The sequence below is a fragment of the Streptomyces sp. NBC_00207 genome, from assembly GCF_045160965.1.
GTDB lineage: Bacteria > Actinomycetota > Actinomycetes > Streptomycetales > Streptomycetaceae > Streptomyces.
Genome location: NZ_CP130715.1, coordinates 6,266,181 through 6,323,479 on the forward strand (window position 1 = coordinate 6,266,181; position 57,299 = coordinate 6,323,479).

The window sequence follows — 57,299 nt, forward strand, 5'->3', positions numbered from 1 at the left end:
AGTCCCGTGATCGTCGCGCTGATCATCGCCTGTGAGGTCGGCTTCTGGGTGCTGCTGGCGGCCGGCCTGGGCCTGCGCTACCTCGCGCGGATGCCCAGGCTGGGGGCGGCGGTCCTGCTGTGCGAGCCGCTGATGGAGCTGGCCCTGCTGGTGGTCACCACGCTCGACCTCAAGAACGGCGCCGAGCCGGACTGGAAGCACGGTCTGGCCGCGCTCTACATCGGCTACACCGTCGGTTACGGCCACTACACGATCAAGTGGCTCGACGGGCACGCCGCGCACCGGCTGGCCGGGGGGCCCAAGCCGCCCGGCGCCGGGTACGGGAAGGCGCGGGCCGTGCACGAGTGGAAGCTGTGGGTCCGCACCGTCGTCGCCGCCGCGGTCGCCCTCGGCCTGCTCCAGGTGGCCATCTGGTACGTCGGCGACGCGGGCGACGTCAGCTCGCTCGAGGCGTGGCAGTTCGGCGCCCTGCGGGCGGTCGGCATCCACGCCCTGGTCGCCGTCGCCTACACGATCTGGCCGAAAAAGGCCCCCTCGGGCGAGGAGGAGCGGCCCGTACTGGCGAAGACCGAGCGATAGCGACAGCGGTACCGGGGGCCACGGGGGCGGCCCCGTACGGCGGACGGCGGCGCCCTGCGCGCTACCGTTCGCCGCCCGGCACCCACAGCACGTCCCCGACCTCCTTGTTGGCCACCCGGGCCAGGATGAAGAGCAGGTCGGAGAGACGGTTCAGATAGGTGGCGGTCAGCGGGTTCATCACCTCGCCGTGCACCTCCAGCGCCGCCCACGTCGAGCGCTCGGCGCGCCGGACCACCGTGCAGGCCTGGTGCAGCAGGGCCGCGCCGGGGGTCCCGCCGGGCAGGATGAAGCTGCGCAGCTTCTCCACCTGCTCCAGGAAGTGGTCGCAGTCCGCCTCCAGCTTGTCGACGTAGAACTGCTCCACCCGCAGCGGCGGGTACTCCGGCTTCTCGACCACCGGGGTGCACAGGTCCGCGCCCACGTCGAACAGGTCGTTCTGCACGCGGACCAGGACCTTCACGACCTCCGCCGGGAGCCCGCCGAGCGCGATGGCCGTCCCGATGGCCGCGTTGGCCTCGTTGGCGTCGGCGTACGCGGAGATCCGCAGGTCGGTCTTGGCCGTGCGGCTCATGTCGCCGAGGGCGGTCGTGCCCGAGTCGCCGGTACGGGTGTAGATACGCGTGAGGTTCACCATGCGGCCAGCGTAGACGGACCGCCCCCGGCCGCGGCGAGCCGGAGGACGGGCGAACTGGAGGGCCAGGCAGGGGTGCTGGGCCGTACCGGTGTGATGTCCGTCATCTGAGACGTGACGCGTGTTACTTCGCGGTCACACCGCACCGCCCGGGCGCTAGTCTCCGCCGGAGTGGCTACGAGACCGTGCCGTATTGAGACTGGTCATTTGAAGAACGTGGGGTGTGCAGTGGCTGGGAAGCTCGCCGTCATCGGTGCCGGACTGATGGGTTCCGGGATCGCTCAGGTCTCCGCTCAGGCGGGTTGGGACGTCGTGCTGCGCGATGTCACCGACGCCGCGCTGACCCGTGGCACGGACGGGATCAAGGCCTCGTACGACAAGTTCGTCTCCAAGGGGAAGATGACGGCCGAGGACGCCGAGGCGGCGCTCGCGCGCATCACGACGACCACCGACCTCGACGCGGTGGCCGACGTGGACATCGTCGTGGAGGCCGTCTTCGAGAAGATCGAGATCAAGCACGAGATCTTCCGCGCCCTCGACAAGATCGTCCGCGAGGACGCCATCCTCGCCTCCAACACCTCCGCCATCCCGATCACCAAGATCGCGGCCGTGACGGAGCGTCCGGAGCGGGTCGTCGGCGCCCACTTCTTCTCGCCCGTCCCGATGATGCAGCTGTGCGAGCTCGTGCGCGGCTACAAGACGAGCGACGAGACCCTCGCCACCACCCGGGCGTTCGCCGAGTCCGTCGGCAAGACCTGCATCGTCGTCAACCGCGACGTCGCCGGCTTCGTGACGACCCGTCTGATCTCCGCGCTGGTCGTCGAGGCCGCCAAGCTGTACGAGTCGGGCGTGGCCTCCGCCGAGGACATCGACATCGCCTGCAAGCTGGGCTTCGGGCACGCGATGGGGCCGCTGGCCACCGCCGACCTCACGGGCGTCGACATCCTGCTGCACGCCACCAGCAACATCTACACCGAGTCGCAGGACGAGAAGTTCGCGCCGCCGGAGCTGATGCGCCGGATGGTGGACGCCGGTGACATCGGCCGCAAGAGCGGGCAGGGCTTCTACAAGCACTGAGGCCCGGGCCGGCCGCCGAGCGCCACCGTTCGAATATTGGTTCACCCCTCAGGGTGAATTAGGTATCGGTTCGCTCACGGTCGGCAACTTCCCTGCCCGTGGGGCAGTCAGTTCAAGTGAGAGTTGCCGACCACGGACCAGTCGGACCATACGTACGCAGTACTGCACTGCCGGGAGTACACATGCACATCAGGGGCGACCACGCCGAACTCGCTGTCGGGGGCCGCCTCGACGTGCGCAGCGCGGCGGACGCCCGTACGGCCCTCCACGCCGCGCTCGACGACGGCCACGGCGACCTCGTGCTCGACCTCGCCGGGCTCGACTCCTGGGACGCGACCGGCCTCGGCGTGATCATGGGAGCGCACCGGCGGGCCGGCCGGACCGGCCGGCGCCTCGTCCTTCGCGGGGTGCCGCCGCAGATGCAGCGGCTGCTCGTCGCGACCCGGCTGCACCGGATCCTCGCGATCGAGGGCGGCCTGGAAGCCGAGTCCCTGCCCCGCGTCTGAAGCGGCAAGCCGCTGACCTTTGCATTTCCTGCGGAAACGTAACGGTCCGGTGGTGATCGCACCCCTGCGGTTTCCCGCACGACCGGCCACGGTCTAGGGTTCGGGCGGAAACCGGACCAGGAGCGACGCGGGTGCGCCGAGGCCGGGCGGTACGACGGCGAGGCGCACGGCCCGCGATCGGGGGGACTGGATCATGGACCGAATACAGGGGCAGACCGGACAGGACGGGCAGCCCGCAGGCGGCTCCACGCCGCCCGTGCCCGGATCCGGGCAGGCTCCGGTCCCGTCCGGCGCGACCGCCGCGCCCACGGCGTCCGCGGCACCCACCGCGACCGCGGCACAGGGGCCCGCGCGGGTCGTCAGCCTGACCGCGGGCGACTTCACCCTCACCGTCAACCCGGTCGACGGCAGCGAGATCGAGCCGCTCCGCCCCGGCACCGAGCGCAGCCGCCCCGCCAAGCGCGACGCGGCCGCCCGTACCGCCCGGGACACCGCCGCACGGCCGCCCGCCCTGCCGGGCCCCGCCGTCCCCGTACGGCCGCTGCTCGCCCGCGAGGAGGAGCAGGAGCGCCTCGTCCGCCTGCTGGCCCGGGGCCGGTCCGTACGGCTGACCGGACCTTCGGGATCCGGCCGCAGCGTGCTGCTCGACGCGGTCGCCGCCCGGTGCGCGGGCCTTGCGCCCGACGGCGTCGTACGGCTCTCCGGGTACGGGCACCAGCAGCCCTCCGAACTCCTCCAGACGCTCTACGCGACCGTGTACGAGGCTCCCGGGGAGCGGCCCGAGCGCGACGAGCTCCTCGCCCGCGTCCGGGACATCGGCGCCATCGTCCTCCTCGACGACCTGGAGATGGGCGGCACCGCACTCGACGAGCTGCTGCGCGCCACCCCCGAATGCGCCTACCTGCTCGCCGCGACCCCCGAGACCCGCTCCCCCTCCGACGACTCGCACATCGAGGAGGTCTTCCTCGGCGGGCTGGGCAAGGCCGAGTGCGTCGACCTCCTCGAAGCGGGCCTCGGACGGCCGCTGACGGACGAGGAGACCGCCTGGGCGGGGGACCTGCGCTTCGCCTCCGAGGGGCTGCCGCTGCGCTTCGTACAGGCCGCCGCGCTGCTGCGGCAGCGGGACGAGCTCAACCACGCCGTCGAGGACGACGACGAGGAGGAGCCCGGCGTCTTCGACGAGCGCCCGCGCGACCCCGCGCAGGTGCCGCTGCCGACGCTGGCCGAGGGCGCGGCCCCGGCCGAGCTGCTGGCCTCGCGCGTCAGCGAGTCGGCGCGCGCCGCCCTGCGGATCGCCTGCGCGCTCGGCGGGGAACTGCCCCACCACGCGCACCTGCCGGCGCTGGTGGGGGACACCCACGCCGACACGGCGGTGCCCGAGCTGCTGGCCTGCGGACTGCTGACCCCCGTCGGGACGCGCTACCGGCTGGCCGCCGGCGTCGCACGACAGCTGGAGGAGGTCGGCTACGGGGACACCGCGGCGGAGGAGGCCCGCACGGCCGCCCGGCACTACGCCTGGTGGACCGGGCACGCCTCGGTGACCCCGGAGCGGGTCGCCGCCGAGGCGGACGCGGTCCTCGCGGCGCTGGCCGGCGCCGACGTGGTGGCGGCGGTGCTGCTGGCACGGACGGCGGCCCCGGCGTTCGCGGGCTCGCTGCACTGGGAGGCGTGGGAGCGGGTGCTGCGCTCCGGGGCGGAGGCCGCGCGCAAGGCGGGAGAGGTCGCCGAGCAGGCGTACTTCCACCACGAGCTCGGCGTGCTGGCCCTGTGCGAGGGGCGCCTGGACCGGGCGCGGGCCGAGCTGGAGACCTCGATCGGGCTGCGGGGCGCGCTGGCGGACAAGCGGGGCACGGTGGCCGGACGGCGCGCGCTGGCGCTGGTCGTGGACCGGGAGGCGGCAGAGCTGGCTCCCTCGCCTCCGCTGAGGCTGGAGGCGCCGGCGGCCCTGGCGGCGGCTTCGGAGGCGGTGACGGTGGCGACGCCGGCCACCCCGGCGGCCTCGCCGGCCCCGGCCGCGAACCGGCCGAACCCGTCCCTCGCACGGACCGCGTCCACCCGCGTCGCCCCCGTGGCCCCGGTGGGCCCCGTCTCCGCCGAGGCGGTGACGCGGATGACCCCGGTGGTGCCGGTCTCCCGGAGCTCGGAGCCGCCCACGACGCTGTCGGAGGTGTTCGAGGACGCCTTCCCGCTGGCGCCGAAGCCGGCTCCGCCCGCCGCCCTCCCCAAGCCGGCGCCCGCGCCGGCCAAGGACGCGGGCCGGCGCCGGCTGGTGCTGCTGGCCGGCGCGGGAGCGCTGACGGTGGTCGCGCTGGGCACGGTCGTGGCCCTGGCACTGGGGTCCTCCGACGAGGCGCCGCCGGCGCAGGTCCCGGCGGTCTCCCTGACCCCGACGGCCGTGGTCCCGCCGACCACGGCGGGCACCGGCGGGAACGATCCCGCACCGGAGCCGCCGGCCTCCGCCCCGGCGTCCGAGTCCGCGCAGCCGGGACAGAGCGCCGCCGCCCCGACCCCCGGCCGCACGCCGGGCCGGACCCCGTCCCGCCGTCCGTCCCCGACGACGCCGAACTCCCCGCCGCCGTCGTCCGTTTCGCCCCCGCCGACCACCGAGGGGCCGTCTCCGACGCCGACCGAGACCGCCGCGCCGTCGCCGACGGCCACCCAGGCGGTCACGGCCACCGCAGCCTCCCCGACCACGGGCCCGTGAACGCCGACGGCTCCGTCCTTCGGGACGGAGCCGTTGCGTCAGTGGGCGGTCGGCCGGGCGGCCGCGGGGCCGGGGATCAGAACAGGCGGAGCTTGTCGTCCTCGATGCCGCGCAGCGCGTCGTAGTCCAGCACCACGCAGTCCATCCCGCGGTCCGTCGCCAGGACCTTGGCCTGCGGCTTGATCTCCTGGGCGGCGAAGATGCCCCGGACCGGCGCCAGGTGCGGGTCGCGGTTGAGGAGCTCCAGGTAGCGGGTCAGCTGCTCGACGCCGTCGATCTCGCCGCGCCGCTTGATCTCCACGGCCACCGTCGCGCCGGATCCGTCCCGGCACAGGATGTCCACCGGGCCGATCGCCGTCATGTACTCGCGGCGGATCAGGGTGTAGCCCTCGCCCAGCGTTTCGATGCGGTCCGCGAGGAGTTCCTGCAGGTGTGCCTCGACGCCGTCCTTGATGAGCCCCGGGTCGGTGCCGAGCTCGTGGGAGGAGTCGTGCAGGACTTCCTCCATGGTGATGATGAGCTTCTCGCCCGCCTTGTTGATGACCGTCCACACCCCGGCGTCATCACCGCTCCCCTCTTTGAGGGTGCACGGGGGCGACATCCAGTTGAGCGGTTTGTACGCCCGGTCGTCCGCGTGGATCGAGACACTGCCGTCGGCCTTCACGAGGATCAGACGGGGTGCCGAGGGCAGATGGGCGGTGAGCCGGCCCGCGTAGTCGACGGAGCAGCGGGCAATGACGAGACGCATGGTCGGCAACGCTACTCGACGAGAAGGCCTCCACGCGATTCGCCCCCGAAAGCCCCCTTCGCGGATGGCGCGTTGTATGCGCATTCTCCTGGTGCGCCACCCATGGGGCGCCTACCGTGGTGAGCGGGAGGTGGCGGAGCGTGCACTCTGCGTCGCGACCTCCTTCCCTGCCCGTAAGACTCCGGCAACCCAATCGGCCGGGGTCGCGAGAGGAGAACCCATGTCGCTCGACGTCTCACCGGCCCTACTCGAACAGGCCGAGCGAGGCGAGGTCGACGAAGCCGCTTTCGTCGACTGCGTCCGGACCTCCCTGCCCTACGCATGGGAGATGATCAGCTCTCTGGTGGCCCAGCTGAAGGTGGACGGCGGACAGTTCGCCGACAACCAGACGCCGCCGCCCGACGAGCAGGCACGAGGGCAGCTGCTGCGTGCCCTCGCGAGTGACGCGATACGGGGTGCCCTGCAGCGGCACTTCGGAGTGCGCCTGGCTTTCCAGAACTGTCACCGGGTTGCGGTGTTCCCGCTGGACGCCTCGGTGGACGACCGGTTGGCCAAGTTCACTTCGATCCGCGGTCAGCTGCTCAACCAGTCGCCGGAACTCCGGGACTGCTGAGCAGGTCCGGTAGGTCTCAGCCGAGACGGGGCAGGACCTCGACGCCGAGTCGTCGTACGTTCTCCTCCGTCGCGGCGAGATCCCCGGAGCCTTCCGTCAGGAGGGCGAAGCGCGTGATGCCCGTGCGTGCGGACGTGGCCGCCAGCCGGTCCGCCGCCACCTGCGGGGTGCCCACCGGGTGCAGGTCGCACAGCAGTTCCGTGTACGCGACCGGATCCCGCATCGCGCGCATGCGTCCGTCCACCGTCACGTGCGCGTCCAAACCCTGCTTGAGCCAGCCCGGCAACGCCTTGAGCAGGGTCTCGCGGGCGTCCGCCGTGCGGTCCGCGAGCTGGCACACCCCGGCGGAGACGTGCCCCGCGCCGGCCACCTGATCCCGCGAGTGGCCCGCAGCCAGTGCCGTGCTGCGCCACAGCGCGACCATCTCCGCCTTGGTCTCGTCCCCGCAGTGCATGCCGAGGAGCATCGGCAGCCCCCGCTGCGCGGCCAGCCGCACCGACGCGGGAGAGGTGCACGCCACGATGACCTCGGGCCCCGCGCCGTCCCCGTCCAGGGCCTCCGACGGCCGGGGTACGACGGCCACCTCGCGGAAGCCGTACCGCTCGCCGGCGGCTCCCACCCGCGCCTCCGTCAGCCAGCGCCGCAGCAGGTCCAGGGCCTCGGGGAAGCCGTTCTCGTAACTGTCCAGGCCGCCCCCGAACACCTCCAGGTCGACCCAGGGCCCGCCGCGGCCCACCCCGAGGGTGAAGCGGCCGCCCGAGGTCAGGTGCAGCAGGGCCGCCTGCTCCCCGAGGGCCACCGGGTGCGTGCTCGGCAGCACGCTCACCGCCGTGCCCACCCGCAGCCGCCGGGTCCGGCCCAGCAGCAGGGCCGCCAGGGTCACCGCCGAGGGGCAGACCCCGTACGGGACGAAGTGGTGCTCGGCGAGCCAGACCGAGTCGAGCCCGGCCTCCTCGGCCACCTCGGCGGTCCGCACCGCCCGGTGCAGTGCCTCTCCCTGTCCCTGGCCCGGGAACTGGGCCGCCAGTACAAACGCTCCTACGCGCATCGCCTTTACCCTCCTCGCGGCTGACGCGGCCTCCCCAGGTGGACCGGTTCTTCCTATGGCAACAACGTCTGACACGTGCCAAAGGCACGGGCTGACAGGAAAGTTATTGGGATTGTCGGGCCATTCCTCTTCGCGCGGCCGCCTTCCTCGGCCACCCTGCGGGTACCCGGCCTCGCTGCGCGTAGTCTGGGAGAAAGTCACTGCCGTCCGCCCTTCCGTGAGGTATACGTGTCACCGCGCAACAACCGCCCCAGGGGCGGCGAGACCCCGGACGAACGCCCCAGCACCGGCCTCGACCGCTACGGGCTGGAGCGCACCGAGGAGTACCAGGGCGAGGACTGGAAGGTCCGCCACGTGGCCGGCGCCAGTGCGGCCGGCAAGCGCTACCGCTGCCCCGGCTGCGACCAGGAGATCCCCTCCGGCACCCCGCACCTGGTGGCCTGGCCGGAGTACGGCGGCGTGGACGACCGGCGGCACTGGCACAAGGCCTGCTGGAACGCGAAGGACCGCCGCACCTCGAAGGTGCAGCGGTCCCGTAACGCGCCCCGGTACTAGAGCGCCCTAGACGTCCCGGCGGGCGACCGACAGGTACGAGGCGGTCACCGCTCCGCCCGTGATCAGCACGATGAGCAGCAGGTGCGAGAGGTTGCTCGGGGCCGAGCCCAGGTCGCCGCCCTCCGACATGCCGAAGAGCTGGCTCAGCGCCACCGCCACGTTGCGCTGGAGGATCGCCCGTCCGACGGGCGCGACGGCCTCCCAGCTGCTGAGCATGGCGCCGATCACCGGCGGCAGCGTGACCAGGCCGAGCATGACGGCGATCGCCCCGGCCGAGTGCCGCACCAGCGCGCCGATCGCGAGCGCGAGCACACCGAGCAGGGTGACGTAGAGGCAGCCGAGGAGCGCGCCGAGCCACTCGCGGGCGGCGTGGGAGCCGGCCGCGGCGCCGTCGTGGACGAGCGACGCGGCGATCCCGACCACGAAGACGGACAGCACGGTGGTGACGAGGGCCGTGGCGCTGAAGACGAGGTACTTCGCGGTGAGCACCCGGTGCCGGTCCGGGGCGGCGGTGAACGTGGTCCGCGCCAGCCCGGTGCCGTGCTCCGAGGTGATGGTCAGCACGCCGAGGACCATCACCGCGATCTGCCCCACCAGCAGGCCGAAGAGGGCGGGTGTGGTGAAGGTGATCCCCTCGTAGTCCGCGTCCGTGGTCTGCGAGACGAAGAGCAGCCCGACGCCGACGACGATGACCACGAGCGAGCCCAGCGTCCACAGGGTGGAGCGGATCGAGATCAGCTTGGTCCACTCCGAGGCGACGGCGTGCCCCAGGTGCGGCCGCGGCGTGGGGAGGGGGGAGCTGTAGCTCCGGGGCCGCTCCGGCGTCGGGGTCGTCGGGGTCATCGTGTGTCCTCGGGGGATTTCTTGGCGGTGCTCGTGAGCTCGCCGGGATTGCTGGGCATGAGGAAGGGCTGCCCGCCCGCTCCGGGCGGCGGCGGGGCGAAGAAGCCCGCCTGCGGGACGTGCGGCGCCGGCTCCTCCTCCCATGCCGGGAGGGCCAGCGGCTCGGGCTCCCAGAGCTCGGCCCGCGGGTCCTCGGTGGAGGTGTACTCGACCGCGGACTGGGTCATCCGCATGTACGCCTCCTCCAGCGAGGCGTGGTGCGGTGAGAGCTCCCACAGCCGTACGCCGGCCTCGTGCGCGAGGTCCGAGATGCGGGGCAGCTCCAGGCCGGTCACGCGCAGTGCTCCGCCGGGCTCCTGGAGGACCCGGCCGCCGGCCCTGGTGAGGGTCGTACCCAGCGTGTCCCGGCCATCCGGATCGGTGTCGGCCGCGCGCACCCGAGCGAATCCGGCCGAGTTGTGCGCGATGAACTCCTGGGTGCCCATATCGGCCAGCAGCCGCCCGCGGCCGATGACGATCAGGTGGTCGGCGGTCAGCGCCATCTCGCTCATCAGGTGCGAGGAGACGAAGACGGTGCGGCCCTCGGCGGCGAGCCGGCGCATCAGGTTGCGGACCCAGAGGATGCCCTCGGGGTCGAGGCCGTTGACCGGCTCGTCGAACAGCAGCACCTGCGGGTCCCCGAGCAGGGCGGTGGCGATGCCGAGCCGCTGGCCCATGCCGAGCGAGAAGCCCTTCGTGCGCTGCCGGGCGGCGTCCTGGAGCCCGACCACGGCCAGGACCTCGTCCACCCGCCTCTCCGGGATCCCGGAGAGCTGGGCGATGGAGAGCAGGTGCGTACGGGCCCGGCGGCCGCCGTGCATGGCCTTGGCGTCGAGCAGGGCCCCGACGTGCCGCTGGGCGTTCGGGAGCTCCCGGAAGGGGCGGCCGTTGATCGTGACATGACCGGATGTGGGCCGGTCCAGGCCCAGGATCATGCGCATGGTGGTGGACTTCCCGGAGCCGTTGGGCCCCAGGAATCCCGTGACGTGACCCGGCTTGACCTGGAAGGACAGCTGGTCGACGGCGGTCTTGGCGCCGTAGCGCTTGGTCAGGCCGACTGCCTCGATCATCTTGCTGCCCCTTACCAGGCCGGGACGACTTTCGCCCGCGTAAGGGTTAAGAGGATAACGAGGTTCCTCTGGTTCCGTCCCGGGCCGGATCCCTGAGACGCCCCTGAGGCCGACCCGGGGATCCCCCGTAGTACGCCGGCAGGAGGTCGGGAGGTCAGGCGTCCCTCTTGCGGAGGACGGCGTAGCCCCCGAGTACCGCGGCCAGCGTCCAGAGGGCCATGATCCCGAAGCCGCCCCACGGTCCGTACGGGGTCTCGAAGGACCCGAGGGCGTCGGGCACGACCTGCATGATCCTGCCCCCGGCAATGCTCGGCAGGTACTGGCCGACCGTACGGGTCGCCTCGAAGCCCACGAGGAGGTTCGAGACGATCAGGAAGAACGGGACCAGGACGCTGATGGCGGCGACCGAACTGCGCAGCATGGCCGCCACGCCCATGCAGAAGAGGGCCAGCAGCGCCAGGTACAGGCCGGCGCCGGTCACGGCGCGCAGCACGCCCTCCTCGCCGATCCCGATGCCGAGGTCACCGAGGAGCGCCTGGGTGAGGAAGAACGACACGAAGCTGGTCAGCAGCCCCACGGCCAGGGCCAGCGCCGTCGCCACCGCCATCTTGCCGAGCAGGAAGTGCCCGCGGCGCGGTACGGCGGCCAGTGAGGTGCGGATCATGCCCGTGCTGTATTCGGTGCTCACGACCAGCACACCGAAGACGATCATGGCCAGCTGTCCGAGCTGCATCGAACTGAGGCTCGACGCGGTGGGGTCGAAGGTGGCCCGCTGGGCCGCGTCCAGGTCGTTCGGGTCGAACGTGGCGCTGAACAGTGCGGCGAACCCGACGGTGACCAGGAAGACGAGGGCGAGGGTCCAGCTGGTGGAGGCGACCGTGCGGATCTTGGTCCACTCGGACTTGAGGACGGCATTGAAGGCCATGGTCACTCGCCGCCCTTGCGCGTCGCCTCGTAGCCGGCGCCCCAGGCGGGGACGTCGGCCGGCCGGGCGGGGTTGTCGGCGGCCATGCCCGGCGGGACCGGGGCGCCGGGTGCGCCCGGTGCGCCCGGTGCGTGGGCGTGGTATTCGACGGAGTCGGCCGTCATGCGCATGAACGCTTCTTCCAGTGAGGCCCGTTGCGGGCTGAGCTCGTGCAGCACGATCTGGTGCCGGGCGGCGAGCTCGCCGAGCTGTTCCGCGCTCGCTCCGTCGATCTCCAGCGTGCCGGTGGCGGGGACGCTGACGGCGTTGATCCCGGCATCGTGCAGGACGTCCTTGAGCCGTTCCTGCTGCGGGGAGCGCAGCCGGACGTAACTGCGGGAGTTCTGATGAATGAAATCGGCCATCGGAAGATCGGCCAGAAGTCTCCCTTGACCAATGACGACCAAATGGTCTGCGGTCAGCGCCATTTCACTCATCAGGTGGGAGGAAACGAAGATCGTCCGCCCCTCTGCCGCCAGACCCTTCATCAGATTGCGGATCCAGAGAATTCCCTCCGGGTCCAGACCATTGACGGGCTCGTCGAACATCAGGATTTCCGGATCACCCAGCAGCGCGGAGGCGATTCCCAGCCGTTGGCCCATGCCCAGCGAAAATCCTTTGGACTTCTTCTTCGCCACGGCCGTCAGCCCGACCAGGTCCAGCACTTCGCCGACCCGGCTCTGCGGGATCTCGTTCGACTGGGCCAGGCAGAGCAGGTTGTTGTACGCGCTGCGGCCGCCGTGCATGGCCTTCGCGTCCAGCAGCGCCCCGATGTGCTTCAGCGGCTCCGGCAGATCGCGGTAGTGCCTCCCGTCGATCCGGACCGTCCCGCTGGTCGGATTGTCGAGGTCGAGCATCATGCGCATGGTCGTGGACTTCCCTGCCCCGTTGGGGCCGAGGAAGCCGGTCACCACCCCCGGTCGGACCTGGAAGCTGAGGTTGTCCACGGCGGTCTTCGCGCCGAATCGTTTGGTGAGTCCCTCTAGCTCGATCATGCGGCCACGCTAGAACGCCCGAGGGCCCTACGCCACCTCGAACAGGTGACACAGGGCCCTCGGTCGGGCCAAGCACGTGTGACGGGTTTCGAGCCCGCTGTCGATCAGCGGCTCTGCTGCGCCGGGACGCCGCGGCTGACCGGCTCGTCGTCCACGATCGGGTTGGCCGCGGCGACGGCCGCACCCGTGAGCGTCGCCAGCATCTCGCGGACGTTGGTCAGCTGCGCGTTGATCGAGTCGCGGCGGTTGGTGAGCGCCGCCAGCTCGCGCTCGGACTCGCTGCGGATACGGTCCGCCTTGGCGTTGGCGTCGGCCACGATGTCCTCGGCCTGGCGCTGCGCGGTCTCCACGGTCTGCCGGGCACGGCGCTCCGCGTCCGTACGCAGCTTCTCGGCCTCCAGGCGCAGCTGCTCCGCGCGGTGCTCGATCTCGGCGAGGCGCTTCTCGGCCTTGGCCTGACGCGAGGCGAGGTCGCGCTCGGACTGCTCACGGCGCTTGGCCAGGTTGGTCTCGAAGTCCGCGGCGGCCTGAGCGGCCTTGGCGCGGGTCTCCTCGAACAGCGCGTCGGCCTCCTCGCGCTTGGAGGCCGCGTCCTTCTGGGCCTCCGCGCGCAGGGTCGACGCGTCGCCCTTCGCCTTCTCGACGATGCGGACGCCCTCGTCCTCCGCCTTCGACTTGCGGTCGGCGGCGAACGACTCGGCGTCGTTGCGCACCTGCTGGGCAGCCGACTCGGCCAGCTCGCGGTGCTGCTCGGCCGCGCGACGGGCCTCCTCGCGCAGGTCCTTCGCCTCCTCCTCGGCCAGCCGCAGGATCTTCTCGACCCGGGCGCCGAGGCCGGCGTACGACGGCTCGGCGTCGTTCACCTGGGCCTGGGCGTTCTGCGTCTCGAGGTGCAGCTCCTCGATCCGCTTTTCCAGAGAGTTGATACGTCCAAGGGCGCTGTCGCGGTCGGAGACCAGCTTGGTAATGCGGTCGTCCACCTGACCGCGGTCGTAACCACGCCGCACGAGCTCGAAGCCGAAGGGGGAGGAAGTGTCGCTCATGGGGTTCCTGTCGAATGAGACCGATGAGGTGCTACGTGAGGTGTTAAGGGGAATCCTAGGCGCCCAAGCGGCGTGTCATCGAGTCAATCCGCGTTTGATCTGGACAATGACACCCCTTTTGAGTGGCAAGGCGACAGAATGCTTGTCACCCGTTCGCCTGAACCTCCATCAGGTGGACACATCCCCGTGCGTTTCGCTAGCCCTCTGACGTCTTGCCACCCGAACGAGTGGATCCCGCAGTCACTCCGGCCTTCACGCCCCCCGCGCCCTGGCCACCGACCGCCGGCTTTCCGCCGCCCGTAGGCGCCTCGAATGATTCCAACGCCTCAAGAACGTCCTGGACACGGGAGATCTCCGCCTGAATGTCCTCGCGCCGACGCACCAGGACCTCCAGCTCACGGCGTCCCTCATCGACGAGGCGCTCGGCCTCCGCCTGGGCCTGCGCGAGGACGTCCTCGGCCTTGCGGGACAGCTCCGCCTTCTTCTGCTCGGCCTCCTTGAGCAGCGCCTCCGCCTTGCGCACCGCGGCGATGCGCACCTTGCTCGCCTCGCTGCTCGCATCCGACACGAGGGCCTTGGCCTTCGCCTCGGCCTCGACGCTCTGCTCGGTCGCCGCCCGCACCAGCTTGTCCACGCGGTCGCCGGCCGACTTCATCTGCTCGGCCGACTCCCGGCGGGCCCGCTCGTGCAGCTCCTCGACCTCGCCCTCGACGCGGCCGCGCAGCTCCTCCGCCCGCTCCCTTATGGCGGCCGCGTCCGTGCGCGCGCCGACCAGCAGCTCGTCCGCGTCCGTACGGGCCTTCTCCACCATGGAGTTGCCCTCGACGGTCGCCTCCGAGGTGATCCGCGCCGCCTCCTTGCGCGCCGCGTCGACCATCGCGTCGGCCTGCTCCTCGGCCGCCGTGGTGGCGGCGAGGGCCTGCTGCGATGCATCGGCCGTGAGCTTGTCGGCCTCCGCGGAGGCCTCCGTGATGAGCCGGTCGACCTGCTCCGCGGCCTCGCTGCGGCGCTTGTTGGCCGCCTCGCGCGCCTCGTCCAGCAGCCGCTCCGACTCCGTACGGGCCTGCGTGCGGGTGCGCTCGGCCGCGGTCGCGGCCTCCGCCTTGACCCGCTCGGCCTCCGCCCGGGTACGGGTCGCGTGCTCCTGCGCGGAGGACAGCGCCTCCGACGCATCCGCGCGCAGCCGCTCGGCCTCGCCGGCCGCCTCGCCGACCGTGCGCTCGTTCGCCTTGCGGGTCTCGGCCGTGAGCTTGTCGGCCTCGGACGCGGCCTCCGTGATGAGCCGGTCCGCCTGCTCGGCCGCCTCGGTGCGCAAGCGGTTCGCCTCGGCGCGCGCCTCGTCCAGCGTCTGCTCGGACTCCCGCTCCGCGCTCGCCAGGGTCTCGCTCGCCGCGGCCGTGACGCGGTCCGCCTCCGCGGTGGCCTCGCCGATGATCCGGCCGCCTTCCGCGCGGGCGTCGTCCAGGACCCGGTTCGCCTCGGCGCGCAGCCGGTCGGCCTCCGCCTTCGCCTCGCCCACCGTGGCCTCGTTGGCCACGCGGGTCTCGTCGATGAGCCGGTCGCCCTCGGCACGCGAGTCGACCATGATCCTCGCGGCGTCGCGCTCGGCGCTCGCCAGCGTCTCGGCCGCCTGCGACTTGAAGCGCGCCGCGTCGGCGCCCAGCCGCTCGGCCTCCGCCTTCGCCTCGCCCACGGCGACCGCGTTGGCCGCCCGGGTCTCCTCGATGAGCCGGTCGGCTTCCGCCGAGGCCTCGGTGATGAGCCGGTCGACCTGCTCCGCGGCCTCGGTGCGCAGCCGGTTGCCCTCGGCACGGGCCTCGTCCAGGGTCGCGGCGGCCTCGACGCGGGTGGCCTCCGCCGCCTGCTCCGCCTCGGCGGTGATCCGCGAGGCCTCGGCCTCGGCCTCGGCGACCGTGGCCGCGTTCGCCGCGAGGGTCTCCTCGGTGAGGCGCTCGGCCTCCGCCGTCGCCTCCGCGGTGATCCGGGCGCCCTCGGCCCGCGCGGCCTCCAGCGACTCCGCCGCCTCGCCGCGGATGCGGTTCGCGTCGTCACGGGCATCGGCCCGGGTGCGCGCCGCGTCCCGTTCGGACGCCGCCAGCGCGTCCGTGGCCTCGGTGCGCACCCGCTGCGCGTACTCGGCGGTGTCGCCGCGCAGCTGCTCCGCCTCGGCGATCGCCTCGCCGACCGTCCGCTCCGCCAGCGCCTTCGCCGCGTCCGTCTCGGCACGCGCCTCGCTGCGGATCCGGTTGGCGTCCCCGGTGGCCCGCTCCCGCTCCGCGTAGGCGTCGGAACGGACCCGGCCCGCCTCCTCCTCTGCCTCCGACTTCGTACGCTCCGCCGCGTGCTCGGCGGCGTTGCGCAGCCCGGAGATCTCCTCCTCGGCCTGCTCGTGCAGGCCCGCCACGGCATCCCGCACCTGCTGGGCGGTGGCTTCCGCCGCCGACACCAGCTCCGACGCGCGCCGCTCGGCCTCCTCGGTCAGGCGGGCCGCCTCGGCCTGCGCCTCCTCCGAGCGGCGGCGGGCCGCGGCCAGCAGCTCCTCGCTCTGCTCGCGGGCCTGCGCCCGCTCCTGCTCCGCGTCCGTCCGGGCCGACGCCAGGGTCTCCTCGGACTCCCGGCGGCGCCGGGCGGCCTCCTCCTGAGCGGCGGCCAGCGCCTCCGCGGCCTCCTCGGCGACCCGCTCTGCCGCCGCCTTCGCCTCGGCACGCAGCCGGTCCGCGGTCTCCTGCGCCTCCGAGCGCACCCGCTCGGCCTCGGCCTCGGCCTCGCCGCGCAGCCGTACGGCGACCTGCTCGGCCTCCGCGCGCACCCGCCCGGCGTCCTGCGCCGCATCGGTGCGCAGCTGGTCGGCCTCCGCCTCGGACTGCGACTGCAGGGTGCGGATCCGCTCCGCCGACTCGGCGCGCAGCCGGTCGTTCTCCTCCGACGTCTCGCGCCGGATGTTCTCCGCCGCCGCGCGGGCGTCGCGCAGCGTCTGCTCGGCCGTCGTCAGCCGGCCCTCGGCGTCCGTGTGCAGCCGTACGAGCTCCTCGTCGGCCTCCGCCCGCCTGGCGGCCACCGCCTGCTCGGTCTCCTCGCGCCGTGCGAGGGCCGCCGCGTCCGCCTCGGCGCGTACCGCCTCGGCCTGCTCCTCGGCCTCGGCGCGCAGCCGCTCGGCCTCGGCGCGGGTCCGCTCCAGGGTCTCCTCGGCCTGCTTGCGCAGGGTGCCGGCCCGCTCGACGGCCTCGGCGCGGACCCGCTCGCTCTCGGCGGTCGCCCCGCCGCGCAGCTCGTCCGCGTCCGCCTTGGCCTTGCCGAGCAGCTCCTCGGCGGTCCGGGCCGCCTCCTCGATCTGCTGGACCGCCTCGCGGCGGGCCTCGCCGCGGATCCGCTCGCCCTCGGCGACGGCCTCCGCGCGCAGCTGCTCGGCCTCGCCGCGCAGCCGCCGGGCCTCCGACTGGAGCTCGACCGTGCGGGCCCGGTACTCCTCGGTGTCGTCCTTCGCGGCGCCCTTGAGCTCGTCGGCCGTGGCCGCCGCCTGCAGGCGCAGCCGGTCGGCCTCGGTCTCGGCCTCGCGGCGGATCCGCTCGGCCTCCTCGGATGCGGCCCGGGTGGTGGCCCGGGCGTCCTCCGAGGCCTTGTTCAGTACGTCCTCGGCGGTGCGGGCAGCCTTCGCCAGCTGCGCCGCCATGTCCTCGGCCGCGGCCGTACGGGCCTGCTCGCCGGCCTCGGTGCGCTGCCGCTCGGCGTCCGCGCGGGCGTCGGCCAGGGCCTGTTCGGCCTCCGCCTTGAGGGCCTCGGCCTCCTTGGTGGCCTCGCCGACCAGGCGGGCGACCTGCTCCTTGGCGGTGCGGGTGCGCTGCTCGTTGACGGATTCCGCCGACGCGAGCTGGCGGGCCGCGCTCTCCTTGGCCTCGGCGAGGACCCGCTCGGCCTCCGCACGGGCCTCGCGCAGGCGGGAATCGGCCTCCTGCGCGCGGGACTCGGCCACCCGGCCGAGGTCCATGGTCTGCTGCCGGGTCTGCTCGGCCTCGGCGGAGGTGGTGGAGCGCAGCCGCTCCGCGTGCTCGGTGGCCTCCTGGGCCTGCGCGGAGGCGGCGGTCAGCAGCCGCTCGGCCTCCTTGCGGGCCCGCAGCAGGGTGGCCTCGGTCTCCGCGCGGGCGGCCTCCGCGTCGGCGGCCATCCGGCGCCGGGTCTCCTCGGCGACCCGGGCGGCCTCGGCGCGGGCGGCGTTCAGGGACTGTTCGGCCTCGGCGCGGGACTCCTCCATGAGCCGGCGCGCCTGGGACTCCGTACGGGCGCGCAGCTGCTCGGCCCAGGCCACGTTCTCGTTGACGTGCGCCTCGACGGTCTGGCGGCGCTCGTTGAGCTCCTGGTCCAGCCGCTGGCGGCGATTGACGGCCTCGGCGTGCAGTTCCGCCTGGAGGCGTGCCTGGTGCTCGGCGTGCTCCTGGAGGATGCGCTGGGTCTGTGCCCGGGCGTCGCGCAGTTCGCGCTCGGCGTCGGAGCGCATCTGGTCGGCCTGGATCTGGGCATTGCGGAGCAGCTGCTCCGCCTGGTAGCCCATGTCCGCGCCGTCGTAGGCGGGGCGGGACGCCAGAGATCGGCGCACCTCATGGAGCTTGGCGCGCAGCACCTCGACCTGGTATCCCAGGTCCTCAGCGTGCTGGACGGCCTTCCCGCGCTCCTTCTTCAGCCGCTCCATCTCGGCTTCGAAGCGCGAGAGATGGTCGGCCCCGGCCTGATGGCTCTCCTGGCTTTCGTAGCCCCGCACAGCGCGGTCCCATCCGTCCCCTGGTCGCAAGCTCACTCCCAAATGAGCATCGCTCGCCCGCTGAACGACGCCCCCGGGGGAATGGTGTCAGATACCGGGGCAGGGGTCACAGGCCCCGACCCCGTCTCCGCACCGAACCCCGGCCGAGCCATGGCCACTCTACCGGCCGGGGAATCGGGCTATCAGTGGTCCTTCAGTGCCCGGGGTTGGAGGTGACCAGTTCGGTGAGGACGCCGTGGCAGTCCTTGGGGTGCAGGAAGGTGATGGAGGAGCCCATCGAGCCCGTGCGGGGCTCGTCGTAGAGGACGCGGACGCCCTTGCCGCGGATGGCCTCCGAGTCGCCCTGGACGTCCTCGGTGCCGAAGGCGATGTGGTGGACCCCCTCGCCGTTCTTGGCCAGCCACTTGCCCACCGCGGAGTCCTCGCGGGTGGGCTCCAGGAGCTGGAGGTAGGAGGCGCCGCCGTCGGACGTCTCGTTGATCTTCAACATGGCCTCGCGGACACCCTGCTCCTCGTTGACCTCGGAGTGGAACACCTCGAAGCCGTACGTGGCACGGTAGAACTCGACGGTTTTGTCCAGGTCGAAGCAGGCGATCCCGATGTGGTCGATTCTTGTCAGCATGGTGACAGTGCACCGCCGAAGGGGGCGGTCACGCAACGTGCGCGCGATCACACCGGCAGGCCGGTGACCGCTGCGGTACCGCCCAGTACATTCACGTAAACCCTCGTTCACTCCTCATCCAAGGGGCTGTGCCTCATGTCCGGATCGAACAACACCACTTCTGTGATCGTCGCCGGGGCCCGCACGCCCATGGGGCGGCTGCTCGGCTCGCTCAAGTCGTTCTCGGGTGCCGACCTCGGCGGCTTCGCCATCAAGTCCGCGCTGGACCGGGCCGGGATCTCCGGCGACCAGGTGCAGTACGTGATCATGGGCCAGGTGCTGCAGGCCGGAGCAGGCCAGATCCCCGCCCGTCAGGCGGCGGTCAAGGCCGGCATCCCGATGAACGTCCCCGCGCTCACCATCAACAAGGTCTGCCTCTCGGGCCTCGACGCGATCGCGCTCGCGGACCAGCTGATCCGCGCCGGGGAGTTCGACATCGTGGTCGCGGGCGGTCAGGAGTCCATGACCAACGCCCCGCACCTGCTGCCCAAGTCCCGTGAGGGCTTCAAGTACGGCGCCATCGAGATGCTCGACGCGATGGCCTACGACGGCCTCACCGACGCCTTCGAGAACATCGCGATGGGCGAGTCGACCGAGAAGCACAACACCCGCCTCGGCATCGAGCGCGCCCCGCAGGACGAGTTCGCCGCCGCCTCGCACCAGCGCGCCGCCGCGGCCCAGAAGAACGGCGTGTTCGAGGCCGAGATCACCCCGGTCGAGATCCCGCAGCGCAAGGGCGACCCGGTGATCTTCTCGACGGACGAGGGCATCCGCCCCGAGACCACCGTGGAGTCCCTCGGCAAGCTGCGCCCCGCCTTCGCCAAGGACGGCACGATCACCGCCGGCACCTCCTCCCAGATCAGCGACGGCGCGGCCGCCGTGGTCGTGATGAGCAAGGCGAAGGCCGAGGAGCTCGGCCTGGAGTGGATCGCCGAGATCGGCGCCCACGGCAACGTGGCGGGCCCGGACAACTCGCTCCAGTCGCAGCCGTCCAACGCGATCCTGCACGCCCTGAAGAAGGAGGGCCTGGAGGTCTCCGACCTGGACCTCATCGAGATCAACGAGGCCTTCGCGGCGGTCGCCGTGCAGTCAATGAAGGACCTCGGGGTGACCCCGGAAAAGGTGAACGTCAACGGTGGCGCCATCGCCCTGGGCCACCCGATCGGCATGTCCGGTGCCCGCGTGGTGCTGCACCTGGCGCTGGAGCTGAAGCGCCGCGGCGGCGGGGTCGGCGCGGCCGCGCTGTGCGGTGGCGGCGGCCAGGGCGACGCCCTGATCGTTCGCGTCGCCAAGTAAGGCACCGCCAGGCCGCCGGGCCCCGCCACGGGGCCCGGCGGCCTCTCTTCCCCGGGCCTGGCGGCCCTCACGCATCCCGTACGAATCCGAGGAGCGCAGCACGTATGACGGCGGTGGACGTCCCCCAGCTGGTGGCCCAGGCGCGTGAGGGCCGGCCGAGAGCGGTGGCCCGGCTGATCTCGCTGGTCGAAGGGGCGTCCCCGCAGCTGCGGGAGGTGATGGCCGCGCTGGCCCCGCTGACGGGCGGGGCGTACGTGGTCGGGCTGACGGGCTCGCCGGGCGTCGGCAAGTCGACCTCGACCTCGGCGCTCGTCTCCGCATACCGCAAGGCAGGCAAGCGGGTCGGCGTCCTCGCCGTCGACCCGTCCTCGCCCTTCTCGGGCGGGGCGCTGCTCGGCGACCGGGTCCGGATGTCGGACCACGCCTCCGACCCGGGGGTCTACATCCGCTCCATGGCCACCCGGGGGCACCTGGGCGGGCTGGCGTGGGCCGCCCCGCAGGCGATCCGGGTGCTGGACGCGGCCGGCTGCGAGGTGATCCTGGTCGAGACGGTCGGCGTCGGTCAGTCGGAGGTGGAGATCGCCTCGCAGGCCGACACCTCGGTGGTGCTGCTGGCCCCGGGGATGGGCGACGGGATCCAGGCCGCGAAGGCGGGCATCCTGGAGATCGGCGACGTGTACGTCGTCAACAAGGCGGACCGGGACGGTGCGGACGCGACGGCCCGCGAGCTGAACCACATGCTGGGGCTGGGGGAGGCGCGCGGCCGGGAGGACTGGCGGCCGCCGATCGTCAAGACGGTGGCGGCGCGCGGGCAGGGCATCGACGAGCTGGTCGAGGCGCTGGAGAAGCACCGGGCGTGGATGGACGAGCGCGGCGTGCTGGCCCAGCGCCGGGCGGCCCGGGCGGCCCGGGAGGTCGAGACGATCGCCGTGACGGCGCTGCGGGCGCGGATGGCGGACGTGCACGGTGACGCGCACTTGGACGCGCTGGCCGCCAGGGTGGCCGTGGGCGAGCTGGACCCGTACGCGGCGGCGGACGCGCTGCTGACGACGCTGACGGAGGCGTAGAACCGGGCCGGGCCCCGGCAGGGCGGGTGCGGCGCCGCTGCCCGGGCCCGGCCGGGTGCGTCAGGAGTCCGAGTCGGAATCCGAATCGGAGTCGGAGTCGGTCTGTGCGGTGACCTTGCCGGTCGTGGGGTCCACGGAGCCGTCCCACGTCGTGCCGTCGGAGCCGCGCACCTCGACGTGCCAGTACGGGGCCTTTCCGTTGTCCCCGGAGTCCCATTCGACGGTCCACGCCGTGCCCGGGTGGGCGGCGACGGCGGCCTTGGCGGCCTGCGCCGCGGTGATCTTGGCCGCGAGCAGCCCCTTGTGCTCGCCCGGCTTCTCGTCGGTGTCCACGTTCTCGCGGGTGACCTTGCCCGTGGCGGCGTCGACCTCCAGCTCGGCGTGGCCCTTGCCGTCCTTGGTGATCACGTCCAGGTGCCAGACGTTGCCGTCCCGGTCGAGGGACTCGACGACGCCCGGGTAGTTCTTGAGGGCGGCTGCGATGGCCTGCTCGGCCGTGACGTCGGCCCGGGCGGCGGCTGCGGGGGCGGTTCCCGCCATGTCGGCGGACACCGCGGCGGCGGTCGCCACGGGTCCCGCGACCAGCAGGGCCACGGACGCGGCTGCGGAGACGAACACGTTGCGCTTCATGGGCTGGACCTCCTCAGGCCGGCCCGACGGGCACGGGGCCGGCAGCGAGCGTTCCCAGCCATTGTGGGGCCGATCGCCGGCCGGGGCGCGACGAGCCCGCGCGCCCCGGCCGGCTGCGGCCTCAGGCCTTGCCGCGGGTGCCGCGCAGGTGCTCCGCCACCGGGGTCAGCGAGGCGCGCAGCGCCGCCAGGGCCTCCGGCGGCAGCAGGTCGATGAAGTGCTGACGGACGGACGCCACGTGGTGCGGGGCGACCTTGCGCATCGTCTCCATGCCCTCGTCCGTGAGCACCGCGTACAGGCCGCGGCGGTCGGACTCGCAGTTCACCCGGCGGACGAGGCCCGCCGTCTCCATGCGCGTGATCTGGTGCGACAGCCGGCTCTTGGACTGCAGGGTGGCGGTGGCGAGGTCGCTCATCCGCATCCTGTGGTCCTGCGACTCCGAGAGGTTCACGAGGATCTCGTAGTCGTTGTTGGTGAGTCCGAAGGGCTGGAGATCCTTTTCCAGCTGGTGCATCAGCAGTCTGCTGACGTCCAGGTGGGTGCGCCAGGCGCACTGTTCGGCGTCGGTCAGCCAGCGGGTGGCCGTCTCGGTCTCCATGGTCTCCATGAATGAACTCTACCTAAAAAGTTGAATTACGTACAAAGATCGGAAGTCTTGGGTGTCACAGTCCGAGGCGGCGCTGGAGATCACCCAGCTGTCCCGGCATCCGCGGTACGCCCAGCTGCCCCATCGGACCCTGACCGGCCCCCGGAACGCCCTGGGAGTTGCCCGTGGCCGCTCCGGCGCCGACCGCGCCGATCGCCTGCTCCGCCATCAGCATCTCCGACGACTGCAGCAGCACCGTCCCGGCTCCGACGAATTCGAACTGGTGTTCCTCGCCCGAGCTGCCCCCGATGCCGGTCAGCGAGCGCAGGCCGCCCAGCACGCCCGACATGTAGCCGTGGTCGTAGTGGTGGCACGGCGAGGGGCAGTCCGCCCAGCCCACCAGCGCCTGCGGGTCCACGCGCAGCGGCGGCTCCATGAACACCACGGGCCCGTTCGACGCGGCCACGAACTTGCCCGTGCCGATCAGGGTCAGGAAGCCCGGGACGATCGACTGCTTCAGCGCCAGGGAGGGCTGGTAGGCGAGCAGGTTGCCCGAACGGATCGTCAGGTTGCCGTTGTCCAGGTCGTACGAGTTCACGTCGAAGGCCCGGTCGGCCAGCAGCATCTTGCCCGAGCCCTCGGCGACCACCCAGTCACTGGCGTGCAGCGGCGAGTGGAAGCTGGTGCGCAGCAGGCGGTCGAAGCGCCCGTTGCCGATGCCGTTGAACTCGATGTGCCCGTAGTACGAGATCATCTTGCCCTTCTGCAGGAACCACTGGCTCCCCTTGAGCTCCACGCAGAAGGTGTACGCGTTCACGTTGTCGTCGGAGGGCAGCGTGTACGGGTCGAAGACCGTCGGGCCGCCCGGTCCGCCGGTCACAGGGCCAAAGTTCACAGCTTCTCCTCGGAGGCCTGTACGTACACCGCGCCCTGGCCGGACAGCTCCAGCTGGAACGCCTCGCCCGAGCCGCGCCCCACCATGTCCCGCCAGCCGAGCGCGGTGGAGAGCTTGTTGCGGACGTCGCCGTGGTGGGCGACGTACGCCTGCGGGTCCACGTGGATCGGGCGCTGAGGGGTGATGGGGAGCTCGATGACCCCGCCGTGGGCCATCACGGCGACCGAGCCGTGGCCCTTGAGGGTGGTGGTGAACAGACCCTGGCCGGTCACCTGGCCGCGGACCATGCCCATGACCCCGCCCTGGGAGCCCATGAACATCGTGCCCTGCTGCAGGGTGCCGTCGAAGGCGAGCAGCCGGTCCGCCTCGACGTAGAGGGTCTCGCCGGTCAGGTTGATCACCTGGATGTGGTGGCCGCCGTGGCCGAACATCACGGTGCCGCTGCCCTCGACCGTCATCAGCGGGGTCTGCTCGTTCGCGACCCGGCGCCCGATCATGCCCATGACCCCGCCCTGACCGCCCGTCAGGCTCGGGGTGAAGGAGACCTCGCCGCGGTACGCGAGCATCGCGCCGCGCTGGCTGAACATCTTCTGGCCCGGGATCACCTGGGCCTCGACCATCTTCGAGTTGATCTCGCGGAACGGCATCAGATGTCGCCCCCGACGGTGTTGCGCTCGCTGGGCTGCACGTACACCAGGCCCTCGCCCTCGAAGCGGATCTGGAACGCCTCGCCCGATCCTTCGCCGATCAGTGTGCGGAAGTTCACACCGGACTGGAAGGACTGCTGGAGGTTGCCGGTGTGCGCGATGTACGCCCCCGGGTCGACGGAGAGCGGGTACTGGGCGCTCACGCGCAGCACCACCGCCGGACCGTCCGACATGATCGCCGCCTGGCCGGAGCCCTCGACGGTCGTGGTGAAGAGACCGTTGCCCGTCGTCGCGCCGCGCAGGCCGGTGAAGGTGGTGCCGGTCCGCAGACCGGCGTCGGTGCACAGCAGGTTGCTGGACTCGACGTAGAGCTTCTCGCCGCGCAGATTGACCAGATTGATCTCACTGGCGCGGTCGGCGAAGAAGCAGGTGCCGTGCCCCTGTACCTCCATCACCGTCATCTGTTCGCCGGTCAGCCGGCGGGTCACCATGCCGCGGAGGCCTTCGCCACCGCCGGTCATCTTCTTGAAGGCCATCTGCCCGTCGTACGCGACCATGGAGCCGTTCTTCGCTTTCACGGCATCCCCGGTCAGGTCGACGGCCAGCACCTTGCTGCCTTGGAGTCGGAACTGAGCCACGGGAAGACGTTATCGGCAGCGGGCGAACCCGAACAGAGCCCCGTGGCCGATATATGCCACACCTGGTCGGTATGGGCGCGATGCCGGGCGATCCGGGCCGCCGCGGCGGGGGGAGGGGCCGGGTCAAGATCCCGCAAAGCGGCTGAGACACTGGAGCCGACCCAGGCCTCCACCCCGAAGGTTGAACGTGGACATCAAGACCGCTTCCGCCCTGCACCGTCTGCGCCTGATCTCCGTTCCGGAGGCGCTGTCGTTCCCGGCCCTGCTGATCTTCGGCTCCCTGCTGAGCCGGGTCTCGGACATCGACTACCTGATGATGCCGCTCGGCGCCATCCACGGGATCCTGTTCCTCATCTACGGGGTCCTCCTGGTGGACGTCTGGAGCAAGGCGAAGTGGCCGGCGAAGAGGGCCCTGTTCTTCTTCGTCCTCTCGCTCGTGCCCTTCGGCGGGCTGTACGGAGACAAGCTGCTCAAGCGGGAAGAGGCCGACAGCGTCGTGGCGGCCCGCGCACGGCAGGCGGCGCAGGCGTGATCGTCGCGTTCTCGGTGACCCCGCTGGGAGTCGGGGAAGAGGTCGGCGAGTACGTCGCCGACGCGGTGCGGGTGGTCCGCGAGTCCGGACTGCCGAACCGTACTGACGCCATGTTCACGACCGTCGAGGGCGAGTGGGACGAGGTCATGGACGTGGTCCGGCGCGCGGTGGCCGCCGTCGAGGAGCGGGCCCCGCGGGTCTCCTTCATCCTCAAGGCCGACATCCGGCCCGGCGTGAGCGACGGGATCACCTCGAAGGTGGAGACGGTGGAGCGGCACCTCGCCGGGGGCTGATGCGCCCGGCAGCCGTACCCGATGTGCCCCTGGCCTCCCCGGCCGGGGGCGCTTTCGCGTGTGCGGGCCGGTGGCGGGGCCGGCCTGCGCCCGGCTTCCCGGGGCTCCGCCCCGGGCCCCGCGCCTCAAACGCCGGCGGGGCCGGAACGGGCAGTGCGGCTTCCTACTCCGTGGCGCGGCGGGCCAGGCCCAGGGCGTGGTCCGGCCACCAGGTGCCGGGCGGTGGGCCGCCGCGGCAGGTGCCGTCGGAGTCGCCGGGGCGCTTGATCCACAGGTACGCGTCGACGAGCGGGTCGCCCGTGCGGTCGGTCGGCGGGGTTCCGAGGGCGCGGCCCGGCGGGTTGCACCAGGCCTGGGCGCGGTCGCCCGGCAGCGGCCCGGCGCCGTTGCGGCCGGTGTCGATGACGAAGTGTCTGTTCCCGGTCCGCTCGGAGATCCTGGCGCCGTACGCCCGCGCGGCCGCGTCGGGCTGGAAGCCGGAGACGTTGACGGCGAAGCCGTCCGCGTGTTCCAGGCCCGCCTTGGTGAGGGGCCCGACGAGGTCCGTCGGGTTCTCGACCGAGGCCGGATCGCCCGCGTCCAGGTAGACCCTGGTGTTCGGGTTCCGCTTGAGCCGGCCGACGGCCTCGGAGAGCAGCCGGTAGCGCTCGGCGTGCCGGCCGGCCGGCGTGCAGCCGTCGACGGTGTGCGCGACGGCGCCGGGCTCCAGGACGACGAGGGCCTTGGTGTTCCCGATGCCGTCGGCGAAGGCGCCGATCCAGTTGCGGTACGCCCGGGCGTTGGCCGCGCCGCCGGCCGGGTGCTGCCCGCAGTCGCGGTTCGGGATGTTGTGCGCGGCGAGCAGCAGGGTCCGCCCGGTGGCCCGGGCACCCGCCGCGGCCCGGCGGATCTCGGGGCCCGGGTCGCCGCCCGGCCCCCACAGGGCCGTCGGCCGGTCCGCGATCCTGCGCAGCACCTGCGCGTCGCTGTTGCGGCCGGCCGCCTCCCAGGCGGCGACCTGCCGGGCGGCCCTGCTCTGCGGGTCCACCCAGTACGGGGATTCGGCGTCGGCCGTGACGGGGGAGGGGGCCCGGGGCGGGGCGGCGGGACTTCCCGGTGCGGGTGCGGGCCCGCCCGAGCAGGCCGGGGTGGCGGCGAGCAGCAGGAGGAGGCCGAGGGCGGACGGGAGGCGGCGGCTGGGGGCGGCGGGGGGCATCCGGCTTCCTCGGGACGAAGGGTCGGGCAGCGGACCGGGATATCGTGACATAACGGTCAGTTGTCGTCCCCTTACGACACCGTGGGGTCACCGGTCGCGAGGGCGATGGCCAGGGGGGTGCGCTCGTAGAGGACCTGGTGGCCGTGGCGGGCGGAGATGAGCAGGCCCGCCGCGTGCAGGATCCCCAGATGGGCCGAGACGGTGGACGGGGCCAGGCCGAGCCGGTGGGCCAGCGCCGTCGTGGAGGACGGCTCGTCCAGCGCGCACAGCACGTCGGCCCGGGCCGGGCCCAGCAGGCGGGCGAGCGCCGCCGGGGTGTCCTCCCGTACGGGGGTCCACAGGGCGCCGATCCCGCGGGCCGGGTAGACCACGGTGGGCTGCCAGGGAGGGTCGAAGCCGCCCGCGATCTGCGGCCAGACGAAGGCGCTCGGCATGAGGACCAGGCCCTGGCCGCCCAGGACGCGGTCGTGCTCACTGGGCCGTTCGATGGTCAGGGTGAGGGAGGCGGCATCCCAGGAGAGGTCCGGGTGCAGACCGTCGAAGAGCGACTCCAGTCCGCCGGCGGCGAGGCGGCGCGTGTGGAAGAGGACGTCGGCCTCCAGCAGGGCCCGCAGCCGCGGCCAGTGCGGTTCGACCAGGACGCTCCAGGCCCGCTCGATCAGATCGGCCAGTTCCTGCACCGACCGTGCCGGATCGGCGAGCAGGGCCCGGCCCGCTTCGCTGTCGAGCGCGCCCGGCGTGCAGGCCAGGGCCTTGCGCATGTCCTCGCGCGCGGCGGCCGGATCGGCCGCGCGGATCAGCGCGAGCTCCTCCTCGAAGGTGACGCCGGGGCCGCTCGGCGGCGGGCTGATGAAGTCCGTGCTGTGCCCCCGGCGCGGCATCAGCAGCCACAGCGGTCGCAGGTCCAGCCCGTCGGCGGCGGCCCGGATCCGCCGCAGCCAGGGCAGGTGGTAACCCTGCCGGTCCGGGCGGTTCAGGGTGCGGACCGCCTCCTGCGTCTCCCACGCGGGCGACAGCGCGAACCGGCACCGCAGCAGGTCCCGGTGCCCGAACCGGTGGTGCAGGCCCATCCCGGCCCCCTTCCTCACACGTTCCGCCCTCAATATTCGGCCACGGGCGAATCTCTGGGGCACCGCGGCCGCGGCGCGGACGCTGGGCCCATGCCAGCCGACACCCAGGAGCCCGGGCCGTCCACGCCGTCACCGGGCTACCGCTCCGTCTTCCGGACACGCGAATTCCGCCCCGTCTTCGCCGCGCACCTGATGTCCGTGCTCGGTGTCGTGGTCGCCGAGATCTCCCTCACCGTGCTCGTCTACCGGGCCACCGGCTCACCCCTGATGAGCGCGCTCACCTTCGCCCTGGGCTTCCTCCCGTACGCCCTCGGCGGGACCCTGCTCGCCGGGATCGCCGACCGCCACCCCGCCCGGCGGGTGCTCGTCGTGTGCGACCTCGTCTGCGCGGCCTGCGCGGCGGTCATGATCCTGCCGGGCACCCCCGTCGCCGTACTCCTCGCCCTGCGCTGCGCGATGGCCTTCGTGGCGCCGCTCTTCCAGGGCACGCGCAATGCCTCCCTCGCCGACATCCTCGGCCCCGGCGACACCTTCGTCCTGGGCCGCTCGCTGATGCGCATGGTGGCCCAGAGCGCCCAGCTCGTCGGCTTCGGCCTCGGCGGGCTGCTGCTCACCGTGCTCGCACCGAGCGGGGCCATCGCCCTCACCGCTGCCGGATTCCTCGGTTCCGCACTGCTGCTGCGCCTCGGCACCCGCAGCCGGCCCGCCCGCACGCGCACCCGTACCTCCCCGCTCGCCGGGGTGCGCGCCGTCCTCGGCCGGCGCCGGCTGCGCGCGCTCACCCTGTTGTTCTGGCTGCCGCCCGTCTTCGTCGTCGTCCCCGAGGCGCTGCTCGCCCCGTACGCCGACGGCATCGGCGCCGGCACCGCCGTCCTCGGGCTGCTGATGTGCGCGATGCCCGTCGGCACCATCGCCGGCGAACTCTGGGCGGGTTCCGCGCTCACCGCCCGAACGCGATCGCGGATCGCGGCCCCGCTCGCCGCCGCCGGTCTGCTGCCGCTCCTGCTCTTCGCCGCCCGGCCGGGCGTGCCCCTCGTCCTGGCCGCGCTGCTGCTCGCCGGCATCGCCCACGCCTACACCCTCGGGCTGGACCAGTGGTACGTCGAGGCCGTGCCCGACGAGCTGCGCGGACGCGCGATGACCCTGCTCAGCACCGGTCTGATGACCCTCCAGGGGGTGGGCATGGCCCTGGCCGGCCTGGCCGCCGAATTCCTGCCGGTGCACGCGGTCGTCACCGGATCCGGGATCCTCGGCACGGCCGTGGTCCTGCTGCTCCTCGCCGAACTCCGGGCAGCCGTCCGCGAGGAGGACGGACTGAAGGATGAGACGCCCCTCGCCGCGAAGTGACCTCCCGGTAGGGTCGGACCCGTGTCCAAGCCGCTCAGTCTTCCCTTCGACCCCATCGCCCGCGCCGACGAGCTCTGGCAGCAGCGCTGGGGGCCCGTGCCCTCGATGGCCGCGATCACCTCGATCATGCGCGCGCACCAGATCCTGCTCGGCGAGGTCGACGCGGTGGTCAAGCCCTACGGGCTGACCTTCGCGCGGTACGAGGCCCTGGTGCTGCTCACCTTCTCCAAGGCAGGAGAGCTGCCGATGTCGAAGATCGGCGAGCGGCTGATGGTGCACCCGACGTCGGTGACGAACACCGTGGACCGGCTGGTGAAGTCCGGGCTCGTCGACAAGCGGCCCAATCCGAACGACGGCCGCGGCACCCTCGCCTCCATCACCGAGAAGGGCCGCGAGGTCGTCGAGGCGGCCACGAAGGACCTGATGGCGATCGAGTTCGGCCTCGGTGCCTACGACGCCGAGGAGTGCGCGGAGATCTTCGCGCTGCTGCGCCCGCTGCGGGTGGCCGCCGCGGACTTCGACGAATCCTGAGCGGTCCTGAACAGCCCTTAGCAGTCCTGAGGCGGGATCCGGGGCCCGTCCCGCGATCCCCGGGGCCGCGTCAAGATCGAGCAAAACGGACGGTTAGGCTCGTCCGCATGAAACGAAGCGTGCTGACCCGCTACCGCGTCATGGCCTACGTGACCGCGGTCATGCTCCTGATCCTTTGTGCCTGCATGGTGGCGAAGTACGGCTTCGACACCGGCGCCGGCCTGACCTTCGCGGTCTCGCAGGCCCACGGCGTCCTCTTCATGATCTACCTGGTCTTCGCCTTCGACCTGGGCTCCAAGGCCAAGTGGTCCTTCGGCAAGCTGCTCTGGGTGCTCGTGTCGGGCACGATTCCGCTGGCCGCCTTCTTCGTCGAGCGCAAGGTCCGCGCCGAGGTGGAACCGCTGGTCAGCGACTCGCTCGCGACCGCCAAGGCCTGATACGAGGCGAACGTCACCCACCCCCGGGGCGAGTCCCCGGGGGTTTGCCATCGACATTTACTAGGACGTCCTAGTAAATTCATGGGTATGGACGCTGACGCCATCGAGGAGGGCCGCCGTCGCTGGCAGGCCCGGTACGACAAGGCCCGCAAGCGCGAGGCCGATTTCACGACGCTCTCCGGAGATGACGTCGACCCCGTGTACGGGCCCCGCCCCGGCGACGCCTACGAGGGGTTCGAACGCATCGGGTGGCCGGGGGAGTACCCGTACACCCGGGGGCTCCACGCCACCGGCTACCGCGGGCGGACCTGGACCATCCGGCAGTTCGCCGGCTTCGGCAACGCCGAGCAGACCAACGAGCGCTACAAGATGATCCTGGCCGCCGGCGGCGGCGGGCTCTCCGTGGCCTTCGACATGCCGACCCTCATGGGGCGCGACTCCGACGACCCGCGCTCCCTCGGAGAGGTCGGGCACTGCGGGGTCGCCATCGACTCCGCCTCCGACATGGAGATCCTGTTCAAGGACATCCCGCTCGGTGACGTCACGACCTCGATGACGATCTCGGGCCCCGCCGTGCCCGCCTTCTGCATGTACCTGGTCGCCGCGGAGCGGCAGGGCGTGGACCCGGCCGTACTCAACGGCACGCTCCAGACGGACATCTTCAAGGAGTACATCGCCCAGAAGGAGTGGCTCTTCGAGCCCGAGCCGCACCTGCGCCTCATCGGCGACCTCATGGAGTACTGCACGAAGGGCATCCCGGCCTACAAGCCGCTGTCCGTCTCCGGCTACCACATCCGCGAGGCCGGGGCCACGGCCGCGCAGGAGCTGGCCTACACCCTCGCCGACGGCTTCGGGTACGTGGAGCTCGGCCTCTCGCGCGGCATGGACGTGGACGCCTTCGCGCCCGGGCTCTCCTTCTTCTTCGACGCGCACCTCGACTTCTTCGAGGAGATCGCCAAGTTCCGCGCCGCCCGCCGCATCTGGGCGCGCTGGATGAAGGAGGTCTACGGGGCGAAGAGCGAGAAGTCGATGTGGCTGCGCTTCCACACGCAGACCGCCGGCGTCTCCCTGACCGCGCAGCAGCCGTACAACAACGTCGTGCGCACCGCCGTGGAGGCCCTCGCGGCCGTCCTCGGCGGCACCAACTCCCTGCACACCAACGCCCTCGACGAGACCCTCGCCCTGCCGAGCGAGCAGGCGGCCGAGATCGCCCTGCGCACCCAGCAGGTGCTGATGGAGGAGACCGGCGTCGCCAACGTGGCGGACCCGCTGGGCGGTTCCTGGTTCGTGGAGCAGCTCACCGACCGCATCGAGGCCGACGCCGAGAAGATCTTCGAGCAGATCAAGGAGCGCGGCCTGCGCGCCCACCCCGACGGGCAGCACCCCATCGGGCCGATCACCTCGGGCATCCTGCGCGGCATCGAGGACGGCTGGTTCACCGGGGAGATCGCCGAGTCGGCCTTCCAGTACCAGCGGTCCCTGGAGAAGGGCGACAAGCGGGTCGTCGGCGTCAACGTCCACCACGGCTCGGTCACCGGGGACCTGGAGATCCTCCGGGTCAGCCACGAGGTGGAGACCGTCCAGGTACGGGAACTGACGGCGCGCAAGGCCCGGCGCGACGACGCCAAGGTCACCGCCTCCCTGAAGGCCATGCTCGACGCCGCCCGCGACGGGTCGAACATGATCCCGGCCATGCTGGACGCGGTGCGGGCCGAGGCCACGCTGGGCGAGATCTGCAACGTCCTGCGCGACGAATGGGGCACCTACACGGAGCCGCCGGGCTTCTAGCCCTCCAGCCCTCGCACACTGCGAAAGGCCGGTCCTGCCCCCGTACGGTGGGGGCACGACCGGCCTTCCTGCGCCCGTGCACCGAGCTGGGGCCGGACGGGATCGAGGCCGCGGTCCTGATCGCCGAGCAGGTCCCGGAGTCCCGGCGCCGCTCGGGGGAGCGGACCTTCCGACGGTGCGGCGGATGCACTGCGCCGGGTGGGCTCAGGCTGCGGCCGGGCCGTGCAGGCCGTGCATCAGCAGGGCCGTGAAGGTGGCGACCCAGAGCTCGTCCACCGGCTCGGAGCTCACCAGGGCGCGGTGCACCACCGTGCCCGCGATCACGTCGAAGATCAGGTCTGTGGTGCGGCCCGCGAGGGACGCGTCCTCCTCGTAGGGGAGTTCGCCGCGGGCCTGGGCCCGTTCGCGACCCAGTACGACGAGACGTTTCTGCCGGTCCACGATCGCGGACCGGATCCGGTCGCGCAGGGCCTCGTCCCGGGTGGACTCGGCGACGACCGCCATCAGGGCCGTACGGGCCTCCGGGCGCCGCAGCAGCGCCGCGAACTGCAGGACCACGTTCTCTATGTCGGCTTCGAGGGACCCCCGGTCGGGGAGTTCGAGCGCGTCGAAGAGCTCCGCCACCGCGTCGACGACCAGCTCGTTCTTGCCCGCCCAGCGCCGGTAGAGGGTGGTCTTGGCGACCCCCGCGCGGGCCGAGACGTCGCCCATCGTCAGCTTCGACCAGCCCAGCTCGACCAGCGCGTCCCGGGTCGCGGCGAGGATGGCGGCGTCCGCGGCCGCGCTGCGGGGGCGACCGGTGCGGCCGGGGCTGGGGTTGCGCATGGCCGAGACCATACCCGTCGGTAGCCGAGGCGGCCGCTGTGGTTCAGATCACGGGACGCGAAAGGACCCGGACGGCCTCCCGGGGAGTTACGCTACGGCTCGTAGCGTAAGAGCGACAACCACGCGAAGGGCTACTGGCGCCAGGTGGGGACCCGGCGCCGCACGACATCACGACGGCAATACGACCAGTATCACGATCGCGACAGACGGCCGGTGCGGCCAATTCACGCGATCTTTTTCGTCGGCGCGCGCACACGGGGGAGGATGTACGCATGCAGCCCAGAAACATGTCCATGAGCGGCGTCGTCGACCTCGCCGCGGTGAAGGCGGCCGGCGAGGCCAAGGCCAAGGCCGAGCAGGCCCGCGCCGAAGCGGCACGCCAGGCCGGCCAGGGTGGCGGGGCGGGCCCGTCCGCCGGTGCGGTGCCGCCGTCCGCGCTCGTCATCGACGTAGACGAGGCCGGCTTTGAACGCGATGTGCTCCAGCTCTCCGCAGAGGTTCCGGTCGTCCTGGACTTCTGGGCCGAGTGGTGCCAGCCCTGCAAGCAGCTCAGCCCGCTGCTGGAGCGTCTGACCGTCGAGGCGAACGGCCGGCTCGTGCTGGCCAAGGTGGACGTCGACGCCAACCAGATGCTGATGCAGCAGTTCCAGATCCAGGGCATCCCGGCCGTTTTCGCCGTGGTCGCCGGCCAGGTGCTGCCGCTCTTCCAGGGCGTGGCCCCCGAGCAGCAGATCCGCGAGACCCTGGCCCAGCTGGTGCAGGTCGCCGAGGAGCGCTTCGGGATCATCGGCATCGAGGTGGACCCGAACGCGGAAGGCGCCGCTCCGGCCGACGCGGCCGAGGCCGAGACCCCGGCCGGCCCGTACGACGCGCTGCTGGAGGCGGCCGTCGTCGCGCTGGACGCCGGTGACCTGGGCGGTGCGGTGCAGGCGTACAAGAACGTACTCGCGGACGACCCGGCCAACACCGAGGCCAAGCTGGGGCTGGCCCAGGCCGAGCTGCTCGCCCGTGTCCAGGGCATGAACCCGCAGGCGGTGCGCACCGCGGCGGCCGAGAACCCGAAGGACCCGGCGGCGCAGATCGCGGCGGCCGACCTCGACCTGGCCGGCGGCCACGTGGAGGACGCCTTCGGCCGTCTGGTGGACACCGTGCGCGTCACGTTCGGTGAGGACCGGGACGCCGTACGACTGCGGCTGCTGGAGCTGTTCGAGGTCATCGGCGCCGACGACCCGCGGGTGTCCGCGGCGCGTACGGCGCTCGCGCGGGTGCTGTTCTAGGCCCGCTCCGGCCCGCTCCGCGCGGCCGACGATTTGTTGACACGTAGATAAACAGCGGCCGCGCTTTGCCAAAACTTGGCAATCGCGGCCGCTGTTACTCGCAGTAAATCGAACCCCGTGAACTGTCCGGTGTGTTCATCATTCACCCGTTCTGTCTTGGCCCTGGGTAACACCCTGTGTTGCCACCCGACCTCGACAGGTCGCACTCAGGTTATCTGGCCGTTACCCGCCAGTAACGAACCCCCTTGTGCCCCGGCCTGGAATGGACCACGATCGGCGACGCTCGGTCCTTCCCGCAGAGCCGCTCACTCGGAGCCGCGGTGAAGGGTCCCCACCGAGCCGGCCTGTGGCAGTGGCACCGGCCGTGGGACAGGGGGGTCTCTGCCACACCGGCGGGGCCTGTCCTCCAGGTTGCGCGAACGCGTGGCCCAGTGGTTGTCGCTCGGGGGTGATCGCCGGTGTTTCGGACGTGGCACAGCTGCGGCCCGGCCGCCTGCGCTCCTTCCCGAGGACGTAGCACTTCTCCCATCCCAGGACGGGCACGGCCCGGACCGGAGATGTACGTCCGAGAAGGAGGAACGAAATGAGTTCTCAGGTTCGTGGCGGGACCAGATGGAAGCGCTTCGCGCTCGTCATGGTGCCGAGCATCGCGGCCACGGCCGCGGTCGGTGTGGGTCTGGCGCAGGGTGCCCTCGCGGCGTCCTTCAGCGTCTCCGGCCAGGACTTCAAGGTCTCGGCCGACAAGCTTGACGGTGACAACCTCATTCAGTACGGCGGTATCGCCGAGGGGCACGACCTCAAGGGCAATGCGCAGCACCACCCGGTCACCATCTCCGGGTTCAGCCACGCCGAGATCACCAACATGTGCCAGTCACTGGTGACCCCGACGCCGCTGGGCAACATCACGCTGCAGCTGCGCACCGGTCACAAGGGCAAGCCGGCCGTCGCCGACAACATCTACCTGGATGTTGCCGAGCTCGACACCGACGCCGAGTTCAAGAACCTGGACATCGGCGTCGCCGTCGGCGACTCGAGCCACAAGACCAAGCCGCAGGCCGGCACGGTCGCCAGCCCGTACGCGTTCTCGCAGCGCGCCGACAAGGCGATCCTGACGAACGTGCGCCAGAAGGCGTGGGCGACGACGGCGGGAACCTTCAAGCTTCCCGACCTGAAGCTGCGCCTGCTCGGCGGCGACCAGCCGTGCTACCAGGACGCGAACTGATCCGTCCAGGCGAGTGACCGGAGGGGCGGTCGGCGGCGCACGTCGCCGCCCGCCCGTCCGGGCTCCACAGAGTTCTCCGTACCACCGTTTCCAGGGAGCTGTTGTCCATGAACCCCCAGGCCCCGGTTTACGTTCGCGCTGAAGACGACGCCTGGCTCACCGTGGCGTGGTACCACTTCCACGCCTGGCGAGGGCGCCGTCCCTTCTGGGCCGGGCTGTTCACGTTCGTCAGCGGCTTCCCCATCGCGTACTTCCCGTACGCGGACCTCCGGCTCGGCAACCTGAGCCTCGCGATGGCCACCACCGGCGGCGCCGGGGCACTGATCATCGGTGTCCTGCTGATCACGCTGGGCCTGGCCCTCTGGTTCCAGCAGGCCATCCGGGTCTTCGCCGGTGTCGCCTCGATCCTGCTGGCCCTGGTCTCGCTGCCGGTCTCCAACCTCGGCGGCTTCGGGCTGGGCTTCGTGCCCGCCCTGATCGGCGGCGCACTCGCGCTGGCCTGGGTCCCCGGGCAGCCGGCGGACGAGGAGCCGGTCGACCAGCGCCAGGGCGCGCTGGACATGACCAAGGCGGAGGCGATGGCGGGACCCCAGGACTTCCCGGGGCAGCGCGAAACGGAAATGCCGGCACACGCGAGCGAGACGACTGCCCACGCCGATGGCGGGAGGAACAGTGCGGGGTGACGAGACGCAGCGGGGCGTGGCCCCTGGCGCAGAGTCCCGTGAGAGCAAGGGGCCGCGCCACGCGGCACCCAGGAAGTCGCTGCTGAACAAGATCCAGATACCCGTCGGCAAGACGATGGCGCTCGCGGCGATGCCGACGGCTGTGTTCGTCGGGATGGGCATGGCGCCGAAGCTGGCCGTGGCCGACGACAAGGAGATCCCCTTCGCGCCCGGACCGTGCGTCACGCGGTCCGACGAACCCGCGGAGACCGAGTCGAAGTCGCCGTCCCCGACGCCGTCGACGACGCCTTCACCGAGCACCTCGCCCGGCGCGACTCCCTCGCCGTCCGCATCCGCGGCAGCGAAGCCCAAGCCGAAGACGAGCGCCTCGCCGTCGGCGACCACGCCCCCGGCGAAGCAGGAGACGGCTCCGGCCGCCACCCCGACGCCGACCAAGAGCACGAACCCGCTGGACCCGCTGGGTGTCGGCGACGCGCTCAAGGAACTTGTCGACGAGCTCGGCCGGCCCCTCAAGGACGGCCAGACGAAGGCGACCCCGACGCCCACCCCCACGCCGTCCACGACCGCCAAGCCGACCCCGGACCCGGCCGCGGACGCGATCCGTGACGCGGCCAAGCAGGCGGGCGTCGACGTCTCGGAGCTGTCCGACGAGGTCAAGGACACCGCGAAGACCCCGAAGGACGAGACGGGCAAGGCGGGCGAGCGCGAGAACAAGGACAAGGACGAGGCCAAGCCCGAGGAGTCGAAGGACCCGGACGGGAAGGAACCCTTCCCCTGCCCGACCTACGACGCCAAGGCGCTGGCCGACGCCGAGCTGGAGCAGGGCATCCCGCTCCTGCCGGACGAGCCCTGGTACCTCGACAGCTCGCTGCTGACCCTCTACGGCCTGGACTACCACGGCATCGTCGAGGTCAAGACCGGCAGCGGCAAGATCAAGAAGGTCCTGAAGTTCACCGCGGACTCGCTGGACATCAAGGACCTGTACCAGACGGTCGGCAAGAACGGGAGCGTCGCCCACCTGAAGTCGCGTCCGGGCTCCACGTCCAAGATCCGCGGCGGCACGGTGACGATGTACACCGAGAGCCTCAAGGGGAACCTGTTCGGACTGATCCCGATCGAGTTCACCCCGAACAGCCCGCCGCCCCTGAACGTCCCCTTCGCGTTCTTCACGAACGTCAAGGTCGTCCAGGCCGGCCAGTTCGGCGGCACCCTGACCGTCCCCGGCCTGAAGAACTACATCGGCCCGCCGGAGTAGTCCCGTACGGCAGCGGTCACCTGGAACAGCGTCGTCCGCAACACACCGAGGGCGGCACCCCGGATCCCGATCGGATCCGCGGTGCCGCCCTCGGTCTCTGTGCGGCAGAGTTTTCAGTTTTCAGACTTCAGACGGTGTGGCGACCTCAGTCGCGGTCGCCGCCGCCCAGGTGGTGGACCCGGACCATGTTGGTGGTGCCCGGGACGCCGGGGGGCGAGCCGGCGGTGATGATGACGGTGTCGCCCTCGTTGTAGCGGCCGAGCTTGAGCAGCTCGCCGTCCACCAGGTCGACCATCGCGTCGGTGTTGTCCACGTGCGGGACGACGTACGACTCGACGCCCCAGCTCAGCGAGAGCTGGTTGCGGGTGTTGACGTCCGTGGTGAAGGCCAGGATCGGCTGCGTGGAGCGGTAGCGCGACAGGCGGCGGGCGGTGTCCCCGGACTGGGTGAAGGCGATGAGCGCCTTGCCGTCGAGGAACTCCGCGATCTCGCAGGCCGCGCGGGCGACGGAGCCGCCCTGGGTACGGGGCTTCTTGCCCGGGACCAGCGGCTGGAGGCCCTTGGAGAGGAGCTCCTCCTCGGCCGCCGTGACGATCTTCGACATCGTCTTGACGGTCTCGATCGGGTAGGCGCCGACCGAGGACTCGGCGGACAGCATGACCGCGTCCGCGCCGTCCAGGATCGCGTTGGCGACGTCGGAGGCCTCCGCGCGGGTCGGGCGGGAGTTGGTGATCATCGACTCCATCATCTGGGTCGCGACGATCACCGGCTTGGCGTTGCGGCGGCACATCTCGATGAGCCGCTTCTGGACCATCGGGACCTTCTCGAGCGGGTACTCGACGGCCAGGTCGCCACGGGCCACCATGACCGCGTCGAAGGCGTCGACCACGGCCGCCATGTTCTCGACGGCCTGCGGCTTCTCCACCTTGGCGATGACGGGGACCCGGCGGCCCTCCTCGTCCATGACCTTGTGGACGTCCTTGACGTCGTTGGCGTCGCGGACGAAGGACAGGGCGACCATGTCGCAGCCCATCCGCAGGGCGAAGCGGAGGTCGTCGACGTCCTTCTCCGACAGGGCGGGGACGTTCACGGCGGCACCCGGCAGGTTGATGCCCTTGTGGTCCGAGATGACACCGCCCTCGATGACGATGGTCTTGACCCGGGGGCCCTCGACCTCGGTCACCCGGAGCTCGACGTTGCCGTCGTTGATCAGGACCTGGTCGCCCTTGGCGACATCGCCCGGGAGACCCTTGTAGGTGGTGCCGCAGATGGACTTGTCGCCGGGGACGTCCTCGGTGGTGATGGTGAACTCGTCACCGCGCACCAGCTCGACGGGACCCTCGGCGAAGGTCTCCAGACGGATCTTCGGGCCCTGGAGGTCGGCGAGGACGCCGACGGCGCGCCCGGTGTCCTCGGAGACCTGCCGGACGCGGTCGTACCGCTCCTGGTGTTCTGCCTGGGATCCGTGGCTGAAGTTGAATCGGGCCACGTTCATACCTGCCTCGATGAGCGCTTTCAGCTGCTCATACGAGTCGACGGCGGGGCCCAGCGTGCAGACAATTTTGGAACGGCGCATGACTGGATCCTATCGGTTTGTTTCGTAGCGGAATATTCCGTCTGGTGGAAAGTCCAAGTGACTAGTGGGTAACCAGCGCATACGCCTGGGTGGCGATCTCCAGTTCCTCATCCGTCGGGACCACCGCCACGGCCACCCGGGCATACTCCGCCGAAACCAGCCGCGGCTGCGGGGAACGCGCCGCGTTGGCTTCGAGATCCAGCACCAGGCCCAGCTCGGCCAGGCCGTCCAGCGCGGCCTCGCGGACCTGGTGGGCGTTCTCGCCGACCCCGGCCGTGAACGCCACCGCGTCCACCCGCCCCAGGACCGCCGAGTAGGCACCGATGTACTTCTTCAGCCGGTGGACGTACGCGGCGAAGGCGAGGCTCGCCGCCTCGTCGCCCTCGCCCGCCCGCCGGAGCACCTCGCGCATGTCGTTGTCGCCGCACATGCCCAGCAGACCGCTCTTCTTGTTCAGGAGCGAATCGATCTCATCCACCGAGAGGCCCCCCACCCGCGCCAGGTGGAAGACGACCGCCGGATCGAGATCGCCCGAACGGGTCCCCATGACCAGTCCCTCCAGCGGGGTCAGGCCCATGGACGTCTCCACGCACACCCCGCCCCGCACCGCGGAGGCGGAGGCGCCGTTGCCCAGGTGCAGCACGATCACGTTCACCTCCTCCACCGGCCTGCCGAGCAGCGCGGCCGTCGCCCGGGAGACGTAGGCGTGGGAGGTGCCGTGGAAGCCGTACCGCCGGATGGAGTACGCGTCGGCCGTCGCGGCGTCGATCGCGTACCGCGCCACGTACTCCGGCATCGTCGAGTGGAAGGCGGTGTCGAAGACGGCCACCTGCGGGATGTCCGCGCGCAGCGAGCGCGCCACCTCGATGCCCGTCACGTTCGCCGGGTTGTGCAGTGGAGCCAGCGGGATCAGGTTCCGGATCTCCGCCAGCACCTCGTCGTCGATCACGGTCGGCTGGGTGAACCTCGTCCCGCCGTGCACCACCCGGTGCCCCACCGCCGCCAGTTCGGGGGAGTCCAGGCCCGTCCCGTCGGCGGCGAGCTCCGCGGCCACGGCCTTCAGCGCGGCCTCGTGGTCCGCGATCGGGCCGAGCTGCTCGCGCTTGCCGCCGACGGCGCCCGGGCCGGTCAGCGGCTCGTGCACCAGCCGCGAGGTCTCTTCGCCGATCCGCTCCACCAGGCCGACCGCGAGCCGGGACCGGTCCGCCATGTCGAGGAGCTGGTACTTGACCGACGAGGAGCCGGAGTTGAGGACGAGTACGCGTGATGCGGTCACGATGAGGGTCTTTCCTTGTCTCGGGCGGTGGGGGAGGGGATCAGGCGGTGGCCGAGGGCGACGGCGCGCCCTGCGCCTGGATCGCGGTGATGGCCACGGTGGTGACGATGTCCTGCACGAGCGCGCCGCGCGAGAGGTCGTTGACCGGCTTGCGCAGACCCTGGAGCACCGGGCCGACCGCCACCGCGCCCGCCGAACGCTGCACGGCCTTGTACGTGTTGTTGCCGGTGTTGAGATCGGGGAAGATCAGCACCGTCGCGCGGCCGGCCACCTGCGACCCTGGCAGCTTGGTCGCGGCGACCGAGGGCTCCACGGCCGCGTCGTACTGGATCGGGCCCTCGATCTGCAGGTCGGGACGCTGCTCGCGGACGAGCTCGGTGGCCTTGCGGACCTTGTCCACGTCCGCACCCGAACCGGAGGTGCCGGTCGAGTACGAGAGCATCGCGATCCGCGGCTCGACGCCGAAGGCGGCGGCGGTGGCGGCCGACTGGACGGCGATGTCGGCGAGCTGCTCGGCGTTCGGGTCCGGGTTGACGGCGCAGTCCCCGTAGACGAGGACCCGGTCGGCCAGGCACATGAAGAAGACCGAGGAGACGATGGACGCCTCGGGCTTGGTCTTGATGATCTCGAAGGCCGGGCGGATGGTGGCCGCGGTGGAGTGCACCGAGCCGGAGACCATGCCGTCGGCCAGGCCCCGCTGGACCATCAGCGTGCCGAAGTAATTGACGTCGGTGACCACGTCGTTGGCGAGCTCGACGGTCATGCCCTTGTGGGCGCGGACCTGGGCGTAGTACTCGGAGAAACCTTCCCGCAGCGGGGAGGTCGCCGGGTCGATCAGCTGCGCGCCCGAGATGTCGACGCCGAGGTCGCCGGCCTTCTTCAGGATCGCCTGCTCGTCGCCCAGCAGGGTCAGGTCGCAGACCCCCCGGCGCAGCACCACGTCCGCGGCGCGCAGCACGCGCTCCTCGGTGCCCTCGGGCAGGACGACGCGGCGGCGCTCCGAGCGGGCCCGCTCCAGCAGCTCGTGCTCGAACATCATCGGGGTGACCCGCTCCGAGCGGGCCACCGAGAGCAGGTCGCGGAGCTCGCCGGTGTTCACGTGCCGCTCGAAGACGCCGAGCGCGGTCTCCAGCTTGCGCGGGGTCGCGGAGTTCAGCCGGCTCTGCAGGGAGAAGAGTTCGGCGGCGGTCGGGAAGCTGTTGCCGGCCACCGACACCACGGGTGTGCCCGGGGCCAGTTTCGAGGCGAGCGTCAGGATGTCCCGGCCGGGGCGCTCGTTCAGGGTGAGCAGCACACCGGCGATCGGCGGGGTGCCGGAGGCGTGCGCGGCCAGCGCGCCGATGACCAGGTCGGCGCGGTCCCCCGGGGTGACGACCAGGCAGCCGGGGGTCAGGGCGTTCAGGAAGTTCGGCAGCATGGCGCCGCCGAAGACGAAGTCCAGGGCGTCGCGCGCCAGCCCGGCCTCGTCGCCGAGGAGCACCTCGCCGCCGAGCGCCCGGGTGATCTGGGCGACGGTCGGGGCGGAGAGCGACTTGTCGTCCGGCAGTACGTAGCAGGGCACGGGGAGCCGGGCGGCCAGCCGCTCGGCTATGAGGTCGCGGTCCTCCGCGGCCACCCGGTTCACGACCATCGCGACGACGTGGCAGCCCAGCGTCTCGTAGGCGCGGTAGGCGTTGCGGGCCTCGGCGCGCACCGCCTCGGCGTGGTGCCTGGTGCCGCCCACCACGGGGACGACGACCGCGCCCAGCTCGTTGGCGAGGCGGGCGTTGAGCGCCAGCTCGTCGGGGAGGTTGGTCTCCGCGTAGTCGGTGCCGAGGACGAGCATGACCTCGTAGTCGCGGGCCACCCGGTGGTAGCGGTCGACCAGCCGGGAGACGAGTTCGTCGGTGCCCTTCTCGGCCAGTATCGCCGAGGCCTCCTGGTACTCCATCCCGTAGGCGGTCGCGGAGTCCTGGTCGATCCGGTAGCGGGCCTTCAGGAGCTCGAAGAGGCGGTCCGGTCCGTCGTGGAGCAGTGGACGGTAGACGCCGACCCTGCCCGTCTGCCGGGTCAGGAGCTCCATGATCCCCAGCTCGACGACCTGGCGGCCGTCCCCCCGCTCGATACCGGTCACGTACACGCTGCGCGTCACGCCCGCACTCCGTCCCATGCTGTGGATGTCTGTTTGGTCTGGCTTGACCCCTTGACAATACCTCTGTCAATGGCTAGGGCGCCCCCCGGGAAAGAGCCTGGCCAGGGGGGCCGAAAGGCCCGGAGGGGGGAGCGGCACAAGACGCGCGGCACCCCGGGCCCGTGGAACAATCGGACAGGCTTCACCATTACGCCCTTCATATGTACGGCAGGAGACACAGCACGATGCGTATCGGAGTTCTCACCGCAGGCGGCGACTGTCCGGGCCTCAACGCTGTCATCCGGTCGGTCGTACACCGCGCCCTGGTCGGGCACGGGGACGAGGTCATCGGTTTCGAGGACGGCTTCAAGGGCCTCCTCGACGGCCACTTCCGCCCCCTCGACATCAATGCCGTCAGCGGCATTCTCGCCCGCGGCGGCACGATCCTCGGCTCGGCGCGCATGGAGCGCGCCCGCCTGCACGAGGCCGCCGAGAACGCCCAGGAACTGGCGACGCGCTACGGCATCGACGCCCTCATCCCCATCGGCGGCGAAGGCACCCTGACCGCCGCCCGGATGCTGTCGGACGCCGGGATGCCGGTCGTCGGCGTGCCGAAGACCATCGACAACGACATCTCCTCCACCGACCGCACCTTCGGCTTCGATACCGCCGTCATGGTCGCCACCGAGGCCATCGACCGCCTCAAGACCACCGCCGAATCGCACCAGCGCGTGATGGTCGTCGAGGTGATGGGCCGCCACGCGGGCTGGATCGCCCTGGAGTCGGGCATGGCCGGCGGCGCCCACGGCATCTGCCTGCCGGAGCGCCCCTTCGAGGTGGACGCCTTGGTGAAGATGGTGGAGGAACGATTCGCCCGCGGTAAGAAGTTCGCCGTCATCTGTGTCGCCGAGGGTGCGCACCCGGCCGAGGGCTCCATGCCGTACGAGAAGGGCGCGATCGACCAGTACGGTCACGAGCGCTTCGCCGGCATCGGCAACCGCCTCGCGATCGAGCTGGAGCACCGCCTCGGCAAGGAGGCCCGCCCGGTCATCCTCGGCCACGTCCAGCGCGGCGGTGTGCCCACCTCGTACGACCGCGTCCTGGCCACCCGCTTCGGCTGGCACGCCGTCGAGGCCGTCCACCGCGGCGACTTCGGCAACATGACCGCCCTGCGCGGCACCGACATCGTGATGGCCCCCCTCGCCTCCGCGACCACGGAGCTGAAGACGGTCCCCGAGAACCGCATGTACGAGGCGGAGTCCGTCTTCTGACCCGCCCGGCCGGGACCCCGGCCCTGCAGGGCCGCGACCTTCGGCCCCGCTTTCCCCGGACGGCCCCGGAGACCAGTGCTCCGGGGCCGCTCCGCGCCCCGGGCCCCGCTGGCTAAGATTCCGGCCGGGGGACGGGTCGGCCGAGTCGCGTGGACGGAACGGGCCTGCATGTCCGGGCCCCGTCCTCCGCTCGCACGCACTCGATGGAAAGGTGCCCCACTCCCGTGGCGACCAGCTCTGCCGTCCTGACCTCCGAACCGGTCGAGAACCGACCGGGCCCCGGGGTCGCCGGCCCCGCCGCACGACGCAGCCCGTTCGTCCTCGCTGCGGCCCTCACCGCGTCCTGGGCGGTGCCGCTGCTGCTCCACAGGGTCGCCCTCGACGTGCTGCTCCTCCCCGTCCTGGTCCTGACGATCGCCGCCCTGATCCGGGTGGGCGGCGGCCTGCTCGACCGCCTCGTGGTCGCGGCCTTCCTGCTCTGCGGCGCCGTGATGGGCTTCGGCCTGCTCTTCTCCGTCTGGCCGTGGGGCCTGGCCCCCGTGCCCGGGGCCGGCCTGCTGCTGACCATCGCCTCCGTCTCCGGCTGGCTGGCCCGCCGAAGGCCGCGCATCCCGCTGCGGCTGCGCGGCTCGGACGCGCTGATCGCCGGCACCGTGGCCGTGGTCTGGCACTACGTCCACCACCCGGTGGCCGGCCTGCCGGCCGCCGACCGGCTGGCCCACTTCGTCACGTCCGAGGACCGGATGGGGCACTTCTCGTACTTCACCGGCATCCGGCAGGTCGGCGGCTACGCCTTCCTCCACCAGGACGCCGCCCGGACGTACATGATGACGCCGTCCGAGGCGGTCTACCCGCAGGGCTCCCACTTCCTCCTGGCCTGGACCGACGCCCTGGTGACGTCCTCGGCCCAGGCGGGCTCCGCCCTCGCCATGACCAACCGGTACTTCCTCTACGTCCTGGCCGCCTACGCGCTGTTCTGCGGGGCCCTGGTCTGGGCCGCCCGCTGGATCGGCGGCCCGCGCCTGCGCGGCTGGCGCGCGGCGGCGGTCTGCTCCACGGTCGCCGCGCTGATGATGTCCGGATCGATGGCGCAGCTGATCGAGCGGGGATTCGACTCCGAGACCATCGGCCTGCTGTTCCTGGCCGTCGCCCTGGCCCTGCTGGTGCGGCCCGCGACGGGCCGCACCGAGTTCGTCCTCGTCGCGGCGGCCGGGCTGATCGCCGTCACCTACGTCTACAACCTCTACGGCGCCCTCGTCGGCCTCGCCCTGGCCGCGGTGCTGATCGTCCACCGGCGCCGGTTCACCGGCCGTTGGGTCCCGGTCCTCGCGGCACTGGCCGGCGCCACCCTCGTGGCGGGCCTGCCCAGCGTCTTCTCCGTGCTCACGAAGCTGGACGTCGCCAAGACCTCGAACCTGGCCGGCCCGATGGTCATCCCCGACCGCCCGGTGTTCATCGGGCTCGGACTCCTGGCCCTGGTCGCGGCCACCCTCCCGGTGAACCGCCGGACCGGCACCGGACGGATGGTCCTGGCCCTCGTCCTCGGCGCGACCGCGGTGATCGGCGTCTTCGGCGCCTGGCAGAAGCACACCATCGGCTACTACTCGTACTACTTCGAGAAGCTGACCGCCGCCGGGCTGGTGATCGCCCTGCTCTCGCTCGGCCTGATCGGGCTGATGCTGCCGCCCGCCGGCGGGACGGCGGGCACCGCGCTGCGCCGCCGGGCGGACCTGCTGCTGCGCTCCGGCCTCGCGTCGGCGGCGGCGCTGGCGCTGTTCGGCGGCGTCCAGTGGGGCGTGCCCTCCGGCTGGGGCCACCCCTCGGCCTGGTACGAAAGCTCCCTGCTCAAGTGGTCCCGGGGCGAGGCCAGGAGCACCGACATCGGCCCGCCGGCCGCCGCCCTCACCGGTCGCGACCTGGCGGGGGTCACCTCTCCGGTGATCGCCCTGTACGGCAATGACGCCTACCTCAACCTGCGGTCGACCTTCCTCGCACAGATCCTCACCCACCAGGCCGGCAACATGGTCGGGCTGTACGAGGTCTTCTACGTCAAGGTCGGCGGACCCGCGACGGTCGACGAGACGGAGTACCAGGCCTCGCTGGGCCACCTGAAGACCGCGATCGCCTCGTGCCCGGCCCCGCCGACCGTCCTGGTGGGCGACCGGAAGACCGCGGACCGGCTCAGGAACGACCTGGCGGCCGCCGGCAGCGCGGCCACCGTGGTCCACGCGCCACTGCCGTAGGGGGCGCTCCGGCCGCCCGGGTGCGGCCTACGCCGTACCGCCCGCGAGCTGCCAGAACCGGTCCACGATCTCGACGAGGAACTCCCGGCCGGCGTCCCCGCTGCCGGCCTCGCCCTGGCCGCCGCCCCAGCTGAGCGTCGCCACCATCCGCGACTGGTAGTCGCCGTGCAGCTGCTCCAGTACCCATTCCAGGTTGGACTTGGGGATCGGCAGCAGCTTGCCCAGCGGTTTCACGTACGCCTGCCAGCGCGTGGTCACCGCACTGCGCAGCAGGTCGGCGAGCTCCTCCTGCTTGCCGGTGGCCGTCACGAACTGGGCCAGCGTCAGACCGAGCACCGTGGCGAGGGCGGCGGACTGCCGTTCGTTGCCCTTCCAGCGCCCGGTGTCCTCCATCTTCTGGTACGAGTTCGTCTCCAGCCCGATCCGCCGGGCCAGCTCGTCCGCGGCGAGCCCCCGGGACATCCGGTGCTCCCGCAGGGTGACCGGCTCGGCGAGCAGCTCCCCGGGCGAACACCACAGGACGCCCGCGAGCGCGGTGAGCTCGACCGAAGAGGGTGATATCTCGCCACGCTCCCAGGCCAGGACGGTCTCGGGCGCGACGACGAGTCCGTACTGGGCGCGCAGGCCGTAGGCGACATGTCCGGGAGCCATGCCCAGGGCCGCGCGCAGGCGACGCGCGGCGGGGGCATTGAAAGGTGGGCTGGAGTGCACACCGCACACCGTAGGAGTGGCCGGGCAACGGCGCCTACAGACCAAACAAACAAGCCCATACCTCGTAGGAAAGTCCTATGGAGATAAGGGCTTTCGTCGGTTTTCCGGGCGACTGTCCGGTAATCGGTGAGCTTGAAGATCCTTTGTGTTGAGTACGGTTCCAGCCAATGCCCGGCGGCGCAAGAGTCGTCACACCCTTCACACAAGATCAGCCGGACACCTCTTCCCTTCCCCTCCATCCTTTGCCTTGACGTCGGCGTCAAGGCAAAGGATGGCGGTACGGCTGCCCGCTAGGGCCTGAGCCAGACCGTCGCCAGGGGCGGGAGGGTCATGCGCAGGCTGGCCGGGCGGCCCTGCGCCGGCACCGGCTCCGCCCGCAGCGGCTGGGTGTGGTGGATGCCGCTGCCGCCGTAGACCTGCAGGTCGGTGTTGAGGACCTCCCGCCACAGCGGCACCTCCTCCGGCACGCCGATCCGGTAGCCGTGCCGGACCACGGGCGAGAAGTTCGACACCGCCAGGAGCTGCGAGCCGTCCTGCGCGTACCGCAGGAAGGCGAACACGTTGTCCTCCGCGGCGTCCGCCTCCACCCAGGCGAAGCCCTCCGGCACGGTGTCCCGCTCCCACAGGGCGGGCGCCGCCGTGTAGGTGCGGTTCAGGTCGCGCACCAGGCTCCGTACGCCCCGGTGGTCACCGGCCGCCGCGTAGGAGTCGTCCAGCAGCCACCAGTCCGGCCCGTACACCTCCGACCACTCCGAGCCCTGGGCGAACTCTTGTCCCATGAACAGCAGTTGCTTGCCCGGGTGGGCCCACATGAAGCCCAGGTAGGCCCGGTGCGCGGCCCGCTTCTGCCACCAGTCCTCCCCGGGCATCTTGGACACCAGGGAGCCCTTGCCGTGCACCACCTCGTCGTGCGAGATCGGCAGCACGTAGTTCTCGCTGAAGGCGTAGATCATCCCGAAGGTCATGTCGTGGTGGTGGTACTTGCGGTGCACCGACTCCTTCGACATGTAGCGCAGGGTGTCGTGCATCCAGCCCATGTTCCACTTCAGGCCGAAGCCGAGCCCGCCGGAGTCCGTCGGGCGCGTCACTCCGTCCCAGGCCGTGGACTCCTCCGCGATCGTCACCACCCCCGGGCAGCGCCGGTACACGGTCGCGTTCATCTCCTGGAGCAGCGCCACCGCGTCCAGGTTCTCCCGCCCGCCGTGCTCGTTGGGCGACCACTCGCCCTCCTTGCGCGAGTAGTCGAGGTAGAGCATCGAGGCCACCGCGTCCACGCGCAGCCCGTCCACGTGGAACTCCTCGCACCAGTACACGGCGTTGGCGACGAGGAAGTTGCGGACCTCCTTGCGGCCGTAGTCGAACTCCAGCGTCCCCCAGTCCGGGTGCGCGGCCCGGCGCGGGTCCTGGTGCTCGTACAGCGGCCGCCCGTCGAACTCCGCGAGGGCCCAGTCGTCGCGCGGGAAGTGCGCGGGCACCCAGTCGACGATCACCCCGATCCCGGCCCGGTGCAGCGCGTCCACGAGGAAGCGGAAGTCGTCCGGGGTGCCCATCCGCGAGGTCGGCGCGTAGAAGCCGGTGACCTGGTAGCCCCAGGAGCCGCCGAAGGGGTGCTCGGCGACCGGCATCATCTCCACGTGCGTGAAGCCCAGCTCCTTGACGTACGCGGGGAGCTGCTCGGCGAGCTGCCGGTACGAGAGCCCGGGCCGCCAGGACGCCAGGTGCAGCTCGTACACCGAGAAGGGGGCCTGGTGCGGGGGCCTCTCGCCGCGCCGCGCCATCCACTCCGCGTCCTGCCACACGTGGCCGGAGGCGGTGACCACCGAGGCGTTCGCCGGCGGGACCTCCGCGGACCGGGCCATCGGGTCGGCGCGCAGGGTGTGACTGCCGTCCGGGCGCGTGATGTCGTACTTGTAGAGCGCGCCGGCGCCTACGCCGGGCAGGAAGAGCTCCCACACGCCGCTCGCGCCGAGCGAGCGCATCGGGTAGGCGACGGAGTCCCAGTACGAGAAGTCCCCGGTGACCCGGACCCCCTGCGCGTTCGGCGCCCACACGGTGAACCGGGTCCCGGCCACGCCCTGGTGCTCCATCGGCTGGGCGCCGAGCGCCGTCCACAGCTGCTCGTGGCGGCCCTCGCCGATCAGGTGCAGGTCCAGCTCGCCGAGGGCGGGCAGGAACCGGTACGGGTCGTGGATCTCGATCTCGTCGCTGTCGTACGCCACCAGCAGCCGGTACTCCGGCACGCCGGTCAGCGGCAGCAGCCCGGAGAACAGCCCGTCGCCCTCGTCGAAGAGCTCGGCCCGCAGCCCCTTGGCGACGATGGTGACCGCCTTGGCGTAGGGGCGCAGCACGCGGAAGGCGACCCCGCCCCGCGCGGTACGGGCACCCAGCACCCCGTGCGGATCGTGGTGGCGGCCCTCCAGCAGCCGGGCCCGTTCGTCACCGCCGAGTGCGGGCGCCGGCCGGACCCCGCGGGGCGGGGCGGCGGCGCGGCGGGCCCGGGGGGCGCGGGCCTTCTTCGCCGCCGCCGGGGCGGGTGCGGCTTCGTCGCGGACGGTCGGTGACGGCTGTCGTGCGGCGCTCACGCGAGCGGCCTCCTCGGGGGCTTCGGGTGGGGGTGCGGGGAGATGGAACCGGGGGCGGGCGGGGTCGGCGGCACGCGGTGCGTCGCGGGTCGCGAGGGTTCCGAGAGCCGCCGGATCGCGGCCATCGGGACGTGCAGCCAGTCGGGGCGGTGCCGGGACTCGTAACGGGCCTCGTACACCGCCTTGTCGGTCTCGTACGCCCGCAGCAGTACGGGGTCCTCGCGGGGGTCCCGGCCGGTGGTGCGGGCGTAGCCCTCGCAGAAGGCGGCCCGGCAGTCGTCCGCCCAGGCGGGGGCGAACGGCCGGTGCGAGCGGGCGGCGTAGTCGAAGGAGCGCAGTATCCCGGCGATGTCGCGCACCGCCGGTTCGGGGCGGCGCCGGTCGGCCAGCGGCCGGGCCGGCTCGCCCTCGAAATCGATCAACGACCAGCTGCCGTCGAGGGTGCGCAGGGTCTGACCCAGATGGAGGTCCCCGTGGATCCGCTGGGCGGGCACCCCCGCGCCCCGGGAGGCGGCCAGCGCGTCGAAGGCCCCCCGCAGCCCGGCCTCGTAGGGCCGCAGGGCGGGCACCTCCCGGGCGGTCGCGGCCAGCCGGGCGGTCATCCCGGCGGCCAGCCGGGCCGTCTGCTCCGGGCCGAGCGCGACGGTGGGCAGCGCGGAGGCGAGCGCGCTGTGCACCTCGGCGGTGGCCCGGCCGAGCGCGTGCGCCTCGGCGGTGAAGTCGGCCCCGGCGCCGAGCCGGCGCAGCGCGAGCTGCCAGCCGTCGTCGGAGCCGCGCAGGTACGGCTGGAGCACGCCCAGGGTCAGCGGCTCGCTCCCGGGCGGCTCGGCCTCGTACCAGGCGACGGGCGCCGGGACGCGGGCGCAGCCGGCCGCGGCCAGCGCCCGGGGCAGCTCCAGGTCCGGGTTGACCCCGGGGCCCACCCGGCGGAACACCTTCAGGATGAACGAATCTCCGTAGATCAGGGAGGAGTTGGTCTGCTCCCCGGAGAGCGGCCGGGGCACGAGCCCCGCCGGGATCGGCGTGGCCGGGTCCCGGTCGAAGCGCAGCGGGCCGAGCACCCCGGGGGAGCGCATCCGCTCCAGCAGCATGGCCGCGAGCCTAGGGTCGCCCAGCGCCTCGTAGACCGCCCGGCCGGCGTACGGGCCGTCCTCGGCGTGGCCGATCAGGGTGGGCGCGAGCGCGGGCGGCAGGGACGGGCGGATGCCCAGCAGCAGTTGGTAGCAGTCCCCGTCGACGTCGAGGAGCAGGTGCAGCAGCCCGGGGGTGGAACCCGGCGGCAGCAGCTCGGCCGCCGAGACGGTCCTGAGCCTGGTGATGGTGCGGCCCTTGCCCGCGAACCAGCGCTGTGCGGGCAGCCAGGCCCTCAGCATCGGTTCCAGCGGGGTGATCCCGGCGGCCCGGTCGGCCGTCAGCCGGCTCCGGGCGGATGCAGCCTCCGACATGGCGTCGCGTCCTTTCCCCGGGCCGTCACAGAATGCGCAGAGTGTCCCGGATGCGCGGCAGTTGCTTCTCCGGCATGTGCGAGTGTCGGGTCAGGATGATCCGTACAGGGGCGGGCGATTGACCCATTCGAGCTGCCCGCCCCTTCACCGGCCCCGTTACCCGTCGCGTTGCTCGCCGCGCTTTTCGGTCCGCAGCCGGAACCAGTAGAAGCCGTGGCCCGCCAGGGTCAGCAGGTACGGCCACTCACCGATCGGCGGGAAGCGCACGTCGCCCGTGAGCTCCACCGGGACCCGTCCGTTGAACGACCGGAGATCCAGCTCGGTGGGCTGCGCGAAGCGCGAGAAGTTGTGCACGCACAGCACCAGGTCGTCCCCGTACTCGCGCAGGAACGCGAGCACCGCCGGGTTGGACGAGGGCAGTTCGGTGTACGAGCCGAGACCGAAGGCCGGGTTGGCCTTGCGGATCTCGATCAGCCTGCGGGTCCAGTGCAGCAGCGACGAGGGCGACGCCATGGCCGCCTCGACATTGGTGACCTGGTACCCGTAGACCGGGTCCATGATGACCGGCAGGTTCAGCCTGCCCGGATCGCAGGAGGAGAAACCGGCGTTGCGGTCCGGCGTCCACTGCATGGGGGTGCGGACGCCGTCGCGGTCACCGAGCCAGATGTTGTCGCCCATGCCGATCTCGTCGCCGTAGTACAGCACCGGCGAGCCCGGGAGGGACAGCAGCAGGGCGGTGAACAGCTCCATCTGGTTGCGGTCGTTGTCCAGGAGCGGGGCGAGGCGGCGCCGGATGCCGATGTTGGCCCGCATCCGCGGGTCCTTGGCGTACTCGGCGTACATGTAGTCGCGCTCTTCGTCGGTGACCATTTCGAGGGTGAGCTCGTCGTGGTTGCGCAGGAAGATGCCCCACTGGCAGCGGTCCGGGATCGCCGGGGTCTTGGCCAGGATTTCGGAGACCGGGTAGCGGGACTCTCTTCGCACGGCCATGAAGATGCGCGGCATGACGGGGAAGTGGAAAGCCATGTGGCATTCGTCCCCGCCCTTCTCGTAGTCGCCGAAGTAGTCGACGACGTCCTCGGGCCACTGGTTGGCCTCGGCGAGCAGCACGGTGTCCGGATAGTGCGCGTCGATCTCCGCCCGGACCCGCTTGAGGAGCTGGTGGGTACGGGGCAGGTTCTCGCAGTTGGTGCCCTCCTCGGCGAAGAGGTAGGGCACGGCGTCGAGGCGGAAGCCGTCGATGCCGAGGTCGAGCCAGAAGCGCAGCGCGGAGACGATCTCCTCCACCACGGCCGGGTTCTCGTAGTTGAGGTCCGGCTGGTGGGAGAAGAACCGGTGCCAGTAGTACTGCTTGCGTACGGGGTCGTACGTCCAGTTCGAGGTCTCGGTGTCGACGAAGATGATGCGGGCGTCCTGGTACTGCTTGTCGTTGTCGGCCCACATGTAGTAGTCGCCGTACGGCCCGTCCGGGTCCTTGCGCGACTGCTGGAACCACTCGTGCTGATCGCTGGTGTGGTTCATGACGAAGTCGATGATCACCCGCATGCCGCGGGTGTGGGCCGCGTCCACGAACTCCACGAAGTCGGCGAGATCGCCGAACTCGGGCAGCACGGAGGTGTAGTCGGAGACGTCGTAGCCCCCGTCGCGCAGGGGCGAGGCGAAGAACGGCGGCAGCCAGAGGCAGTCGACGCCGAGCCACTGGAGGTAGTCCAGTTTGGCGGTGAGCCCCTTGAGGTCCCCGACGCCGTCGCCGTTGCTGTCGTGGAAGGAGCGGACGAGGACCTCGTAGAAGACCGCCCGCTTGAACCAGTCGGGATCGCGGTCCTTGGCGGGGGTGTCCTCGAAGGTGTCGTGGACGGGATCGTTGATCATCATGTGGTGGGTGACCCTCCGGTGGGCGGGGACGGTCGCAGAGCGGCCAGTACGTGCGCGGGCGTGCGGCCCGGCTCTAGGCGCACGTAGTTCGCCCTGCCCCAGTGATAGGTCTCGCCGGTGAGCTCGTCGCGCACCGCGAGGGACCCGTGCCAGTCGAGGCCGAGTACCGGCATGTCCAACGACACCGTCGCCTCCTGGGTGTGGTGCGGATCGAGGTTGACGACCACCAGTACGGAGTTGGCTCCGGCGTGCTTCGAATAGGCGATCACCTGTTCGTTGTCGGTCGAGTGGAAGTGGATGTCGCGCAGCTGCTGGAGCGCGGGGTTGCGGCGGCGCAGCCGGTTCAGGGCGGTGATCAGCGGGGCGATGGTGGCGCCGTCGCGGTCGGCGGCCTCCCAGTCGCGGGGCCGGAACTCGTACTTCTCCGAGTTCAGGTACTCCTCGCTGCCGTGGCGCACCGGGGTGTTCTCGCAGAGCTCGTAGCCGGCGTACACCCCCCAGGTGGGGGAGAGGGTGGCGGCGAGGACCGCCCGTACCTCGAAGGCGGGGCGGCCGCCCTCCTGCAGGTACGCGTGGAGGATGTCCGGGGTGTTCACGAAGAAGTTCGGCCGCATCACGGAGGCCGAGGCGGTTCCGGACAGCTCGGTCAGGTACTCGGTCAGCTCGGCCTTGGTGTTGCGCCAGGTGAAGTACGTGTACGACTGCTGGAAGCCGACGGCGGCGAGCGCGCGCATCATGGCGGGACGGGTGAAGGCCTCCGCCAGGAAGATCACGTCGGGATCGGACTTGTTGATGTCCGCGATCACCTTCTGCCAGAAGACGACCGGCTTGGTGTGCGGATTGTCGACCCGGAAGATGCGGACGCCGTGTTCCATCCAGTACCGCAGGATCCGGCACGTCTCCTTGACGATGCCGGCCATGTCGGTGTCGAAGTGGACCGGGTAGATGTCCTGGTACTTCTTCGGCGGGTTCTCGGCGTACGCGATCGTCCCGTCGGCGCGGTGGCGGAACCACTCCGGGTGCTTCTCCACCCACGGGTGGTCGGGAGAGCACTGGAGGGCGAAGTCCAGCGCGATCTCCATGCGCAGCTCGCGGGCGCGCGCGACGAACGCGTCGAAGTCCTCGATCGTGCCGAGCTCCGGGTGGACCGCGTCGTGCCCGCCCTCGGTCGATCCGATGGCCCAGGGCACACCCGGGTCCCAACTCCCCGCGGACAGGGTGTTGTTCGGACCCTTGCGGTAGGTGCTGCCGATCGGGTGGATGGGCGGCAGGTAGACCACGTCGAAGCCCATCGCGGAGATCGCGGGCAGCCGCTCGGCGGCGGTCCGGAAGGTCCCGCTGACCGGAGCCTCGCCGGGCTCCAGCACCGCTCCCTCGGAGCGCGGGAACATCTCGTACCAGGAGCCGAACAGGGCCCGCTTGCGCTCGACGAGGAGCGGCAGCGGCTTGGAGGCGGTGACGAGTTCCCGGTACGGGCGCCTGGCGAGCGCCGCGTCCACGGCGGGGTCGAGGGCGGCGGCGTACCGCCCGGCGGCCGGCCGGTCCTCGTCGCGCATGATCTCGGCGGCGGCCAGCACGGCCTCGCGGCCGTCGCGCTTGGGGATCCGGGCCCCGGCCCGCTCGTAGAGCTCGGCGCCCTCCAGCAGCATCAGCCCGGTGTCGATGCCCGCCGGGATCTTGATCGCGGCATGGGCCCGCCACGTGGCCACCGGGTCGCTCCACGCCTCGACCGTGTACGTCCACCTCCCCTCGGCCTCGGCGGAGACGCGGGCCCCCCACCGGTCGGTGCCGGGGGCGAGCTCGCGCAGCGGTACGGGGGGCCGCAGCCGCCCGCTCGGATCGCGCAGGACGATGTGCGCCGCAACGGCATCGTGTCCCTCGCGGAACACGGTGGCCGAGATCTCGAAGACCTCGTCCACGACCGCCTTGGCGGGTCTGGCGCCGCAGTCGACGGCGGGGCGGACGTCCAGCACGGGAATGCGACCGATCATGATGGGATCACCTGGGGGCAGTTCGCAGGGCTCGGTGACAACAGGCCAGTCGGAGTCACGACTGGTAGTGCACGCTCTGTTCGCTCTGTTTCTAGCCGCTCGGAAGACGGCTGGGCTGCGGGCATGGCCGCTCCTGTCCGCGTTCACTCGGGTGGCGGGGAGAGGGTTTGTGGGCGGGTGCCTCGTGCGTGTACGACGTGTACCCGGGGAGCCCTTCCCACTCTCGCCCAGCCCAATCCGCGCGCTCGGTTAACTACTCGTACGTAGTGGAACGGGCAATACCCAGCCCCGGATCGACATCCGTCGGGGCTCCGTCAAGTCGGCCGGTACTAGGTGACGTAGGGGCCGACACCACCCGTCCCACGGGTCTCCCGGGCACCTCACGGACCGCTCGAACGAGTGGTCAGGAGACGGGGCCCACAGCCCCCGGAGCCCCGGCGAGCAGCGTGCGCACGCCGTCGCGGCGGCCCGGCCGGACCCGGAGCCGCCGGCAGGGGGCGGGAGGCGGGGCCGGCGGCCACCGCCGGAGGCGCCATGGCCGGAACACGCGGGCCTCGCTAGCCTTCCCGGGGTGATGCGCGGGTGCACAGCGTGGTGCGACCGCTCCGATCCGCAATCCCCTGCGAAGGTGGAACGTGTGAAGGCTATCCGTCGATTCACCGTGCGCCCCGTCCTCCCGGAAACCCTGCTGCCGCTCACCGACCTCGCGCGCAATCTGCGCTGGTCGTGGCATTCCGAGACCCGTGAACTCTTCCAATCCGTCGACCCCGAGGGCTGGCTGGCCGCCGGCGGCGATCCCGTCCGGCTGCTCGGCGCCGTCTCCGCCGCCCGGCTCGCGGAACTGTCCGCAGACCGCCGCTTCCTGCGGCGCCTCGCCGTCGTCGCCGCCGACCTCGACGACTACGTCAACGGCGGGAGGTGGTACCAGAGCCAGGAGAACGGCGCGGAACTGCCCGCCGCCATCGCTTATTTCTCCCCCGAGTTCGGAATCACCGCCGCCCTGCCGCAGTACTCCGGCGGCCTCGGCATCCTCGCCGGGGACCACCTGAAGGCCGCCAGCGACCTCGGCGTCCCGCTCATCGGAGTGGGACTGCTCTACCGCCACGGCTACTTCCGCCAGTCCCTGTCCCGCGACGGCTGGCAGCAGGAGCACTATCCCGTACTGGACCCCAACGAACTCCCGCTCGGCCTGCTCCGCCAGGAGGACGGGACCCCCGCCCGGGTCTCCCTGACCCTGCCCGGCAGCCGCGCCCTGCACGCGCACATCTGGCAGGCCCGCGTCGGGCGGGTGCCGCTGCTGCTCCTGGACTCCGACGTCGAGGACAACGACGCCGCCGCCCGAGAGGTGACCGACCGGCTCTACGGCGGCGGCAGCGACCACCGGCTGCTCCAGGAGATGCTGCTGGGCATCGGCGGCGTCCGCGCCGTCCGGCTGTACTGCGGCCTCACCGGCCACCCCGCCCCCGAGGTCTTCCACACCAACGAGGGCCACGCCGGGTTCCTCGGGCTCGAACGCATAAGGGAACTGGAGCGGGAGCAGGGGCTCGGCTTCGACGCCGCCGTCGAGGCGGTGCGCGCCGGGACCGTGTTCACCACGCACACCCCCGTCCCGGCCGGGATCGACCGCTTCGAGCGGGCCCTGGTCGCCCGGCACTTCGGGGACGGCGGGGAACTGGCCGGCGTACCGGTCGAGCGGATCCTGGAGCTCGGCGCCGAGACCTATCCCGGGGGTGACCCCGGGGTGTTCAACATGGCCGTGATGGGACTGCGGCTGGCCCAGCGGGCCAACGGCGTCTCCACCCTGCACGGAGCGGTCAGCCGGGAGATGTTCGCCGGCCTCTGGCCCGGCTTCGACCCGGCCGAACTGCCCATCACCTCCGTGACCAACGGCGTGCACGCCCCGACCTGGGTGGCCCCGGAGGTGGTCCGGCTCGGCGTCCGCCAGATCGGCGCGGGCCGTACCGAGGACGCCCTGTCGGTCGGCGGCTCCCACCGCTGGGACGCGGTCGCCGAGATCCCCGACCAGGACGTGTGGGACCTGCGGCGGGTGCTCCGGGAGCAGCTGGTGCAGGAGGTACGGGACCGGCTGCGGGCCTCGTGGCTCCAGCGCGGGGCCGCCGCCGCCGAACTGGGCTGGGTGGACTCCGTACTCGACCCCGACGTGCTGACCATCGGCTTCGCCCGGCGCGTGCCCTCGTACAAGCGGCTGACGCTGATGCTGCGCGATCCGGACCGGCTGCGCAGGCTGCTGCTGGACCCGGACCGGCCGGTGCAGATCGTGGTCGCGGGCAAGGCGCACCCGGCCGACGACGGCGGGAAGCGGCTCGTGCAGGAACTGGTGCGGTTCGCGGACGACCCGCGGGTGCGGCACCGGATCGTCTTCCTGCCCGACTACGGCATGGCCATGGCGCAGAAGCTCTACCCGGGCTGCGACGTCTGGCTGAACAATCCGCTGCGGCCCCTGGAGGCGTGCGGGACCAGCGGGATGAAGGCCGCACTGAACGGCTGCCTCAACCTGTCCGTGCTGGACGGCTGGTGGGACGAGTGGTTCGAGCCGGACTTCGGCTGGGCCATCCCGACCGCCGACGGGCTCGGCGCGGACGAGGACCGGCGCGACCACCTGGAGGCGAGCGCCCTCTACGAGCTGATCGAGAACCGGGTCGCGCCCCGGTTCTACGACCGGGCCGGGCGCAGCGGGCTCCCGGTGCGGTGGATCGAGATGGTCCGGCGCACGCTCGTCTCGCTGGGGCCGAAGGTGCTCGCGGGCCGGATGGTGCGCGAGTACGTGGAGCGGCTCTACGCGCCGGCCGCGCTCGCCCACCGGACCCTGGACGCAGGGGCCGCGCGCGACCTCGCCTGGTGGAAGGGACGGGTCCGGGCGGCCTGGCCGCGGATCTCCGTCGAGCACGTGGAGGCGCTCGCCGCGGCTCCCGTGAACGGCACCGCCGAACTGGGCGCCACCCTCACCCTGCGGGTGCTGGTGTCGCTGGACTCCCTCGCGCCCGAGGACGTGGAGGTGCAGGTCTTCGCCGGCCGGGTGGACGCACAGGACGTGATCCGGGACGGGCGGACCTTCCCGCTCAAGCCCGCCGCGGGGCCCGACCTGGAGGGGCGCTGGGTGTACGAGGGCCCGCTCGCCCTCGACCGCACGGGGCCCTTCGGCTACACGGTACGGA

Annotated in this window: 47 protein-coding genes (1 of these 47 only partly in view); 21 read left to right on the forward strand and 26 right to left on the reverse strand. The window is 71.8% G+C overall.

Annotation, left to right across the window (positions count from 1 at the left end):
• The first annotated feature begins 6 nt into the window (after positions 1 to 6).
• Positions 7 to 579: a hypothetical protein gene (locus OG472_RS29815; protein WP_405832011.1), complete on the forward strand. Its 573-nt coding sequence runs from the start codon at positions 7 to 9 to the stop codon at positions 577 to 579.
• Positions 580 to 640: 61 nt separating this feature from the next.
• Here the strand turns inward: OG472_RS29815 and OG472_RS29820 are convergent, their stop codons facing one another.
• Entirely contained in the window at positions 641 to 1,213 is a 573-nt protein-coding gene (locus OG472_RS29820; protein WP_361754915.1) for a cob(I)yrinic acid a,c-diamide adenosyltransferase, read from the reverse strand.
• A gap of 225 nt (positions 1,214 to 1,438) precedes the next feature.
• On the opposite strand from OG472_RS29820, the gene OG472_RS29825 reads away from it, so the two are divergent.
• The 3 genes from OG472_RS29825 to OG472_RS29835 all read left to right on the forward strand — a co-directional run bounded on the left by OG472_RS29825 (position 1,439) and on the right by OG472_RS29835 (position 5,497).
• On the forward strand, positions 1,439 to 2,287 hold the full coding sequence (locus OG472_RS29825) for a 3-hydroxyacyl-CoA dehydrogenase family protein (RefSeq protein WP_319724631.1): 849 nt from the start codon (positions 1,439 to 1,441) through the stop codon (positions 2,285 to 2,287).
• Positions 2,288 to 2,469: 182 nt separating this feature from the next.
• The gene (locus OG472_RS29830; protein ID WP_383563146.1) at positions 2,470 to 2,793 is read left to right on the forward strand and encodes an STAS domain-containing protein; all 324 of its coding nucleotides are present in this window, start codon (positions 2,470 to 2,472) and stop codon (positions 2,791 to 2,793) included.
• A 193-nt stretch (positions 2,794 to 2,986) separates the two neighbouring features.
• Positions 2,987 to 5,497: an ATP-binding protein gene (locus OG472_RS29835; RefSeq protein ID WP_405832014.1), complete on the forward strand. Its 2,511-nt coding sequence runs from the start codon at positions 2,987 to 2,989 to the stop codon at positions 5,495 to 5,497.
• Between the two features lie 76 nt (positions 5,498 to 5,573).
• Here the strand turns inward: OG472_RS29835 and nucS are convergent, their stop codons facing one another.
• Complete coding sequence (gene nucS / locus OG472_RS29840; RefSeq protein ID WP_401611913.1) at positions 5,574 to 6,245, reverse strand: endonuclease NucS; 672 nt, start codon at positions 6,243 to 6,245, stop codon at positions 5,574 to 5,576.
• Between the two features lie 220 nt (positions 6,246 to 6,465).
• On the opposite strand from nucS, the gene OG472_RS29845 reads away from it, so the two are divergent.
• Complete coding sequence (locus tag OG472_RS29845) at positions 6,466 to 6,858, forward strand: SCO5389 family protein (RefSeq protein ID WP_328968488.1); 393 nt, start codon at positions 6,466 to 6,468, stop codon at positions 6,856 to 6,858.
• Between the two features lie 16 nt (positions 6,859 to 6,874).
• Here the strand turns inward: OG472_RS29845 and OG472_RS29850 are convergent, their stop codons facing one another.
• On the reverse strand, positions 6,875 to 7,906 hold the full coding sequence (locus OG472_RS29850; protein WP_401611915.1) for an LLM class flavin-dependent oxidoreductase: 1,032 nt from the start codon (positions 7,904 to 7,906) through the stop codon (positions 6,875 to 6,877).
• 228 nt (positions 7,907 to 8,134) lie between these two features.
• Here OG472_RS29850 and OG472_RS29855 point away from each other — a divergent pair, with 228 nt between their 5' ends.
• Entirely contained in the window at positions 8,135 to 8,461 is a 327-nt protein-coding gene (locus OG472_RS29855) for a hypothetical protein (protein WP_030009607.1), read from the forward strand.
• Positions 8,462 to 8,467: 6 nt separating this feature from the next.
• On the opposite strand, the gene OG472_RS29860 is transcribed toward OG472_RS29855, so the two are convergent.
• The 7 genes from OG472_RS29860 to mce form a co-directional block, all read right to left on the reverse strand.
• Entirely contained in the window at positions 8,468 to 9,304 is an 837-nt protein-coding gene (locus OG472_RS29860) for an ABC transporter permease (protein ID WP_401611918.1), read from the reverse strand.
• On the reverse strand, positions 9,301 to 10,413 hold the full coding sequence (locus OG472_RS29865; RefSeq protein ID WP_401611921.1) for an ABC transporter ATP-binding protein: 1,113 nt from the start codon (positions 10,411 to 10,413) through the stop codon (positions 9,301 to 9,303). The genes OG472_RS29860 and OG472_RS29865 overlap by 4 nt, the downstream gene beginning before the upstream one ends.
• Positions 10,414 to 10,567: 154 nt before the next feature.
• Positions 10,568 to 11,338 (reverse strand): ABC transporter permease, encoded by a 771-nt coding sequence (locus OG472_RS29870; protein ID WP_401611923.1) that lies wholly within the window; start codon positions 11,336 to 11,338, stop codon positions 10,568 to 10,570.
• A gap of 2 nt (positions 11,339 to 11,340) precedes the next feature.
• Positions 11,341 to 12,372 (reverse strand): ABC transporter ATP-binding protein, encoded by a 1,032-nt coding sequence (locus OG472_RS29875; RefSeq protein WP_405942248.1) that lies wholly within the window; start codon positions 12,370 to 12,372, stop codon positions 11,341 to 11,343.
• A 104-nt stretch (positions 12,373 to 12,476) separates the two neighbouring features.
• The gene (locus OG472_RS29880) at positions 12,477 to 13,415 is read right to left on the reverse strand and encodes a cellulose-binding protein (protein WP_030708181.1); all 939 of its coding nucleotides are present in this window, start codon (positions 13,413 to 13,415) and stop codon (positions 12,477 to 12,479) included.
• Positions 13,416 to 13,611: 196 nt separating this feature from the next.
• A complete protein-coding gene (gene scy / locus OG472_RS29885; protein WP_401611928.1) occupies positions 13,612 to 18,168 on the reverse strand; it encodes a polarized growth protein Scy in 4,557 nt (1,518 codons plus the stop codon).
• A gap of 193 nt (positions 18,169 to 18,361) precedes the next feature.
• Positions 18,362 to 18,790, reverse strand: coding sequence for a methylmalonyl-CoA epimerase (gene mce, locus OG472_RS29890; protein ID WP_401611930.1), 429 nt, complete (start codon positions 18,788 to 18,790; stop codon positions 18,362 to 18,364).
• Positions 18,791 to 18,925: 135 nt separating this feature from the next.
• On the opposite strand from mce, the gene OG472_RS29895 reads away from it, so the two are divergent.
• Both OG472_RS29895 and meaB read left to right on the forward strand, forming a co-directional pair.
• Positions 18,926 to 20,125 (forward strand): acetyl-CoA C-acetyltransferase, encoded by a 1,200-nt coding sequence (locus OG472_RS29895; RefSeq protein WP_401611932.1) that lies wholly within the window; start codon positions 18,926 to 18,928, stop codon positions 20,123 to 20,125.
• A gap of 104 nt (positions 20,126 to 20,229) precedes the next feature.
• Positions 20,230 to 21,192 carry a methylmalonyl Co-A mutase-associated GTPase MeaB gene (gene meaB / locus OG472_RS29900; protein WP_327737447.1) on the forward strand — a complete coding sequence of 321 codons (963 nt, stop codon included), beginning with the start codon at positions 20,230 to 20,232 and terminating at the stop codon, positions 21,190 to 21,192.
• Positions 21,193 to 21,252: 60 nt separating this feature from the next.
• On the opposite strand, the gene OG472_RS29905 is transcribed toward meaB, so the two are convergent.
• The 5 genes from OG472_RS29905 to OG472_RS29925 all read right to left on the reverse strand — a co-directional run bounded on the left by OG472_RS29905 (position 21,253) and on the right by OG472_RS29925 (position 24,588).
• Positions 21,253 to 21,822 carry a PepSY domain-containing protein gene (locus tag OG472_RS29905; RefSeq protein WP_401611935.1) on the reverse strand — a complete coding sequence of 190 codons (570 nt, stop codon included), beginning with the start codon at positions 21,820 to 21,822 and terminating at the stop codon, positions 21,253 to 21,255.
• Between the two features lie 121 nt (positions 21,823 to 21,943).
• Positions 21,944 to 22,420, reverse strand: coding sequence for a MarR family winged helix-turn-helix transcriptional regulator (locus tag OG472_RS29910; protein ID WP_383563874.1), 477 nt, complete (start codon positions 22,418 to 22,420; stop codon positions 21,944 to 21,946).
• A 64-nt stretch (positions 22,421 to 22,484) separates the two neighbouring features.
• Complete coding sequence (locus OG472_RS29915) at positions 22,485 to 23,288, reverse strand: AIM24 family protein (protein ID WP_405943218.1); 804 nt, start codon at positions 23,286 to 23,288, stop codon at positions 22,485 to 22,487.
• Between the two features lie 11 nt (positions 23,289 to 23,299).
• Positions 23,300 to 23,950: an AIM24 family protein gene (locus OG472_RS29920; protein ID WP_405942249.1), complete on the reverse strand. Its 651-nt coding sequence runs from the start codon at positions 23,948 to 23,950 to the stop codon at positions 23,300 to 23,302.
• Positions 23,950 to 24,588 (reverse strand): AIM24 family protein, encoded by a 639-nt coding sequence (locus OG472_RS29925; RefSeq protein ID WP_030009698.1) that lies wholly within the window; start codon positions 24,586 to 24,588, stop codon positions 23,950 to 23,952. The genes OG472_RS29920 and OG472_RS29925 overlap by 1 nt, the downstream gene beginning before the upstream one ends.
• Before the next feature lie 187 nt (positions 24,589 to 24,775).
• On the opposite strand from OG472_RS29925, the gene OG472_RS29930 reads away from it, so the two are divergent.
• Positions 24,776 to 25,120, forward strand: a complete 345-nt coding sequence (locus tag OG472_RS29930; protein ID WP_405832022.1) for a DUF3817 domain-containing protein — start codon at positions 24,776 to 24,778, stop codon at positions 25,118 to 25,120.
• A complete protein-coding gene (locus tag OG472_RS29935) occupies positions 25,117 to 25,413 on the forward strand; it encodes an MTH1187 family thiamine-binding protein (protein ID WP_361754958.1) in 297 nt (98 codons plus the stop codon). The genes OG472_RS29930 and OG472_RS29935 overlap by 4 nt, the downstream gene beginning before the upstream one ends.
• A 163-nt stretch (positions 25,414 to 25,576) precedes the next feature.
• Here the strand turns inward: OG472_RS29935 and OG472_RS29940 are convergent, their stop codons facing one another.
• A complete protein-coding gene (locus tag OG472_RS29940) occupies positions 25,577 to 26,608 on the reverse strand; it encodes a glycoside hydrolase family 6 protein (RefSeq protein WP_405942250.1) in 1,032 nt (343 codons plus the stop codon).
• A 71-nt stretch (positions 26,609 to 26,679) separates the two neighbouring features.
• Complete coding sequence (locus tag OG472_RS29945; RefSeq protein ID WP_401611945.1) at positions 26,680 to 27,678, reverse strand: DUF5937 family protein; 999 nt, start codon at positions 27,676 to 27,678, stop codon at positions 26,680 to 26,682.
• A gap of 90 nt (positions 27,679 to 27,768) precedes the next feature.
• On the opposite strand from OG472_RS29945, the gene OG472_RS29950 reads away from it, so the two are divergent.
• The 4 genes from OG472_RS29950 (at position 27,769) to OG472_RS29965 (ending at position 31,781) form a co-directional block, all read left to right on the forward strand.
• The gene (locus OG472_RS29950; RefSeq protein ID WP_401611948.1) at positions 27,769 to 29,025 is read left to right on the forward strand and encodes an MFS transporter; all 1,257 of its coding nucleotides are present in this window, start codon (positions 27,769 to 27,771) and stop codon (positions 29,023 to 29,025) included.
• Positions 29,026 to 29,046: 21 nt separating this feature from the next.
• On the forward strand, positions 29,047 to 29,556 hold the full coding sequence (locus tag OG472_RS29955; protein ID WP_401611950.1) for a MarR family winged helix-turn-helix transcriptional regulator: 510 nt from the start codon (positions 29,047 to 29,049) through the stop codon (positions 29,554 to 29,556).
• Positions 29,557 to 29,663: 107 nt separating this feature from the next.
• Entirely contained in the window at positions 29,664 to 29,993 is a 330-nt protein-coding gene (locus OG472_RS29960) for a DUF3817 domain-containing protein (RefSeq protein WP_030708204.1), read from the forward strand.
• 87 nt (positions 29,994 to 30,080) lie between these two features.
• Complete coding sequence (locus OG472_RS29965) at positions 30,081 to 31,781, forward strand: methylmalonyl-CoA mutase family protein (RefSeq protein WP_362800951.1); 1,701 nt, start codon at positions 30,081 to 30,083, stop codon at positions 31,779 to 31,781.
• A 204-nt stretch (positions 31,782 to 31,985) separates the two neighbouring features.
• Here OG472_RS29965 and OG472_RS29970 read toward each other — a convergent pair whose 3' ends face one another.
• Positions 31,986 to 32,606, reverse strand: a complete 621-nt coding sequence (locus OG472_RS29970; RefSeq protein ID WP_405942251.1) for a TetR/AcrR family transcriptional regulator — start codon at positions 32,604 to 32,606, stop codon at positions 31,986 to 31,988.
• Between the two features lie 272 nt (positions 32,607 to 32,878).
• On the opposite strand from OG472_RS29970, the gene OG472_RS29975 reads away from it, so the two are divergent.
• The 4 genes from OG472_RS29975 to OG472_RS29990 all read left to right on the forward strand — a co-directional run bounded on the left by OG472_RS29975 (position 32,879) and on the right by OG472_RS29990 (position 37,043).
• Positions 32,879 to 33,883 carry a tetratricopeptide repeat protein gene (locus OG472_RS29975; protein WP_405832028.1) on the forward strand — a complete coding sequence of 335 codons (1,005 nt, stop codon included), beginning with the start codon at positions 32,879 to 32,881 and terminating at the stop codon, positions 33,881 to 33,883.
• A gap of 583 nt (positions 33,884 to 34,466) precedes the next feature.
• Positions 34,467 to 35,105 (forward strand): DUF6230 family protein, encoded by a 639-nt coding sequence (locus tag OG472_RS29980; protein ID WP_030708213.1) that lies wholly within the window; start codon positions 34,467 to 34,469, stop codon positions 35,103 to 35,105.
• A 107-nt stretch (positions 35,106 to 35,212) separates the two neighbouring features.
• Positions 35,213 to 35,788, forward strand: a complete 576-nt coding sequence (locus OG472_RS29985; protein ID WP_383563210.1) for a DUF6114 domain-containing protein — start codon at positions 35,213 to 35,215, stop codon at positions 35,786 to 35,788.
• Positions 35,778 to 37,043 carry a hypothetical protein gene (locus OG472_RS29990; protein ID WP_405832031.1) on the forward strand — a complete coding sequence of 422 codons (1,266 nt, stop codon included), beginning with the start codon at positions 35,778 to 35,780 and terminating at the stop codon, positions 37,041 to 37,043. The genes OG472_RS29985 and OG472_RS29990 overlap by 11 nt, the downstream gene beginning before the upstream one ends.
• Before the next feature lie 145 nt (positions 37,044 to 37,188).
• Here OG472_RS29990 and pyk read toward each other — a convergent pair whose 3' ends face one another.
• From pyk to pta, 3 genes are all read right to left on the reverse strand, one after another.
• A complete protein-coding gene (pyk, locus tag OG472_RS29995) occupies positions 37,189 to 38,619 on the reverse strand; it encodes a pyruvate kinase (protein WP_401611960.1) in 1,431 nt (476 codons plus the stop codon).
• Positions 38,620 to 38,680: 61 nt separating this feature from the next.
• A complete protein-coding gene (locus tag OG472_RS30000) occupies positions 38,681 to 39,895 on the reverse strand; it encodes an acetate kinase (RefSeq protein ID WP_405832033.1) in 1,215 nt (404 codons plus the stop codon).
• A gap of 40 nt (positions 39,896 to 39,935) precedes the next feature.
• Positions 39,936 to 42,026: a phosphate acetyltransferase gene (gene pta, locus OG472_RS30005; protein ID WP_401611964.1), complete on the reverse strand. Its 2,091-nt coding sequence runs from the start codon at positions 42,024 to 42,026 to the stop codon at positions 39,936 to 39,938.
• 224 nt (positions 42,027 to 42,250) lie between these two features.
• Here pta and OG472_RS30010 point away from each other — a divergent pair, with 224 nt between their 5' ends.
• Positions 42,251 to 43,276: an ATP-dependent 6-phosphofructokinase gene (locus tag OG472_RS30010; protein WP_401611971.1), complete on the forward strand. Its 1,026-nt coding sequence runs from the start codon at positions 42,251 to 42,253 to the stop codon at positions 43,274 to 43,276.
• 224 nt (positions 43,277 to 43,500) lie between these two features.
• Positions 43,501 to 45,519 (forward strand): hypothetical protein, encoded by a 2,019-nt coding sequence (locus OG472_RS30015; RefSeq protein WP_405832035.1) that lies wholly within the window; start codon positions 43,501 to 43,503, stop codon positions 45,517 to 45,519.
• Positions 45,520 to 45,546: 27 nt separating this feature from the next.
• Here OG472_RS30015 and OG472_RS30020 read toward each other — a convergent pair whose 3' ends face one another.
• The 5 genes from OG472_RS30020 to OG472_RS30040 all read right to left on the reverse strand — a co-directional run bounded on the left by OG472_RS30020 (position 45,547) and on the right by OG472_RS30040 (position 54,123).
• Positions 45,547 to 46,170, reverse strand: coding sequence for a helix-turn-helix domain-containing protein (locus OG472_RS30020; RefSeq protein WP_383563880.1), 624 nt, complete (start codon positions 46,168 to 46,170; stop codon positions 45,547 to 45,549).
• Positions 46,171 to 46,520: 350 nt separating this feature from the next.
• Complete coding sequence (gene glgB / locus OG472_RS30025) at positions 46,521 to 48,812, reverse strand: 1,4-alpha-glucan branching enzyme (RefSeq protein WP_405832037.1); 2,292 nt, start codon at positions 48,810 to 48,812, stop codon at positions 46,521 to 46,523.
• A complete protein-coding gene (locus OG472_RS30030; RefSeq protein ID WP_401611978.1) occupies positions 48,809 to 50,257 on the reverse strand; it encodes a maltokinase N-terminal cap-like domain-containing protein in 1,449 nt (482 codons plus the stop codon). The genes glgB and OG472_RS30030 overlap by 4 nt, the downstream gene beginning before the upstream one ends.
• A gap of 156 nt (positions 50,258 to 50,413) precedes the next feature.
• Positions 50,414 to 52,132 carry a maltose alpha-D-glucosyltransferase gene (gene treS, locus OG472_RS30035; protein ID WP_401611980.1) on the reverse strand — a complete coding sequence of 573 codons (1,719 nt, stop codon included), beginning with the start codon at positions 52,130 to 52,132 and terminating at the stop codon, positions 50,414 to 50,416.
• Positions 52,129 to 54,123 carry a maltotransferase domain-containing protein gene (locus OG472_RS30040; RefSeq protein WP_405832039.1) on the reverse strand — a complete coding sequence of 665 codons (1,995 nt, stop codon included), beginning with the start codon at positions 54,121 to 54,123 and terminating at the stop codon, positions 52,129 to 52,131. The genes treS and OG472_RS30040 overlap by 4 nt, the downstream gene beginning before the upstream one ends.
• A gap of 637 nt (positions 54,124 to 54,760) precedes the next feature.
• On the opposite strand from OG472_RS30040, the gene glgP reads away from it, so the two are divergent.
• A protein-coding gene (glgP, locus tag OG472_RS30045; protein WP_401611985.1) for an alpha-glucan family phosphorylase crosses the window boundary here: on the forward strand, positions 54,761 to 57,299 show its 5' portion. It continues 98 nt past the right edge of the window; the window shows 2,539 of its 2,637 coding nt (coding positions 1-2,539); its start codon is at positions 54,761 to 54,763; the stop codon falls past the right edge of the window.

Excerpts from the sequence above, each read along its gene's own strand:
- OG472_RS29820 (WP_361754915.1), bottom strand. The coding sequence starts at position 1,213 with ATGGTGAACCTCACGCGTATCTACACCCGTACCGGCGACTCGGGCACG.
- OG472_RS29830 (WP_383563146.1), top strand. The coding sequence starts at position 2,470 with ATGCACATCAGGGGCGACCACGCCGAACTCGCTGTCGGGGGCCGCCTC.
- OG472_RS29835 (WP_405832014.1), top strand. The coding sequence starts at position 2,987 with ATGGACCGAATACAGGGGCAGACCGGACAGGACGGGCAGCCCGCAGGC.
- nucS (WP_401611913.1), bottom strand. The coding sequence starts at position 6,245 with ATGCGTCTCGTCATTGCCCGCTGCTCCGTCGACTACGCGGGCCGGCTC.
- OG472_RS29845 (WP_328968488.1), top strand. The coding sequence starts at position 6,466 with ATGTCGCTCGACGTCTCACCGGCCCTACTCGAACAGGCCGAGCGAGGC.
- OG472_RS29850 (WP_401611915.1), bottom strand. The coding sequence starts at position 7,906 with ATGCGCGTAGGAGCGTTTGTACTGGCGGCCCAGTTCCCGGGCCAGGGA.
- OG472_RS29860 (WP_401611918.1), bottom strand. The coding sequence starts at position 9,304 with ATGACCCCGACGACCCCGACGCCGGAGCGGCCCCGGAGCTACAGCTCC.
- OG472_RS29865 (WP_401611921.1), bottom strand. The coding sequence starts at position 10,413 with ATGATCGAGGCAGTCGGCCTGACCAAGCGCTACGGCGCCAAGACCGCC.
- OG472_RS29870 (WP_401611923.1), bottom strand. The coding sequence starts at position 11,338 with ATGGCCTTCAATGCCGTCCTCAAGTCCGAGTGGACCAAGATCCGCACG.
- OG472_RS29875 (WP_405942248.1), bottom strand. The coding sequence starts at position 12,372 with ATGATCGAGCTAGAGGGACTCACCAAACGATTCGGCGCGAAGACCGCC.
- OG472_RS29880 (WP_030708181.1), bottom strand. The coding sequence starts at position 13,415 with ATGAGCGACACTTCCTCCCCCTTCGGCTTCGAGCTCGTGCGGCGTGGT.
- mce (WP_401611930.1), bottom strand. The coding sequence starts at position 18,790 with ATGCTGACAAGAATCGACCACATCGGGATCGCCTGCTTCGACCTGGAC.
- OG472_RS29895 (WP_401611932.1), top strand. The coding sequence starts at position 18,926 with ATGTCCGGATCGAACAACACCACTTCTGTGATCGTCGCCGGGGCCCGC.
- meaB (WP_327737447.1), top strand. The coding sequence starts at position 20,230 with ATGACGGCGGTGGACGTCCCCCAGCTGGTGGCCCAGGCGCGTGAGGGC.
- OG472_RS29905 (WP_401611935.1), bottom strand. The coding sequence starts at position 21,822 with ATGAAGCGCAACGTGTTCGTCTCCGCAGCCGCGTCCGTGGCCCTGCTG.
- OG472_RS29910 (WP_383563874.1), bottom strand. The coding sequence starts at position 22,420 with ATGGAGACCGAGACGGCCACCCGCTGGCTGACCGACGCCGAACAGTGC.
- OG472_RS29920 (WP_405942249.1), bottom strand. The coding sequence starts at position 23,950 with ATGCCGTTCCGCGAGATCAACTCGAAGATGGTCGAGGCCCAGGTGATC.
- OG472_RS29940 (WP_405942250.1), bottom strand. The coding sequence starts at position 26,608 with ATGCCCCCCGCCGCCCCCAGCCGCCGCCTCCCGTCCGCCCTCGGCCTC.
- OG472_RS29945 (WP_401611945.1), bottom strand. The coding sequence starts at position 27,678 with ATGGGCCTGCACCACCGGTTCGGGCACCGGGACCTGCTGCGGTGCCGG.
- OG472_RS29950 (WP_401611948.1), top strand. The coding sequence starts at position 27,769 with ATGCCAGCCGACACCCAGGAGCCCGGGCCGTCCACGCCGTCACCGGGC.
- OG472_RS29960 (WP_030708204.1), top strand. The coding sequence starts at position 29,664 with ATGAAACGAAGCGTGCTGACCCGCTACCGCGTCATGGCCTACGTGACC.
- OG472_RS29965 (WP_362800951.1), top strand. The coding sequence starts at position 30,081 with ATGGACGCTGACGCCATCGAGGAGGGCCGCCGTCGCTGGCAGGCCCGG.
- OG472_RS29970 (WP_405942251.1), bottom strand. The coding sequence starts at position 32,606 with ATGCGCAACCCCAGCCCCGGCCGCACCGGTCGCCCCCGCAGCGCGGCC.
- OG472_RS29975 (WP_405832028.1), top strand. The coding sequence starts at position 32,879 with ATGCAGCCCAGAAACATGTCCATGAGCGGCGTCGTCGACCTCGCCGCG.
- OG472_RS29980 (WP_030708213.1), top strand. The coding sequence starts at position 34,467 with ATGAGTTCTCAGGTTCGTGGCGGGACCAGATGGAAGCGCTTCGCGCTC.
- OG472_RS29985 (WP_383563210.1), top strand. The coding sequence starts at position 35,213 with ATGAACCCCCAGGCCCCGGTTTACGTTCGCGCTGAAGACGACGCCTGG.
- pyk (WP_401611960.1), bottom strand. The coding sequence starts at position 38,619 with ATGCGCCGTTCCAAAATTGTCTGCACGCTGGGCCCCGCCGTCGACTCG.
- OG472_RS30010 (WP_401611971.1), top strand. The coding sequence starts at position 42,251 with ATGCGTATCGGAGTTCTCACCGCAGGCGGCGACTGTCCGGGCCTCAAC.
- OG472_RS30020 (WP_383563880.1), bottom strand. The coding sequence starts at position 46,170 with ATGGCTCCCGGACATGTCGCCTACGGCCTGCGCGCCCAGTACGGACTC.
- OG472_RS30030 (WP_401611978.1), bottom strand. The coding sequence starts at position 50,257 with ATGTCGGAGGCTGCATCCGCCCGGAGCCGGCTGACGGCCGACCGGGCC.
- treS (WP_401611980.1), bottom strand. The coding sequence starts at position 52,132 with ATGATGATCAACGATCCCGTCCACGACACCTTCGAGGACACCCCCGCC.
- OG472_RS30040 (WP_405832039.1), bottom strand. The coding sequence starts at position 54,123 with ATGATCGGTCGCATTCCCGTGCTGGACGTCCGCCCCGCCGTCGACTGC.